Annotated in this window: 46 protein-coding genes and 1 other RNA gene (2 of these 47 only partly in view); 24 read left to right on the top strand and 23 right to left on the bottom strand. The window is 62.2% G+C overall.

The features are described from left to right. Window positions 1-92 carry the 3' end of an oxygen-independent coproporphyrinogen III oxidase gene (hemN, locus tag PQT43_RS23610; protein ID WP_102879004.1) on the top strand. The gene continues 1,291 nt to the left of window position 1, outside the view, so the window shows 92 of its 1,383 coding nt (coding positions 1,292-1,383); the start codon falls outside the window, past its left edge; its stop codon occupies window positions 90-92. Here the strand turns inward: hemN and PQT43_RS23605 are convergent. Beyond that, window positions 89-568: a hypothetical protein gene (locus PQT43_RS23605; protein ID WP_272754748.1), complete on the bottom strand. Its 480-nt coding sequence runs from the start codon at window positions 566-568 to the stop codon at window positions 89-91. The genes hemN and PQT43_RS23605 overlap by 4 nt on opposite strands. A 153-nt stretch (window positions 569-721) precedes the next feature. On the opposite strand from PQT43_RS23605, the gene fnr reads away from it, so the two are divergent. Together fnr and PQT43_RS23595 are read left to right on the top strand one after the other, a co-directional pair. Then, window positions 722-1,456 carry a fumarate/nitrate reduction transcriptional regulator Fnr gene (gene fnr, locus PQT43_RS23600; RefSeq protein ID WP_102863807.1) on the top strand — a complete coding sequence of 245 codons (735 nt, stop codon included), beginning with the start codon at window positions 722-724 and terminating at the stop codon, window positions 1,454-1,456. An 81-nt stretch (window positions 1,457-1,537) separates the two neighbouring features. Further along, on the top strand, window positions 1,538-2,086 hold the full coding sequence (locus PQT43_RS23595; RefSeq protein WP_102863808.1) for an adenine phosphoribosyltransferase: 549 nt from the start codon (window positions 1,538-1,540) through the stop codon (window positions 2,084-2,086). A gap of 33 nt (window positions 2,087-2,119) precedes the next feature. Here PQT43_RS23595 and PQT43_RS23590 read toward each other — a convergent pair whose 3' ends face one another. The 5 genes from PQT43_RS23590 to dnaX form a co-directional block, all read right to left on the bottom strand. Continuing rightward, a complete protein-coding gene (locus tag PQT43_RS23590; protein WP_272754746.1) occupies window positions 2,120-3,268 on the bottom strand; it encodes an acyl-CoA dehydrogenase family protein in 1,149 nt (382 codons plus the stop codon). A gap of 102 nt (window positions 3,269-3,370) precedes the next feature. Next, entirely contained in the window at window positions 3,371-3,973 is a 603-nt protein-coding gene (gene recR, locus PQT43_RS23585; RefSeq protein ID WP_102863810.1) for a recombination mediator RecR, read from the bottom strand. Window positions 3,974-4,030: 57 nt separating this feature from the next. Then, window positions 4,031-5,074: an NADP-dependent oxidoreductase gene (locus PQT43_RS23580; protein ID WP_102879001.1), complete on the bottom strand. Its 1,044-nt coding sequence runs from the start codon at window positions 5,072-5,074 to the stop codon at window positions 4,031-4,033. Window positions 5,075-5,282: 208 nt separating this feature from the next. After that, on the bottom strand, window positions 5,283-5,621 hold the full coding sequence (locus PQT43_RS23575; RefSeq protein ID WP_015634779.1) for a YbaB/EbfC family nucleoid-associated protein: 339 nt from the start codon (window positions 5,619-5,621) through the stop codon (window positions 5,283-5,285). A 66-nt stretch (window positions 5,622-5,687) separates the two neighbouring features. Beyond that, the gene (gene dnaX / locus PQT43_RS23570) at window positions 5,688-7,799 is read right to left on the bottom strand and encodes a DNA polymerase III subunit gamma/tau (protein ID WP_267269675.1); all 2,112 of its coding nucleotides are present in this window, start codon (window positions 7,797-7,799) and stop codon (window positions 5,688-5,690) included. A gap of 139 nt (window positions 7,800-7,938) precedes the next feature. Here dnaX and PQT43_RS23565 point away from each other — a divergent pair, with 139 nt between their 5' ends. Next, on the top strand, window positions 7,939-8,709 hold the full coding sequence (locus PQT43_RS23565) for a substrate-binding periplasmic protein (protein WP_110652561.1): 771 nt from the start codon (window positions 7,939-7,941) through the stop codon (window positions 8,707-8,709). Here PQT43_RS23565 and PQT43_RS23560 read toward each other — a convergent pair. Beyond that, on the bottom strand, window positions 8,682-10,400 hold the full coding sequence (locus PQT43_RS23560) for a putative bifunctional diguanylate cyclase/phosphodiesterase (RefSeq protein WP_110596947.1): 1,719 nt from the start codon (window positions 10,398-10,400) through the stop codon (window positions 8,682-8,684). The two genes, PQT43_RS23565 and PQT43_RS23560, sit on opposite strands and share 28 nt — an antisense overlap. A gap of 18 nt (window positions 10,401-10,418) precedes the next feature. Continuing rightward, window positions 10,419-11,984, bottom strand: coding sequence for a methyl-accepting chemotaxis protein (locus PQT43_RS23555; protein WP_102863815.1), 1,566 nt, complete (start codon window positions 11,982-11,984; stop codon window positions 10,419-10,421). A 445-nt stretch (window positions 11,985-12,429) separates the two neighbouring features. On the opposite strand from PQT43_RS23555, the gene PQT43_RS23550 reads away from it, so the two are divergent. The 3 genes from PQT43_RS23550 to PQT43_RS23540 all read left to right on the top strand — a co-directional run bounded on the left by PQT43_RS23550 (window position 12,430) and on the right by PQT43_RS23540 (window position 14,292). Further along, entirely contained in the window at window positions 12,430-12,744 is a 315-nt protein-coding gene (locus tag PQT43_RS23550) for a helix-turn-helix domain-containing protein (RefSeq protein ID WP_011060220.1), read from the top strand. Between the two features lie 146 nt (window positions 12,745-12,890). Continuing rightward, window positions 12,891-13,262 (top strand): VOC family protein, encoded by a 372-nt coding sequence (locus tag PQT43_RS23545; protein ID WP_102878997.1) that lies wholly within the window; start codon window positions 12,891-12,893, stop codon window positions 13,260-13,262. 136 nt (window positions 13,263-13,398) lie between these two features. After that, window positions 13,399-14,292: a DUF2167 domain-containing protein gene (locus PQT43_RS23540; protein ID WP_170004304.1), complete on the top strand. Its 894-nt coding sequence runs from the start codon at window positions 13,399-13,401 to the stop codon at window positions 14,290-14,292. A gap of 46 nt (window positions 14,293-14,338) precedes the next feature. Here PQT43_RS23540 and PQT43_RS23535 read toward each other — a convergent pair whose 3' ends face one another. Continuing rightward, entirely contained in the window at window positions 14,339-15,265 is a 927-nt protein-coding gene (locus PQT43_RS23535) for a DMT family transporter (RefSeq protein ID WP_267269674.1), read from the bottom strand. Between the two features lie 100 nt (window positions 15,266-15,365). Between PQT43_RS23535 and PQT43_RS23530 the strand changes: the two genes are divergently transcribed. From PQT43_RS23530 to PQT43_RS23520, 3 genes are all read left to right on the top strand, one after another. Next, the gene (locus tag PQT43_RS23530) at window positions 15,366-16,232 is read left to right on the top strand and encodes a LysR family transcriptional regulator (protein WP_110596951.1); all 867 of its coding nucleotides are present in this window, start codon (window positions 15,366-15,368) and stop codon (window positions 16,230-16,232) included. Between the two features lie 119 nt (window positions 16,233-16,351). After that, on the top strand, window positions 16,352-16,903 hold the full coding sequence (locus PQT43_RS23525; protein WP_272754740.1) for a kinase inhibitor: 552 nt from the start codon (window positions 16,352-16,354) through the stop codon (window positions 16,901-16,903). Between the two features lie 5 nt (window positions 16,904-16,908). Then, window positions 16,909-17,727 (top strand): helix-turn-helix transcriptional regulator, encoded by an 819-nt coding sequence (locus PQT43_RS23520; protein ID WP_110596952.1) that lies wholly within the window; start codon window positions 16,909-16,911, stop codon window positions 17,725-17,727. A 10-nt stretch (window positions 17,728-17,737) separates the two neighbouring features. Here the strand turns inward: PQT43_RS23520 and PQT43_RS23515 are convergent, their stop codons facing one another. The 7 genes from PQT43_RS23515 to PQT43_RS23485 form a co-directional block, all read right to left on the bottom strand. Next, complete coding sequence (locus PQT43_RS23515) at window positions 17,738-18,241, bottom strand: GrpB family protein (protein ID WP_272754738.1); 504 nt, start codon at window positions 18,239-18,241, stop codon at window positions 17,738-17,740. A 200-nt stretch (window positions 18,242-18,441) separates the two neighbouring features. Further along, an RNA gene (ffs, locus tag PQT43_RS23510) (signal recognition particle sRNA small type) lies at window positions 18,442-18,538 on the bottom strand. A gap of 162 nt (window positions 18,539-18,700) precedes the next feature. Continuing rightward, window positions 18,701-19,867, bottom strand: coding sequence for a zinc-binding metallopeptidase family protein (locus PQT43_RS23505; protein ID WP_110652554.1), 1,167 nt, complete (start codon window positions 19,865-19,867; stop codon window positions 18,701-18,703). A 118-nt stretch (window positions 19,868-19,985) separates the two neighbouring features. Beyond that, entirely contained in the window at window positions 19,986-22,358 is a 2,373-nt protein-coding gene (gene ligA / locus PQT43_RS23500; protein WP_115581944.1) for an NAD-dependent DNA ligase LigA, read from the bottom strand. A 124-nt stretch (window positions 22,359-22,482) separates the two neighbouring features. Beyond that, window positions 22,483-23,337 (bottom strand): cell division protein ZipA, encoded by an 855-nt coding sequence (gene zipA, locus PQT43_RS23495; protein ID WP_102878987.1) that lies wholly within the window; start codon window positions 23,335-23,337, stop codon window positions 22,483-22,485. A gap of 257 nt (window positions 23,338-23,594) precedes the next feature. After that, window positions 23,595-27,083, bottom strand: a complete 3,489-nt coding sequence (gene smc, locus PQT43_RS23490; protein ID WP_272754736.1) for a chromosome segregation protein SMC — start codon at window positions 27,081-27,083, stop codon at window positions 23,595-23,597. Between the two features lie 2 nt (window positions 27,084-27,085). Beyond that, the gene (locus PQT43_RS23485) at window positions 27,086-27,745 is read right to left on the bottom strand and encodes a GntR family transcriptional regulator (protein WP_102863827.1); all 660 of its coding nucleotides are present in this window, start codon (window positions 27,743-27,745) and stop codon (window positions 27,086-27,088) included. A 266-nt stretch (window positions 27,746-28,011) separates the two neighbouring features. Between PQT43_RS23485 and xdhA the strand changes: the two genes are divergently transcribed. From xdhA to guaD, 4 genes are all read left to right on the top strand, one after another. Beyond that, the gene (xdhA, locus tag PQT43_RS23480) at window positions 28,012-29,466 is read left to right on the top strand and encodes a xanthine dehydrogenase small subunit (protein ID WP_102863828.1); all 1,455 of its coding nucleotides are present in this window, start codon (window positions 28,012-28,014) and stop codon (window positions 29,464-29,466) included. Beyond that, a complete protein-coding gene (gene xdhB / locus PQT43_RS23475; RefSeq protein WP_123392345.1) occupies window positions 29,459-31,858 on the top strand; it encodes a xanthine dehydrogenase molybdopterin binding subunit in 2,400 nt (799 codons plus the stop codon). Before xdhA ends, xdhB begins: the two co-directional genes overlap by 8 nt. Window positions 31,859-31,954: 96 nt before the next feature. After that, window positions 31,955-32,797 (top strand): xanthine dehydrogenase accessory protein XdhC, encoded by an 843-nt coding sequence (gene xdhC, locus PQT43_RS23470; RefSeq protein WP_267269671.1) that lies wholly within the window; start codon window positions 31,955-31,957, stop codon window positions 32,795-32,797. A 23-nt stretch (window positions 32,798-32,820) separates the two neighbouring features. Continuing rightward, window positions 32,821-34,125 carry a guanine deaminase gene (gene guaD, locus PQT43_RS23465; RefSeq protein ID WP_110652549.1) on the top strand — a complete coding sequence of 435 codons (1,305 nt, stop codon included), beginning with the start codon at window positions 32,821-32,823 and terminating at the stop codon, window positions 34,123-34,125. 82 nt (window positions 34,126-34,207) lie between these two features. Here guaD and PQT43_RS23460 read toward each other — a convergent pair whose 3' ends face one another. From PQT43_RS23460 to PQT43_RS23450, 3 genes are all read right to left on the bottom strand, one after another. Then, window positions 34,208-35,041, bottom strand: coding sequence for a nucleoside-binding protein (locus PQT43_RS23460; protein ID WP_267269670.1), 834 nt, complete (start codon window positions 35,039-35,041; stop codon window positions 34,208-34,210). A 148-nt stretch (window positions 35,042-35,189) separates the two neighbouring features. Continuing rightward, entirely contained in the window at window positions 35,190-36,140 is a 951-nt protein-coding gene (locus tag PQT43_RS23455; protein WP_102878981.1) for a LysR family transcriptional regulator, read from the bottom strand. 187 nt (window positions 36,141-36,327) lie between these two features. Next, window positions 36,328-37,092 carry a GntR family transcriptional regulator gene (locus PQT43_RS23450; protein WP_025128787.1) on the bottom strand — a complete coding sequence of 255 codons (765 nt, stop codon included), beginning with the start codon at window positions 37,090-37,092 and terminating at the stop codon, window positions 36,328-36,330. A 318-nt stretch (window positions 37,093-37,410) separates the two neighbouring features. Between PQT43_RS23450 and PQT43_RS23445 the strand changes: the two genes are divergently transcribed. Further along, window positions 37,411-38,601: a benzoate/H(+) symporter BenE family transporter gene (locus PQT43_RS23445; RefSeq protein ID WP_102878980.1), complete on the top strand. Its 1,191-nt coding sequence runs from the start codon at window positions 37,411-37,413 to the stop codon at window positions 38,599-38,601. A gap of 193 nt (window positions 38,602-38,794) precedes the next feature. Here the strand turns inward: PQT43_RS23445 and PQT43_RS23440 are convergent, their stop codons facing one another. Then, window positions 38,795-39,139, bottom strand: a complete 345-nt coding sequence (locus tag PQT43_RS23440) for a YggL family protein (protein ID WP_102863834.1) — start codon at window positions 39,137-39,139, stop codon at window positions 38,795-38,797. A gap of 234 nt (window positions 39,140-39,373) precedes the next feature. Between PQT43_RS23440 and dacB the strand changes: the two genes are divergently transcribed. Further along, window positions 39,374-40,834: a D-alanyl-D-alanine carboxypeptidase/D-alanyl-D-alanine endopeptidase gene (gene dacB / locus PQT43_RS23435; protein ID WP_102863835.1), complete on the top strand. Its 1,461-nt coding sequence runs from the start codon at window positions 39,374-39,376 to the stop codon at window positions 40,832-40,834. 45 nt (window positions 40,835-40,879) lie between these two features. Here dacB and PQT43_RS23430 read toward each other — a convergent pair whose 3' ends face one another. Together PQT43_RS23430 and rlmKL are read right to left on the bottom strand one after the other, a co-directional pair. After that, entirely contained in the window at window positions 40,880-43,279 is a 2,400-nt protein-coding gene (locus tag PQT43_RS23430) for a sensor domain-containing diguanylate cyclase (RefSeq protein ID WP_267269669.1), read from the bottom strand. A gap of 136 nt (window positions 43,280-43,415) precedes the next feature. Further along, a complete protein-coding gene (gene rlmKL, locus PQT43_RS23425) occupies window positions 43,416-45,680 on the bottom strand; it encodes a bifunctional 23S rRNA (guanine(2069)-N(7))-methyltransferase RlmK/23S rRNA (guanine(2445)-N(2))-methyltransferase RlmL (RefSeq protein ID WP_102878978.1) in 2,265 nt (754 codons plus the stop codon). Window positions 45,681-46,226: 546 nt separating this feature from the next. On the opposite strand from rlmKL, the gene rmf reads away from it, so the two are divergent. Further along, on the top strand, window positions 46,227-46,442 hold the full coding sequence (gene rmf, locus PQT43_RS23420; protein ID WP_016965693.1) for a ribosome modulation factor: 216 nt from the start codon (window positions 46,227-46,229) through the stop codon (window positions 46,440-46,442). Between the two features lie 131 nt (window positions 46,443-46,573). Here the strand turns inward: rmf and PQT43_RS23415 are convergent, their stop codons facing one another. Next, entirely contained in the window at window positions 46,574-47,596 is a 1,023-nt protein-coding gene (locus PQT43_RS23415) for a quinone-dependent dihydroorotate dehydrogenase (protein ID WP_267269668.1), read from the bottom strand. A 229-nt stretch (window positions 47,597-47,825) separates the two neighbouring features. Between PQT43_RS23415 and PQT43_RS23410 the strand changes: the two genes are divergently transcribed. From PQT43_RS23410 to PQT43_RS23380, 7 genes are all read left to right on the top strand, one after another. Continuing rightward, window positions 47,826-49,037: a CmpA/NrtA family ABC transporter substrate-binding protein gene (locus PQT43_RS23410; protein WP_272754733.1), complete on the top strand. Its 1,212-nt coding sequence runs from the start codon at window positions 47,826-47,828 to the stop codon at window positions 49,035-49,037. A 15-nt stretch (window positions 49,038-49,052) separates the two neighbouring features. Continuing rightward, a complete protein-coding gene (locus PQT43_RS23405) occupies window positions 49,053-49,628 on the top strand; it encodes an ANTAR domain-containing response regulator (RefSeq protein ID WP_102863840.1) in 576 nt (191 codons plus the stop codon). A gap of 343 nt (window positions 49,629-49,971) precedes the next feature. Continuing rightward, window positions 49,972-51,183: a nitrate/nitrite transporter gene (locus tag PQT43_RS23400; protein WP_102878976.1), complete on the top strand. Its 1,212-nt coding sequence runs from the start codon at window positions 49,972-49,974 to the stop codon at window positions 51,181-51,183. A gap of 7 nt (window positions 51,184-51,190) precedes the next feature. Then, window positions 51,191-52,861, top strand: a complete 1,671-nt coding sequence (locus PQT43_RS23395) for a bifunctional protein-serine/threonine kinase/phosphatase (RefSeq protein ID WP_267269666.1) — start codon at window positions 51,191-51,193, stop codon at window positions 52,859-52,861. A gap of 455 nt (window positions 52,862-53,316) precedes the next feature. Continuing rightward, window positions 53,317-55,770, top strand: coding sequence for a nitrite reductase large subunit NirB (gene nirB / locus PQT43_RS23390; protein ID WP_272754732.1), 2,454 nt, complete (start codon window positions 53,317-53,319; stop codon window positions 55,768-55,770). After that, window positions 55,767-56,084 carry a nitrite reductase small subunit NirD gene (gene nirD, locus PQT43_RS23385; protein ID WP_102863844.1) on the top strand — a complete coding sequence of 106 codons (318 nt, stop codon included), beginning with the start codon at window positions 55,767-55,769 and terminating at the stop codon, window positions 56,082-56,084. Before nirB ends, nirD begins: the two co-directional genes overlap by 4 nt. Beyond that, a protein-coding gene (locus tag PQT43_RS23380; RefSeq protein WP_272754729.1) for a nitrate reductase crosses the window boundary here: on the top strand, window positions 56,084-57,671 show its 5' portion. The gene runs 1,133 nt beyond the window's last position; the window shows 1,588 of its 2,721 coding nt (coding positions 1-1,588); the start codon lies at window positions 56,084-56,086; its stop codon lies off the right edge, out of view. The genes nirD and PQT43_RS23380 overlap by 1 nt, the downstream gene beginning before the upstream one ends.

The following is a 57,671-nucleotide window of genomic DNA, read 5'->3' as shown; positions in this document are numbered from 1 at the left end:
CAGCAGGACGCCTGTTGGTGCGCTCGGTGTGCATGATCTTCGATGCATACCTGGGCCAACAGAATCGCCAGCGTTTTTCCCGGGTGATCTAGGACTTCATGATCAGGGAAGCGGCCTTCATCACCTGCTCGGGGCTCAGACCTGCCTCTTTCATCGCCTTGGCCAGGGAGGCATTGGCGGTCAGCAAACCGCTGTTCAGGCTCGCCAGGGCAGACTGCAAGCTGCCAACCTTCGCCTTGGCCTCTTCAGGGCTCAGGTGTTTGTCGGCCATGACTGCCTGAAGCCGGGCAAGCTTTTCGGCAATCTGTTGTTGCAATTTTCTGATCATTTTGAGGAGTTGTTGAATATTTTCGGGCAGGCCGCTTTCCTCGATGTCACGGTCATCGCCCGCAGCACTGGAGGATTTCTGCAATCCAACACCCGACAGCGACACTTTGACGCCCTCTCCGATCACCGATTCAGCAACTAAAGGAGAGTTCCTTAGTTCATCGTCATCACTGCCTTTCGAGGTATCGGAAAGTAGCTGCAAGTTGTTGCTGCCATTAGTAATACCGCCAACAGAGGACATAGTTGCAGCTCTCCAAGTTAACTTTGTTAACTGGTTATCGACTCATAAAAGGAATGCTTTACGACTAACAATCAATACGGCACGGACTGGCCGGAACCTCCTCCCGTGAGTTACCCTTACGGCTTATGTGTGTTTTCCCACAAGGATTCTAGAATGTCCGAGCCAGTTAAACTGCGCGCTCATAACCAGGCCCATTGCAAGGATTGCAGCCTGGCCCCTCTGTGCCTGCCACTTTCCTTGAATTTGGAAGACATGGACGCGCTGGACGAAATCGTCAAACGTGGCCGCCCATTGAAAAAAGGCGAATTCCTGTTCCGTCAGGGTGACGGCTTCGACTCGGTGTACGCCGTGCGTTCAGGTGCCCTGAAAACCTTCAGCCTCAGTGACGGTGGCGAAGAACAGATCACCGGCTTCCACCTCCCCAGCGAGCTGGTGGGGCTGTCCGGCATGGATACCGAAAGCCATCCGGTTTCGGCACAAGCCCTGGAAACCACCTCGGTGTGCGAGATTCCCTTCGAACGCCTTGACGAACTGGCTCTGCAACTGCCGCAACTGCGCCGCCAGTTAATGCGGGTCATGAGCCGTGAAATCCGTGACGATCAGCAGATGATGCTGCTGCTGTCGAAAAAGACCGCAGACGAGCGCATCGCTACCTTCCTGGTCAACCTCTCCGCACGTTTCCGCGCACGGGGCTTCTCGGCCAACCAGTTCCGCTTGAGCATGTCGCGCAACGAAATTGGCAACTACCTGGGCCTGGCGGTGGAAACCGTATCCCGGGTGTTCACCCGTTTCCAGCAGAACGAACTGATTGCCGCTGAAGGCAAGGAAGTGCACATCCTCGATCCGATCCAGCTCTGCGCCCTGGCCGGCGGCTCGGTAGACGGCTGAACCACAGCACTTGCGACTGAGCCAAGCCGCTCGGTCGCGGGTATACTGGCGCGGCCTATTTGCCCGCCAGGACACCTGAAGATGGCCTTCGATTCCTTCGACATCAAATCCCTGATCCGCCCTGTCATCGACTTCCCGAAACCGGGCGTGATCTTCCGCGACATTACCCCTCTGTTCCAGTCTCCCAGGGCCTTGCGCCTGGTGGCCGACAGTTTCGCCCAGCGTTATGTCGAAGAAGACTTCAGCCACATCGGTGCCATGGATGCCCGGGGCTTCCTGATCGGCTCGATCATCGCCTACCAACTGAATAAGCCGCTGATCCTGTTTCGCAAACAGGGCAAGCTGCCTGCGGACGTGCTCGCCGAGGGCTATCAGACCGAATACGGCGAAGCCTTTCTCGAAGTCCACGCCGACAGTCTGTGCGAAGGCGATTCAGTACTGATGTTCGATGACCTGATCGCCACCGGCGGTACCCTGATCGCCGCGGCCAATCTGGTACGGCGCATGGGGGCGAAGATCTACGAGGCCGCCGCCATCATCGACCTGCCGGAGCTGGGCGGCTCGCAGAAACTGGAAGACATGGGCATCCCAACCTTCTGCCTGACGCAGTTCTCGCTGACTGAGCGCTAGGATCCACCCGCGTATTCACCAGCAAGCAGGTTTCTACAGGCCCATCTGCTTGCTGATGATTTCGTTCATCACCTCGCGAGTGCCGCCGCCGATCGAGAGAATACGGTTGTCGCGATACAGGCGCTCCACCAGGCTCTCGCGCATGTAGCCCATGCCACCGAGTATCTGCACCGCATCATGGGTAATACGGTCGGCGGTATCGGTGGCAACGTTCTTGGCCATGGAAATCTCCTTGATCACACTCTTGCCGGCGGCCATCTTCGCCGCCTGGCGATAGGTGAACTCCCGCGAGACTTCCAGAGCCGTAGCCATCTCCGCCAGACGATGCTTGAGCACCTGGAACTTGCCGATGGGCTTGCCGAACGCCTCGCGCTCGCGGGCCCACTTCAGGCTTTCCTCCAGGGCCATCTGCGCCGTCATGTTGGCCATCAGCGCCAGGGCCAGGCGTTCGCTCTGGAAATTGCCCATGATGCAGGCAAAGCCCATGTTCTCGGCACCGATCAGGTTGCCCACCGGTATCCGGCAATCGTCAAAGAACAGCTCGGCAGTGTCCGAGGCCCACCAGCCCATCTTTTTCAGCTGTCGCCCCACGGTGAAGCCCGGCGTGCCCTTTTCGATCAGCAGCAAGCTGATGCCGCCGTAACCGGGCTCACCGGTACGCACCGCAACGGTGTAGAAGTCGGCGCGTACGCCGCTGGTGATAAAGGTCTTGCTGCCGCTGACCCGATAATGATCGCCGTCACGCACGGCGCGGGTTTGCAGGTTGGCCACGTCAGAGCCGCCACTGGGCTCCGTCACCGCCAGAGCGCAGATTTTCTCGCCGCACAGCACTTGGGGAGCCACTCGCTCCCGCACTTCGGGTCGAGCCCATTTGACGATGGGCGGCAGGCCGATATCCAGGGAGCCCAGCCCTGCCACCAGGCCGCCGGAACCACTGCGCATCAGCTCTTCACTGGCGGCGATCTTGGCGAACAGGTCACCTTCGTGGCTGCCCCCCAGGGCTTCGGGATAACCGATCCCCAGAATCCCTGCCGCACCGGCCTTGAGATACAGCTCGCGGGGGAAGCTTTCAGCCTCCTCCCACTGATCGATCTCGGGGAGAATTTCCCGTTCGACGAAACGTCGCACGCTGTCACGGACCAACTGGTGGCTGAGGTCGAAGTATTCCTGGCAGGCAGACATCGGCAAGCTCCTCTGAAGGGTCGAGGGAACTTACCAAGCGCTTGCTTGGTTTTCAAGAAAATGTGTGGCGGGTCTTTCGCCGGCAAGCCGGCTCCTACCGCGTTAAAGCGCTATGGGTTTGCGACCGGCGAAGGAATGGGCCAGGGTGCCGCCGTCCACCAGCTCCAGCTCGCCACCCAGAGGCACGCCGTGGGCGATACGCGAAGTGATCAGGCCTTTGTTGGTCAGCAGTTGGGCGATGTAGTGCGCAGTAGCCTCGCCTTCCACGGTTGGGTTGGTGGCCAGGATCACTTCGCTGAAGCTGCCTTGCTCCTCGATCCGTGCCAGCAACTGCGGAATACCGATCGCTTCGGGCCCTAGACCGTCCAGCGGTGACAAGTGCCCCTTGAGCACGAAGTATCGACCGCGATAGCCGGTCTGTTCCACCGCGTACACATCCATCGGTCCTTCCACCACGCAGAGCAAGCTGTCGTCGCGACGCGGGTCGGCACACTGCGGGCACAGCTCGTCTTCAGTCAGAGTCCGGCATTGACGGCAATGCCCCACCCCTTCCATGGCCTGGCTCAGGGCCTGGGCTAGGCGCAAACCACCACTGCGATCACGTTCAAGCAGCTGCAAGGCCATGCGCTGGGCGGTTTTCTGACCCACGCCCGGCAAGGTGCGCAGGGCATCGATCAGTTGGCGAATCAGGGGGCTGAAGCTCATGGGCAAAGGTCCGACAAAACGACGAGACGCGGTTTATACCCGCGCCTCAGGGTAGCGTCAAATACTCGCGTGCGCGGCAACCTTGACCACCAGCTTGCCGAAGTTGCGCCCCTCCAGCAGGCCGATGAAGGCTTCAGGCGCCTGCTCCAGGCCTTCGACCACATCTTCCTTGAACTTGACCTTGCCTTCGCGCACCCAGGGCGCCATGGCCTTGATGAATTCTGGATGCCGGTCACCATAGTCGTCGAAGACGATAAAGCCCTGGATCCGCACCCGCTTGGTCAACAAGGCGCGCTGCAACAGCGGCAGACGGTCCGGGCCTGGCGGCAGTTCCTGAGCATTGTACTGAGCGATCAACCCGCACAGGGGAATGCGCGCCTTGGGATTGAGCAAGGGCAGCACGGCATCGAACACCTTGCCACCGACGTTCTCGAAATAGATGTCCACGCCCTTGAAGCAGGCCTGGGCCAGCTCAGCGGCAAAATCGGCGCTCTTGTGATCGATGCAGGCGTCGAAACCCAGTTCCTCGACCACGTAGCGGCACTTGTCCGCGCCACCGGCCACACCCACCACCCGCAGCCCCTTGAGTTTGGCCACCTGCCCTACCACCGAGCCCACAGCGCCGGACGCCGCAGCCACCACCAGGGTTTCCCCGGCCTTGGGCTGACCGATGTCCATCAGCCCCATGTAGGCAGTCATCCCGGGCATGCCCAGCACGCCCAAGGCCATGGAGGGGCTGGGTAGGCCGGAAGGTACCGGAATCAGGTTACGACCATCACTGATGCAGTGGCTCTGCCAGCCAGTGGCCCCCACGACCAGATCGCCTTCCTGGAACTTCGGATTCAGCGAACGCTCGACCCGACTCACCGCGCCACCGGTCATGACTTCATTGATTTCCACCGGTGCGGCGTAGGACGGCGCGTCACTCATGCGGCCGCGCATGTAGGGGTCCAGGGACAGGTAGAGGGTCTGCAGCAGGACTTGGCCGTCCGCCAGCTCCGGCAAGGCGACCCGCTCCAGACGGAAGTTCTCAGGGACCGGTGCACCCTGGGGACGAGAGACCAGCACCACACGCTGGTTGAGGGTCAATGTTTGCGACATCACAGACACTCCTGTATCGAGGGTTGGATAGGACTGTATAGGGTGCAGACCCCGCGAGGGCCGTGGCGTTCGATGTTTCTACAGACGGATCGGCGGCGGCCTTCGCCCGCAATCCAGCTCCCACGAACAGCACAGTGCTTATCGACAGGATAAAAAAAGCCAGGCTCAAGGCCTGGCTTTTTGCGTCCATCCGAAGCGCCTGGGCGACTCAGAACGGCAGTTTCATGCCTGGAGGCAGTTGCATGCCGGCAGTCATGCCGGACATTTTTTCCTGGCTGTTGGACTCGATCTTGCGCACGGCATCATTGACCGCAGCGGCAAACAGGTCTTCCAGCACTTCACGGTCATCTTCGCTGACGCCTTCCAGCAGGCTCGGGTCGATGCTCACACGCTTGATGTCGTGACGACCGGTCATGACCACAGTGACCATGTCGCCGCCAGCCTTGCCGGTGACTTCAGCGTTGGCCAGTTCTTCCTGCATCTTGGCCATTTTTTCTTGCATTTGCTGTGCCTGCTTCATCAGGCCGGCCATGCCACCTTTCATCATGGGAATTACCTCAAAGTACGGGGATTGAAACAGCGCCCGACCCAGGGTCCGGCGCCCTTTAAGTGATCAACCCTGAGCGGCCAGGGCCTCGACAGGTTCAATAGTATCCTGGCGCACCACGGCGCCGAACTCCTGGACCATCTGCTGGATGAACGGATCGCCGTGGATCGAGTCCTCCGCCTCGCGCTGACGGTCGGCCCGACGCCTCGAAGCGGCCTGGGCCGGGGTTTCCTGCTCGGGCTTGATCAGCTCGATGGTCAGGGTCAGGGTACGTCCGTGGTACTGGTTCAGCGCGTCATTGAGCCGGCGCTGCTGAGTGGCGTTGAACAGTGCGCTGTGGGCCGGGTCCAGGTGCAACAGCCAGTTGTCACCCTCTACGGCCATCAGGGTGCAGTTGGCGGCGATGCTGCCGGTCATGCCGGAGATCGGCAGTTTCGGGAACAGTTGCAGCCACTCCAAGGCCAAGCCGGTGGCCGGCTTGGCAGCAGGTTCCGGCTCGGGCTCCGGGGCCGGATCGGCGGCGTGCTCGCTGGCCAGCTCGTCCAGGTAGCTGTAGGCCGAATCCATGTCCGGCTCGATGTAGTCCTCGTCCAGGGGCGGCTCGTCGTCCAGATCAATGCCCGGGGTGGCAGCGTCGACCTCGGCCACGCTCGGCTCGGGCACAGGCGCACTGACCCACTCCGGCGCATCCGGCACCACGCTGTCGGGCGTTGGAGTTGGCATTGGCGTCAGCTCGGGCTGTTCGGCCACCACGTCCAGCACCGGTTCAACAGCTGGTTGCTGCTCGATCTGCGGCGCTACCGGATCGTTCCAAGGCAGGTCGACCACCTCCTCGGCGGCCACCGGCCCAGGCTCGACGTCAACCGCTTCGACGGCAAGCGCTTCGGCAACCGGCGGCGCGACAGGTACAGGCGCGACCGGCGGAGCTGGAATCGGAGCCGGAGCGGCAGCCGGTGCGACCGGCGCGCTAGCAATAGGAGTAATGGGAGCCACAGGCACAGCAGGTGCTGGTACCGCCACGGCTTGGGCGGAATCAACTGTGGCCTGGCTGATCCCCACTGGCTTTAGCGACTGTCTCGGCGCATCCGCGGTGTCCGCCGGGCGGAAGGCCAGCATCCGCAGCAAGACCATTTCGAAACCCCCTCGCGGGTCCGGCGCCAACGGCAGGTCGCGACGGCCGATCAGGCCCATCTGGTAATAAAACTGTACGTCTTCGGCCGGCAGTGCCTGGGCCAGAGCCAGTACCCGGTCACGATCGCCATGACCGTTGTCGACCCCTTCGGGCAACGCCTGGGCAATCGCGACCCGGTGCAGCACGTTGAGAATTTCCGAGAGCACGCCGTTCCAGTCCGGGCCCTGCTCCGCCAGATGGCGCACAGCCTCCAGCAACGCCTTGGCGTCACCATTAATCAGGGCATGGAGAACGTCATAGACCTGGCCGTGATCGAGGGTGCCGAGCATCGCTCGCACGTCGGCGGCCATGACCTTGCCTTCACCGAAGGCGATGGCCTGATCGGTCAGGCTCATGGCGTCACGCATCGAGCCGTCGGCGGCGCGGCCCAGCAGCCACAATGCGTCGTCTTCGAACGGCACGTTCTCTACACCCAGCACATGGCTCAGGTGCTCGACCACCCGTTCGGGGGTCATGTTCTTCAGGGAGAACTGCAGGCAACGGGACAAAATGGTCGCCGGCAGCTTCTGCGGGTCGGTGGTTGCGAGGATGAACTTGACGTAGGGTGGCGGCTCTTCAAGGGTCTTGAGCAAGGCGTTGAACGAGTGACTGGAAAGCATGTGCACTTCGTCGATCAGGTAGACCTTGAAGCGTCCGCGGCTCGGCGCGTATTGCACGTTATCCAGCAGCTCACGAGTGTCCTCGACCTTGGTCCGGCTCGCGGCGTCGATCTCGATCAGGTCGACGAAGCGTCCTTCGTCGATCTCGCAGCACACCGAACAGGTGCCGCACGGCGTGGAAGTGATGCCTGTTTCACAATTCAGACATTTGGCAATGATCCGCGCGATGGTGGTCTTGCCCACCCCGCGGGTGCCGGTAAACAGATAGGCGTGGTGCAGCCGCTGGCTGTCCAAGGCATTGATCAGAGCCTTGAGCACATGGGTCTGGCCGACCATTTCGCGGAACGAGCGCGGACGCCATTTACGTGCAAGAACCTGATAACTCATCGAAAACCGTCGCAACTGGAAAGCGGAAGCCGGTAATGCTAGCGGAGCAAGGGCGAAATTGCATCCGGCGCGCTCGTCTAATCTGTCTAAGCTGCATTTCGCAAAGGATTGCTCGGTCGTTAGAACCGTGGGAGACCGTATGCATTTGACCTGGGGCGCCCTGCTACTCTTGAGCACCAGCCTGGAAGCCGCCGAAGCGCCTTTACGCTTTGTCATCGCCGACAGCTGGGCCATGCCGACCATCGAGGTCGATGGCGAGCAACCCACCGCCGGCATCCTTTACGACACCATGAACAGCCTCGCCCGGCATATGGGCACCCGTGCCGAGTTCCACGTCCTGGCCCGCGCCCGGGTGCAGAACGCCATGGCCCAGGGCGAAGTCGACGTGCGCTGCTTCGCCGCACAAGCCTGGCTGCCGAACCTGTCCGGGGATTACCTGTGGAGCGTGCCGCTGTTCGTGCAACGCAACCTGCTGGTCAGTAACCGCTACCATCATGAGCCGATCAACCCGCAGCAGTTGCCCACTCAGCACATCGGCACCGTACTGAGCTACACCTACACCTCGCTGCAACCCCTGTTCGAGAGCGCCCAGCTGATTCGTGACGATGCCCGCAACGAGGAGCAAGTCCTGCAAAAGCTCCAGGTAGGACGCTACCAGTACGCTATCGCCAGCCAGTGGACCCTGGACTGGTTCAACAAGACCCAGTCCTCCGGCAAACCCTTGCACCGCGTCGCGCTGCTGCAGGAGCAAGCTGTGGGCTGCTACGTGCGCAATGACCCGGCAGTGCCGGCCCAGCGAATTCTGCGGACCCTGCTGAAGATGAAGATGTCCGGCGAGATCGATGCCATCGTCCAGCGCTACGTCGACCCGCAGACCGGCGCTCAGGCCTCCGACACCGTGTCGCCCTGAAGCGTGCCGCACCGCCACGGCAGCGGTGGCTCAAAATTGCTTACCCACTCCAGCACGGCGTCAGCGGGCATGGGCGCAGCAATGAACTCACCCTGGGCCACCTCACATCCGAGGGCCATCAATCGCTCGCCATGGGCCAGGCTTTCCAGGCCCTCGGCCACAACTTGGCGGCCAAACGCCCGGGCCAGCCCGACCAGAGCCTGAATCAGGGCCTGGTCATCCTGGTCGTGAAGCATGTCGCGGACAAACAATCGATCGATCTTGATGGTCTGGGTACGCAGACGTTTGAGGTAGCTCAGGGACGAATGCCCAGTGCCGAAGTCCCCCAGGGAAAACTGCACACCAAAGCCCTGGCAGGCATCGAGGCAATCGCTGACTCGCTGGATATTGTCGATGGCCACCGACTCGACGATCTCCAGATCCAGCAAGACGGGTGACACATCCGGGTAGCGATCGAGCATCCCCTTGAGCCGCTCGACAAAATCCGTGCGCTGGAAATGCCGGGCCGCGACGTTCAGGCTCACCGGCCAGACATGGCCCGCCGCCTGCCAGCGTTGCAGCTGACTCATCACCTGATCGATGACCCACTCGCCGATATCGACGATGAGGTCGGTCTCTTCCACCTGAGGCAGGAAATCCTGGGAACCCAGCATCCCGCGCTGCGGGTGCTGCCAGCGCAACATGGCTTCAAACCCCACCACCGCGCCGCTGCGCATGTTGACCTTTGGCTGGAAATACAGCTGCAGCTCGCCGCTGTTAAGCGCCTGGCGCACGTGCTCCACCGTCTGGTAGGTGACCATCACTTCACGATCACGCAGGACATCGAACAGGTGGAAGCGATTGCGTCCGCTTTGCTTGGCCACGTACATCGCCTGGTCGGCGTGGCGCAGCAAGGTATCGGCATCATGGTTATCGGTAGGAAACAGGGTCACCCCAATGCTGGCAAACACATTGATGTCCTTGCCCTGGATCGAATACGGCTGGGAAATGGTCGCCAACACCCGCTGCAGTGCCGCCCGCAGCTCCAGCATGTCCCTGACGTAACGCAGGATCAGCACGAACTCGTCTCCGGCCAGGCGTGCCACCACATCTTCGCCCCTGATGATCGAACGCAGGCGCGCAGCCACCTCCACCAGCAGCAGGTCACCACAGGCGTGACCGTAGCCATCATTGACCGCCTTGAAACCGTCCAGATCGAGCATGCATACCGCCAGGGGAATATTCTCCTGGCGGGAGAAGTCCAGCGCCTGGTGCAACAGATCGGAAAGGAAGGCCCGATTGGGCAGACCAGTGAGCACGTCATGCCCAACCCGCCATTGCAGCGAATGCAGCAACTGGCGCTTCTCGCTGACATCGAAGCGGATCGATACATAGCGCATCACCTTGCCGGAGCGCTGATCCACCAGGGGCACCATGGTGCTGTCGACCCAATACAGGCTGCCGTCCTTGGCACGGTTGCAGATCTCACCTTTCCACACCCGCCCCTGGATGATGGTCTGCCACAGCTCGGTAAAGAACTCCGGTGGATGCAGCCCCGAACTGAGCATCCGGTGGTTGGCTCCGATCAGCTCTTCACGGCTGTAGCCCGAGATCTGGCAGAACAGGTCGTTGACATAGGTGATGCAACCGCCGAGATCTGTCTCGGAGAAAATGGCGGCGGCATCGACGGCCCTGCGGTATTTCTCATCCATGAGTCGAACTCACTGTCGCTAGCGGTTGAACCGCTCGACCAAGGCACGCAGCCCGGAAGAGATGTTTTCCAGCTCCGCGCCGCGAACGACTCCGGCGCTGGCATTCTCGGCAGTGCGCTGCACCGTGGCGGCGACACTGTTGATCTGTTCGGACACCGATTCCGCTACATGGGACTGCTCCTGGGACGCCGCAGCCATCTGCTGACTCATGTCGGTGATACGCTCCACCGCGGCGCCTATGCCCTGCAAGGCTTGCTGCGCCTGCAAGACCTGCTGCACCCCTTGCTCGGCTTCCTCGATGCCCAGGCTGGCGATCTGCACCGCCTCATCGGCACCGGCCCGCAGGCTCTGGATGATGCCCTGGATCTGCTGGGTGGACTCACGTGTCTTACCGGCCAGGGCGCGCACCTCATCGGCCACCACGGCAAACCCGCGCCCCTGCTCTCCGGCCCGAGCGGCTTCGATGGCTGCGTTCAAGGCCAGCAGGTTGGTCTGGTCGGCAATCGCCTGGATCATGCTCGCTGCCACCATGATGTCCTGGGTCTGCCCGGCCAGGTCACCCACCGCCTGATTGATCTGGGTAACAGTGCGGGCCAGCAACTGGATGGCGTCACGGGAAGTGCCCGCCACCTGGCTGCCTTGCTGGGCCAGCAGGTTGGCAGTGTGAGCCTCACTGGCGGTGTGCTGTACGTGTTCCGCAACCTCGGTGATCGAAGCGGCCATCTGGGTCATGGCAGCGGCCGTCATGTCGGTCTCCGCTCGCTGCTCCAGCAGCGCCGACTCAGTGCGGCTGGACAACTGACTGGAGTCGGCCGCCGCCGTAGCCATCTGTCGAGCCAGATCGCTGAGTCGGGTCAAGGCGGTTTTCAGCCGCGCCTCTTCACTGGCCAGGATCAGTTGCAACTGCGCCGCCGGCCCCAGCGCGTCGCTGTAAGCCAGGGCACAGATCGGATCGGCAAAGGTGTTTGGAGTGCTACGGACAATCTGCTTGAGCTGCTGCCCCAAACGGCGCTGGGCCATCAGCCCGACCCCCACGAACCCCGTGACCGTCAGCCCCTGGGCCAGCAACGTCGGCAACCAGGTGAATGCCGCCAGGCAACCCACCGCTACCGCTACCGGCAACAGCAATGGCCTGGCTGCTGCCTCCAGGTGCCGCCAGGCCGAGACCGGTGCCTTGTCAGCACGCAGTCGCGCATAGAGGATTTCAGCGCGGTTCACTTGCTCCCGGGTCGGCTTGACCCGCACCGACTCATACCCCACCAGTCGACCCTCTTCGAGGATGGGCGTGACATAGGCGCTGACCCAGTAGAAATTGCCGTTTTTGCAGCGGTTCTTCACCACGCCCATCCAGCTCTGCCCTGCCTTGAGATACCCCCACATCGACTCGAACACCGCCGCCGGCATATCCGGGTGACGCACCAGGTTATGGGTGCTACCAATCAGCTCGGCCTGGCTGAAACCACTCATCGCGGCGAATTCGGCATTGCAGTAGGTGATGTGGCTGTTGGTATCGGTGGCGGATATGAGCCGCTGCTGGTCGGGAAAGGTCTGCTCAACAGAGGTGACCGGCAAATTGAGACGCACTTTAGAACTCCATAGACAGCCTGCGATCAACAGCACCGGGAAGCCGGCAACAGGTTGATTCGAAATGTACTTTCCTGGCGGTACGACTCAATCGAAAGGATCGCCCTGATTGCAGCCGTACAGCGGTTTGCGCGGCAGTTGACCGTCGATTCGACGAAGATCAACTAGGATCAGATAAGGCGTCAGGTGGGGGACGGCGGACGGTGCGTTGGCGGGATTTACGAGACGGTCGAGCCTCTGCCAAGTCCTCGGTTTAGGTGAACAAGGGAAATGCAATGATTTCTTGTTTCATAAACCTGCCCTCTGAAACTAGATCACCAAATACCTGTCCGAAGCGCCGATTCTACGAAATGCATCACATTTTGCAAAGCAAGGTGATGAATCATGGTGTTGTCTAATGCCAATATTTATCGTTAAGTTCTTGATTCTAAATGGGAATTGAGCGATGCAAATTTCAAGTTTGGGTGCAGCCATCAAGCGTTATCGAAAGGTAGCGGGGCTTACTCAGGCTGAACTAGGTGAAAAAACCGGTTTTGACCCAAAAACCATCAGCCGCTTCGAAACCGGCACCTACACCCCCAGCGTTGAAGCTCTATTTCTGCTAGCCGAAGTACTGGGAGTGAAGCTGAAAGCCTTCTTCGCCGATCTGGGCGACGAAGAGGAACAGCGGGCTTATTTGTTCGGTGTCATTCACAAAGCCACCCCGAAGGATCTGGGAAAGCTGATAGCAGCGGTAGACCAGGCCTTGTCCAAGCCTTGAGCCCCGCAACAAATCAACGAGAAGAGGCACGCTTATCACCCCTGATAAGTTGGCCTCTTTTTTAATCCACGACTCCTGACAGGAACTGACAGACCCAGCCCATAAGCTTGTGCCCACAGCACAGCCCAAAGGCCCCTGGAGTCGTCATGATCAGTAACACCTACTTCCTGCTTTATGTGGACAGCCCGCCCCTCAGTGCAGAGTTCTACAGCCGCCTGCTGGACAAACAGCCGGTGGAATCATCCCCATCCTTCGCCCTGTTCATCCTCGACTCGGGGATCAAGCTCGGCCTCTGGTCCCGGCACACGGTTGAACCGAGCGCCCAATCAACCGGTGGTGGCGGCGAACTGGGCTGGGCCGTGGACAGTCGAGAAGCCGTGGACGAATTGCATCGCCACTGGCAAGCGCTGGACATGACCATCGCCCAGCCCCCCACCCAGATGGACTTCGGCTACACCCTGCTCGCCCTTGATCCGGACGGACATCGCTTGCGCGTGCTCTATCTCACTGTCGACTGAATCCATGCCCCAACAGAGGCGCTATACCAGCGCCTTCCCCGCCAGCGCTGAGAGATTACTAGAAACACCTCATTGAGCCCTCCAACACTCATCGCTATCCTCCCCTCCGACTTGTCACAATTTGTAAGGGAATACGATGAAGTACCTGCGCCTCCTCATGGCAATGGCCGTCCTCTGCGCCACGCCCCTCCTTGCCTTTGCCGCCGCGCCGAACGAGAGCAAGGACGCCGAACCCCAGACCGCCGAACAGTTTCTCGCCTCACTCTCCCCACGCCACGGCAACGTCAAGCTGCCCGGTGATATCGCCAGCCTCGACCTGAGCCAGGAGTTCTACTACCTCAACCCCAAGGACACCGAGAAGCTGCTGACCGAGGGCTGGGGCAACCCACCCGGCTTCACCACCCTGGGCATGATTGTGCCCAGCGCAGTCAGCCCGCTGTCCGCCGAAGGCTGGGGCGTGATCATCAGCTACAAGAATGACGGCCACATTTCCGATGACGACGCGGCGAAAATCGATTATCAGGACCTGCTCAAGCAAATGCAGGAAGCGGACGAGGAAGACAATAAGCAACGCAAGGAACAGGGCTACGGCGCTATCCACCTGCTGGGCTGGGCCGAACAGCCAAGCTACGACGCGCAATCCCACAAAATGTACTGGGCCCGCGAACTCAAGGCTGAAGGCGCCGAGAGCCACACCCTGAACTACAGCATCCGCGTACTGGGGCGCGAAGGCGTGCTGGAACTCAACGCGGTCGCCTCCATGGACGACCTGGCAACTATCAAGCGCGAAATTCCCAAGGTCCTGGCCTTCACCAACTTCACCGATGGCAACCGCTACGCCGACTACAACCCCAGCACCGACAAACTGGCATCCTATGGCCTGGCCGCCCTGGTGGCCGGAGGCCTGGCCAGCAAGGCTGGCTTGTTCGCCAAGCTGGGGGTACTGCTCCTGGCCGGCAAGAAGTTCATTGTCATCGGCGTGCTCGCACTTGCCGCGTTCGCCGGCCGGCTGTTCAAGAAAAAAGGCTGACTGCAAGGTGCGACGCCCCCGCATGATGAGGGGGCGTTGCAGCTTATCAACCACCCTGTTTTACCTGCACATCTCGCTCCTTCGCCGGCAAGGCCCGCAGCCGCCAACGCCCTTCCAGTTGCATGGCCATCACACTGCCCAGCACCACGGCAGCCCCCAGCACCACAGAAGATTGCACCCGCTCTCCCAGGACCATCGCAGCCAGCAGCATTGCCGTCGGTGGAATCAGATACATAGCGATCGACGCCCGACTGACCTCCACCCGCTCCAATACGTAAGCCCAGGCCAGATAGGCCAAAGCACTGGGAAACAACCCCAGCAACAGCACCGCCAGATTCACCCGCCACGACGCCTGTGCCACCGCCTCGGGCAACCCGGGTGCGTACACCGACAACAGCAACGTACCGCCCCAAACCATGTAGCACACCGTGGTCAACACGCCGTAGTGCCCGGAAAAGCGCCGTTGCAAAACGAAGTACAACCCCCAGGAAAAAGCCGCCAACAACACCAGCAATCCGCGCGGTTCGACCGAGCCCAACCCCTTGTCAGCCGCCACCACCAGCACCGCTCCAAGCAAACCCACCCCCACGCAGCCCCAGCGCCAACCACTGACCGGCTCCTTGAGCCAGAAAAAGGCGATCAGCGTGCTGAAGATCGGCGCCGACTGCGCCAGCACGCTCGACGCGCCGGCACTCAAGCCCTGCTGACCATAATTGAGGCTGACGTGATGCAGGGTGATGGCAAAGAACCCCAGCACCAGCAGCCAAGGCAGATCACGCCAGCGCGGCAGGGATATTTTCAACGCCACTGCCATTGCCGCCATGAACAGCGAAGCGATCAGGAAGCGCAGCAGCGCCAGATGCCCCGGACTGTAGCCCTCAAGGCCAATATGGATACCCACCGGTGAATAGGCCCAGCACAGAATGACCGCAGCGGTAGCCAGCAATAACTTGAACCCAGGTAAGCGCTTCACGGTACAGGCATCCAGACAATAAGAAGAAACGCAGTCTCTCGCCCCCCATAACTCACCACAACTAACCGATACTAAGGCCACACCTCACTGGAAATGAGCAATGGAACTGACCCAACTGAAGATGGTGAAAGCCGTGGCCCGCTCCGGCAGCATTGCCCGCGCAGCCGAGCAATTGCATTGCGTGCCCTCCAACATCACCAACCGCCTCAAGCAGCTGGAGAACGAGCTCGGGACCCCGCTGTTTACCCGGGTCGGGCGCGGGCTGAAGATCAGCCCGGCCGGGGAAATATTCCTCGGCTACAGCGAGCGAATCCTGGCTCTGGTCGACGAAGCCAAACGCGCCGTGGACAGCCAGGCGGAGCCCAGCGGATTGCTGCGCCTGGGCTCGATCGAGTCCTGCGCTGGCGGCCGCCTGCCACCGCTACTGGCGCAATACCACCGACGCTACCCCAAAGTGAACGTGGAACTGGTAACCGGCACCTGGTCGCAACTCTTTGAAGAACTGCAACACCAGCGTATCGACGGCGCCCTGGTGGCCATCGATACCTTGCCGCCCAAGCTTCAGCAAACCGTGCTCTACCACGAGCCACTGGTGCTGATTTCCAGTGCAGGCACCGCCCCCATCCGCAGCGCCAGCGATTTGCAGGGGCAGAATCTGTTCATGTGGCCACCGGGCTGCCCCTATCGCCGCGCCCTGGAAACCTGGCTGGCCAGGCACGGCCTAAACCTGCCCATTACCGGGTATGCCAGCTGGGGCACCATTATCGGCTGCGTCAGTGTCGGTGCCGGCGTCTCGCTGATACCGGAAGGTGTGCTGGAGCGCTATTCACAATCGGCGACCCTGAACGTGCAGCGTTTCAGCGACCTGCTGCCGGTGGACAACCGCTTTGTCTGGCACCAGGACGTGAAGCGCCACAGTGCACGGGATGCGTTTGCCCAGTTGTTGCGGGAACAGCTGGGAGCATGACGCCCTTTCCCGGCAAGCCGGCGAGCGTTTCGGCACAATGCACGAGCGCCCCAGCACAACAGTGGACGCTGCCTGCCAATAGACTCGTCTTTCATCACCATCACCCAGACGAGCCCCTCATGAAAAACCGACTTTTACTCAGCGTGCTTTCCTTGGGTCTGAGCCTTGGCGCCCAAGCCGCCGAGTTCAGCATCAGCAGCCACGACATCAGCGACGGCCACTCCTTGAGCCCTCGTGAAGTGTTCCAGGGCTTTGGCTGCGAAGGCGGCAACACCTCTCCCGAACTGTCCTGGAAAAATGCCCCACCGGGCACCAAAAGCTTTGCCATCACTGTTTATGATCCGGACGCCCCCACCGGCAGCGGCTGGTGGCACTGGACCCTGGTCAACCTCCCGACTTCCACCCAGCAACTGCCCAGAGGTGCCGGTAGCGCCAACGGCGAGCAACTGCCGCCCGGCGCCATTCAGGGGCGTACCGATTACGGCCAACCCGGCTTTGGCGGCGCCTGCCCGCCAGTGGGCGATAAACCGCATCGCTATCAGTTCACCGTCTGGGCATTGAAGGTGGATAAACTGCCCCTCGATGCCCAGGCCAGCGGCGCATTGGTGGGCTACATGCTCAACGCCAACGCCTTGGCCAAGACCACACTGACCGCTACTTACGGACGCTAGTAACGATGAATGCCCCTGCTGGCCTGCAGCATCATGAAAGCCGTATCGACACCTGCGTCATCCGCGCCCGGCAAGCCCATGCCCTGCAACGGGTACCGATTTTCGTCAGTGCTCTGTGCCGGGTGCGCCAGGGCGAGAAACGCATGGAGTGGGACGACCGCCAGATGCGCGTGGGCGGCCAGCACCTGATCCTGCTGCCGGCGGGACGCGAAGTGGGCATCAGCAACTATCCGGGCGCGCAGGGTCACTACATCGCCGATGTCGTGACCTTTCCTGCCCCGGCCTTGCGGGCGTTCAGCCTGCGCTACCGCCAGCAGATCATTACCCGTCCCGGGCGCAGCGGCGCGGACCTCTGCGTCCCCCTGGAGCGGCACACCGCCCTGGCCTGGGACAACCTGCTGGAGTGCATTGCCAGCGATGCACCGGACGCCCTGCGCAGCCACTACGGCGAAGCGGTGCTGCTGGCCCTGGCCCTTGGCGGCTGGGCCGGCCCATTGCTGCTGGATCGTCACGACCCACTGTGCGAACGGGTGCAACAGATCCTCATGAGCAACCCGGCGCGGGACTGGACAGTAGCCTGCGTCGCCGAGCGCCTGAACCTTGGGGCTTCCACATTGCGTCGCCAGCTGGCGAACGAGAACGACAGTTTCAGCAACATCCTCGAGAACGTCAGGCTGGGCCTGGCCCTGCAGTGGCTGCAAACCACGCCACGCCCCATCGGTGAAATCGCCGCAGCCAGCGGCTACGCCTCGGCATCACGTTTTGCGGTGCGCTTTCGCAAGCATTACGGGCTTTCGCCCCGAGAACTGCGGGCAGCTATCTAGCCAGCGCGCATCACTGCGACAGGCCATCCATCACCGCATCGATGAAGGGCGCCTTTTGCGCGAGATACTCGCCAATGCCCTCGCGATTGCCGGCTTCAAGCCGAAGCTTAAGATCCTGGTATTGCTGACGGATGCCGCTGTCCTGACGCAACAGATCACGAAAACGCAGCATGCGCCCGATCTGCTCATGACCACAGATGCAGACATGCACTTTGTGGGTGCGCACACCCTCGACATCGCGGCGGTAAAAGTGATGCCCCGGGGACAGATCACTGCCCCGGACATAGCCCAGGGTCGCCATGAAGGCATTGCGCGCAGCCTCATCCCGGTGCTCCACGACCACGGCCAAAAGATCGATTTCCGGCTTGGCCGCCAGCCCTGGAACAGCGGTGCTGCCCACGTGATGTACCTCTATCAGTTCGCTACCGAAACCTTTGGCTATGCGCCCCTTCTCAGCGCTGAATGCACCAGGCCACTGATCGTCATAGAGGGAAATCTTACTGGTAAGCGCCATGACCACTCCTTGATGCAAAGGCGTTGGATATTCCAGGCAAGAACCGCACGGGCTGGCTGGACAAGGGATTCGCGAGCCAGAAACCGGGCGCACGACAAAAAACACGCCAACAGGAACGCTGCGCGCTTCGAAGACTTTCAGGTGCTTTAAGAATTTTGATCAATCTCGTTGAGGACCAACGAGAAGCGTTATGGAGGCAACCCCACCAGCCACACCCCGGCACACAATGTTCCCGCTGTGGCTGCTGCCTTCCGGCTCTGACCAGGTTCACGGGTAATCGTTGCGGGGGGACCGATGGGGTCACCATAACGACGTTCGCCTGACGGCGAGCCGCGCCATTGTACCTATCTGAGTTGAACTTACAACCGCTCGTTGCAGATTAAAAAATCCGATGAGCTTCAAGCACTTGGATACACCCCTGGGTGAAAGTCTTCCCCCATCGCCTGAAGGACGGTGGAGTCAGTCCAGGGACAGCACTTCGTCGGCACGGCCGCCTTCTTGCTGGATCACCAAATGAATGAAATGCAGCTTGGCAATCACCGCCGGCGGCAGGATGAAGGGGTAGAAATCCGGCTGGCCCATGCTGCGGGACAGTTCGTTGAGCATGCCAGCCAATTCGATCCAAGCGTTGACGAAGGCCAGGAACGCCGGTCCGCCAGGATGCTGCGGGTCGTACAGGCTGCTCAGGGGAAACGGCTGGTAGTCGAGATCGACGTCGCGGGCACTCATGCCAAAGCCCAGGGCGGTGTCCACCGCGTCCATCATGTGCAGGTAGTGAGCCCAGGTTTCCGCCCAGTCCTCCCAGGGGTGCATGGTGGCGTAGGCGCTGACGTGGCTTTGCTGCCAGCCGTTTGGCGCGCCCTGCTGATAGTGCTGCTCCAGAGCCTCGGCGTAGCTGTAGCGCTCGTCGCCGAACAAGCTGCGAAACGACTCCAGCCAGGGGCTGTTGGCAATCAGCCGATCCCAGTAGTAGTGCCCCACTTCATGGCGAAAGTGCCCAAGCAGGGTGCGGTAAGGTTCATGCATCTGCGCCCGCACCCGCTCGCGATGAGCATCATCGGCTTCCTTGATATCCAGGGTGACCAGGCCATTGGCATGTCCGGTAATGGGCGTCCTTCCCTCAAGATCAACACCAAGGAAGTCGAAAGCCAGGCCCCGCGCTTCGTCGTCGCTCTTGGGGATCACTTGCAGCCCGAGGGCGATCAGTTGGGCGACCAGGCGGCGCTTGGCGATTTCCACTTTGCGCCAGCGCTCCGGATTCTCCGGGACGGACAAGTCGGGGATGGTGCGGTTGAGGCTGCAGGCTACGCACAGATTACCGGTCAGGTGGGCCGGCAACAGCCAGTTACAAGCGGCGGGCGTGTCGAGGTTGGCGCAGCGCTTGAACGCCCCCGCATCAGGCTCGGCATCCAACACCCAGGTCCCGGCGGCGGGCCCTGGCTGCAGGGACGACAGACAGCCTGATTGCGGCGCATAACCGAGCAAGGCAGAGCACGCCAGGCACTGGCTGTTGCGAAAGAACAGCGACTGCCCACAGCGGCATGACCAGAGTTTGCTGTTGCGTGAGCGGTCACCGACGAAGGGCGCGGCGATCCGGGAACTGAGCTGCTCGAAGAAACGGTACATGACGCATCCTCCCTGGGGCTTGCCAAGACTAGATCATCCTGGCTGCCTCATCGTTCCCTCGGCCTGTCAGGAGCCGGCTTGCTGGCGAAACCATCGCTGCCCAGCCGGCTCCCAAGGATCACGCGGGGATGGGGATGCCGTGGTCGACGAGAAAGGCGACAAAGGCCGCTTCATCTAGGACCTTGAGCCCCAGCTCATTGGCCTTGGCCAGTTTGGAACCGGCTCCGGGGCCGGCGACGACGCAGTGGGTTTTCGCCGAAACGGACCCCGCCACCTTGGCCCCCAGGCTTTCCAGCTTTTCCTTGGCCACATCGCGACTCATCAACTCCAGGGAGCCGGTGAGCACCCAGGTCTTGCCAGCCAACGGCAGGCCTTCGACCACCTTCTTCTCGCTCTGCCAATGCATGCCAAAGGCCTTGAGCTGCTCTTCGATGGCCTGGGCCAACCGGGCATTGGCCGGGTTGTCGAAGAACTCCCGCACCGACTTGGCCTGCTTCTCCGGCAGGGCCTGGCGCATATCCAGCCAGTCAGCCGCAATCACGCCCTGCAGGGAACCGAACTTGTCTGCCAGTTTCTGCGCCGCACCCGGCCCCACCGAGGGGATGTTGAGCTTGTCGAGCATGCCGCCCAACGTGGTGCTGGCGGCAAACTCTGCCCCCAGCTCGCCCTGATCCTGCAACACCAGGCCGCATTGATCCTCGGCCAGCAAGGCACCAATCACGCTCTGGTTATGACTGTCTTCGAAGAAGCTGTGAATCTCGTGGGCCACTTCCAGTCCCACATCCGGCAGGTAGGTCAGCACCTGGGGCAAAGCCTGCTGGACCCGCTCTAGGGTTCCCAGGGAACGGGCCAGGACCTTGGCGGTTTCCTCACCCACATCAGGAATGCCCAAGGCATAGATGAAGCGAGCCAGGGCCGGACGCTTGCTGTCCTCGATGGCCTTGAGCAGCTTGTTGCTGGAAACCTCGGCAAAACCTTCCAGATCAATGATCTGTTCGTACTTGAGCTGATAGAGATCCGCAGGCGAAGCAATGAGCTTTTCGTCCACCAGTTGCTCGATGGTCTTGTCCCCCAGGCCTTCGATGTCCATGGCTCGACGGGAAACGAAGTGGATGATCGCCTGCTTGAGCTGGGCACCGCAGGCCAGGCGACCGACGCAGCGATACACCGCGCCTTCGCTGACGGTTTCCCGGCCCTTGCTGCGCTTGACCAGTTGCGTGCGCTCGACATGAGAGCCACAGACCGGGCAGCTTTGCGGAATCTGTACCGGCCGGGCGTTTTCAGGGCGACGCTCAACGACCACCTGCACCACTTGCGGGATCACGTCACCGGCGCGGCGGATGATCACCGTGTCGCCGATCATCAGCCCCAGGCGCGCCACCTCATCCATATTGTGCAAGGTAGCGTTGGACACAGTGACTCCCGCCACCTTGACGGGCTTCAGGCGCGCCACTGGCGTCACCGCGCCAGTGCGGCCGACCTGGAATTCCACATCCAGCAACTCGGTGAGTTCTTCCATGGCCGGGAATTTATGGGCAATGGCCCAACGCGGCTCCCGGGCACGGAAACCCAGTTCACGCTGAGAGGCGATGCTGTTGACCTTGAACACCACACCGTCGATCTCATAGGGCAGCGCATTGCGCCGCTCGCCGATCTCACGGTAATAGTCCAGGCATTCATCAACCCCTTTGGCCAGGCGCAGCTCACGACTGATAGGCATGCCCCACTGCTTGAGTTGCTCCAGGTTGCCGATATGCGTGTCGGCAATGTCGGCACTGACTTGGCCCAGGCCGTAGCAGCAGAACTCCAGCGGCCGACTGGCAGTGATCTTCGAGTCCAGCTGGCGCAGGCTACCCGCCGCCGCATTGCGCGGGTTGGCGAAGGTCTTGCCGCCCGACTCCAGTTGCGCCGCATTCAGGCGCTCGAAACCGGCCTTGGACATGAAGACTTCGCCGCGCACTTCCAGGGTCGCCGGCCAGCCGCTGCCTTGCAGCTTGAGCGGAATGTTGCGCACGGTACGCACGTTGACACTGATGTCTTCGCCGGTGGTGCCGTCGCCACGGGTGGCGCCACGGACCAGCACACCATCCTGATACAGCAGGCTGACCGCCAGGCCGTCGAGCTTGGGCTCGCAGCTGTACTCCACCGCCGCACCGCCACCAAACAGATCGCCCGCCGGCAGGTCCAGGCCTTCGTTGACCCGGCGATCAAACTCGCGCATGTCGACTTCTTCAAAGGCGTTACCCAGGCTGAGCATGGGGATTTCATGGCGCACCTGGGTGAAGGCCGAGAGCGCCGCGCTGCCCACACGCTGGGTTGGAGAGTCACTGGTGACCAGCTCTGGGTGCTCGGCCTCCAGGGCCTTGAGTTCGTGGTACAGGCGGTCGTACTCGACGTCCGGAATGCTCGGTTCGTCCAGTACGTGGTAACGGTAGTTGTGTTGGTCCAGCTCGGCGCGCAGCTCAAGAATGCGGGTTTCAGCGGCGGTCATGGGGGTTCTCTCATAAAGCAAAAGAGCAGCCTAGGCTGCTCGATCTGAAGATGGGGGCGTGGGCTTCGCTGGCAAGCCAGTTCCTGCACAGTCAGCTCCTGCGAGAGGAGCTGACTGTGGAAGCTTAGCGCTTCTGGGTCAGAGCGCGGCGTTCGAATTCGACGATACGCTGGCGGTAGTGCTCGATGGTCTGGGCAGTCAGCACGCTGCGCTGGTCGTCCTTGAGTTCGCCATTGAGCTCCTGGGACAGCTTGCGCGCCGCCGCCACCATCACGTCGAAGGCTTGCTTCGGGTGACGCGGGCCAGGCAAGCCGAGGAAGAAGCTCACCGCCGGAGTGCTGAAGTGATCGATATCATCCAGATCGAACACCCCCGGCTTGACCGCGTTGGCCATGGAGAACAGCACTTCGCCGTTGCCGGCCATGCTTTCGTGGCGGTGGAAGATATCCATCTCGCCAAAACGCAGGCCACTTTCAAGGATGTTCTGCAACAGTGCCGGGCCTTTGAAACCAGCGCTGTCGCGACAGATCACACTGATCACCAGCACTTCTTCGGCTTGCGGCTGTTCCTTGTCGCTGTGACCGGCAGCCTTGCCTTCATCCGCCGGGAAGTCATCGTCGCGGCTACTGAAGCTTGGGCCGCTATCCAGATCCAGGTCCAGATTGAGGTCACCCTGATGAGGCTCGCCCCCACGCTTGCCGCGCTTGGAGGAAGAACTATCCCGAGGCTCGCGGGCAGGCATGCTCACCGACGGCAGATCGTGCTCGTCCAGTTGCGGTTCTTTATGAGTATCCAGCACCCGAGGCGGACCCAGGAGTTCGGCACTGCCTTCATCGTCCGGCAGATTGGAAAGACTTCGATCAAGACGGAACTTCAACTTCCCCTTGCCGCCGCGCATACGCCGCCAGCCATCAAAAAGAATACCGGCGATAACAATAATGCCGATGACGATCAGCCACTCGCGCAGACCGATTTCCATGTAATCCCGTGCCTCTATAAAAAATGCTGAAAAATAAGGGGTTTACAATCTGCAAACCGCTTTAAAACGTGGCGCCAACTCTATGTTCTGAATGGCGTTTTGCCCACGCATAGGAAAAATTGACATTAAACTAGCACGACCAAAGGCAACTTTACACCGTCTGTCGCAACGGTTACGGCCAATATGTCGATTGGCCAGCTTGGTAATGGGAAAAATCCCCCGACTTGCCGTCCAATAGTCGCCTTAGTCGCACGGACTCAAGCGTCCACCATCGCCATCGCCTCCTCGACATCCACGGCTACCAGGCGCGAACAACCGGGTTCGTGCATCGTCACCCCCATCAACTGATCGGCCATTTCCATGGCGATCTTGTTGTGGGTGATATAGATGAACTGCACAGTCTGCGACATCTCTTTAACCAATCTTGCATAGCGTCCAACGTTAGCGTCATCCAGCGGCGCGTCAACTTCATCGAGCATGCAGAACGGCGCCGGATTCAACTTGAAGATGGCGAATACCAGGGCCAAGGCAGTCAATGCCTTTTCGCCCCCCGAGAGCAAATGAATGGTGCTGTTCTTCTTCCCGGGAGGACGCGCCATGATCGTTACCCCTGTATCGAGTAGATCTTCGCCCGTCAGTTCCAAATAAGCGCTGCCGCCACCGAAAACTTTTGGAAAGAGTGCCTGCAAACCGCCGTTGATCTGATCAAAGGTATCTTTGAATCGATTGCGGGTTTCCTTGTCGATCTTGCGAATCACGTTTTCCAGGGTTTCCAGGGCCTCCACCAGATCGGCGTCCTGGGCATCCAGATAGCGCTTGCGCTCGGACTGCTGCTGATACTCGTCGATGGCCGCAAGGTTGATCGCGCCCAAGCGTTGAATTCTTGCCGCAATGCGCTCCAGCTCTTCTTCGGCGGCCTGCTCGCTGGCCTCCCCGGTCAGGGTCGCCAGCACGCCGTCCAGGTCGTAGCCATCGGCCAGCAACTGCTCCTGCAAGGTCTTGCGGCGCACGGTCAGGGCTTGCCATTCCATGCGTTGCTGTTCGAGCTGGCCGCGGATCAGTTGGGATTGCTGCTCGGCCTGGTTACGGCGCTTCTCGGCATCGCGCAGTTCGCGATCGGCATCTTCCAGGGCGATCTGCGCGGTCTTGAGCTCGACATCCACGGTCATGCGCTTTTCCAGCAGCTCTTCGAGCTTGAGGCGCAGTTCTTCCAGCGGCGCCTCGCCCTCCTCCAGGTTGAGGCTGAGCTGTTCGCGCTTCTCGGTCAGGCGCTCGGACTGCAGCTCCAGGCGCTCCAGGGCCTGATGCGTGGAATCGTGCTGGGCCTTGAGGGAGCCCATGCGCACCGCCAATTGATGAGCGTGATCCTTGTGTTGGCGTGCTTCCTGGCGCACCCGATCAAGGCGCTCGCGCAAGCTGTCGCGCTGGGCCAACAGCAGCTCACGCTGCTCGGTGTCCAGGGCCATGCTGTCGAGGGCCTCCTGCAATTGCAGACGCGCCTCGCCCACTTGTTCATGCTCCAGCTCACGCTGCTCGCCGAGCTCTACCAGCTCTTCATCGAGGCGGGTACGACGCAGATTCAACTGCTCGGCCTTGGCCTTGCCGGCGGACAGCTTGGCTTTCAACTCTCCCTGCTGGCGAGCCTCGTCCTGCAACAGGCGACGCAAGTGTTCGCGACCGTTCTCCTGCTGACGTTGCTGGGCCCGCAGGTTGAGCAATTGACTCTCCAGGGCTTCGACACTGGCTTCGCGCTCATCGCGCTCCAGGGTCAGTTGCTGGATTTCCTGGCCTCGCGCCAGCACGCCGCTTTCCGCTTCGCTGGCCCGCCGCACCCGCAGGAAATGCCGGCCGACCCAGTAGCCGTCGCGACTGATCAGGCTCTGCCCGGCTGCCAGTTGCCCACGCAAGGCCAGGGCCTGTTCGAGGTTTTCCACCGGTTTGACCTGCCCCAGCCAGGGCGACAGATCGACCGTGGATTCCACCTTGTCCAGCAAGCTGCCGGGCATGCGCAGCGCATCGCCTTGCAGGCTCAGCAGACGCAGGTCGCCTTGCTGGAAACCGGCCAGATCGATACCGGTGAAATCATCCACCAGCACCGCTTGCAGATCGGCGCCAAGCACGGTTTCCACCGCCAGCTCCCAGCCCGCTTCCACGTGCATGCCATCGGCCAGGCGCGGACGCTCGGCCAACTGCTGTTCACGCAGCCACTGTGCAGTACCGGTGCCCGGGTCCAACGCGGCTTGCTGCAGGGCCTCCAGAGACGCCAAGCGGCCATTGAGCCGCTGCAATTCACCCTGGGCCTGTTGCTGGGCCTGGGTCGCCTGCTGCAATTGCTGGCGCAGTTGCTCCAGGCGCTCGACCTGGGATTCCTCACTGGCTTGCAGGTCTTCCAGAGTTGCTTCGCTGGCGGCCAATTGTTCATTGAGTTCGAGGATCGCCGCGTCTTCCGGGTCGGCCGAGAGCAATTCGCGCTCCTCCCCCAGGCGTCGCTGACGCTCGGCCAGCCGCTCCATGCTGCTTTCGAGCTGCTGGATGCGCGACTGCTGCACTTCCGCCTGGCGCCGCGGCTCGGCGGAACTCAGGTTGAAGGCGTCCCACTGCTCCTGCCAGCCGTGCATGGTGGTTTCGGCTTCTTCCAGGGTCGCGGCGGCTTCCTCGGCGGCGGCTGCAGTGACCTCCTGCTCGGGTTCGAGCATGGCCAGCTCTTCCCCCAGGGTTGCCAGCAAGGTGCGGTCGTGCCCCAGGTGCGACTCGGTTTCCAGGCGCGCGCGCTCGGCTTCCTTCAGATCGTCCTGCAACTGCCGCAGGCGCTGCTGGCCATGCTGGATGCTCTGCTCGACCCGGGCGATATCACCGCCCACCGAATAGAAGCGCCCCTGCACCAGATTGAAGCGCTCGGACAATTCATGGTGCCCGTCACGCAAGCGTTCGATAGCAGCATCGGCATTGCGCTGCTCAGCCACCAGGGCCTCGAAGCTGACTTCCTGGCTACCGATCACCGACTCGCGCTGGCCGACTTGCTCATTCAATGCCTGCCAGCGCAGAGCCGACAGTTGCGCCTTGAGCTGGCGCTCCTCGGCCTTGTATTCCTGGTACTTCTCGGCGGCCTGGGCCTGGCGATGCAGGCGTTCCAGCTGACGCTCCAGCTCTTCGCGCAGGTCGGTCAGGCGGGCGAGGTTCTCATGGGTGCGGCGGATGCGGTTTTCCGTCTCGCGCCGGCGCTCCTTGTACTTGGAAATGCCCGCGGCTTCTTCAATGAAGTTGCGCAGGTCCTCGGGCTTGGCCTCGATCAGCTTGGAGATCATGCCCTGCTCGATGATCGAGTAGCTGCGTGGCCCCAGGCCGGTGCCAAGGAAGATGTCGGTGATGTCCCGACGGCGGCACTTGGCGCCGTTGAGGAAATAGCTGTTCTGGCTGTCGCGTGTGACCTTGCGGCGAATGGAGATCTCGGCGTAGGCCGCGTATTCGCCCACCAGGGTGCCGTCGGAGTTGTCGAACACCAGTTCGATACTGGCCTGGCTCACTGGCTTGCGACTGGTGGAGCCATTGAAGATGACATCGGTCATCGACTCGCCACGCAGGTTTTTCGCCGAGCTTTCGCCCATCACCCAGCGCACGGCGTCGATGATATTCGACTTGCCGCAGCCATTGGGCCCCACCACCGCCGCCATGTTACTGGGGAAGTTCACCGTGGTCGGATCGACGAAGGACTTGAACCCCGCCAGCTTGATGCACTTGAGTCGCACGCTTAAGCATCCGCCAACGCAGACACCACCAGATCGCTGCTGCGCTGGGCGTAGGCCGTCAACACCTGGCGGATCTGCTCCAGATCACGGGCCAGCACCGCGGCCAGCAACTGCTCGAACAACTCCAGGTACTCGCTCATCGACGCCTTGCGCTGCTCCAGTGCCAGGTAATAGGCACGGCTCATGGCCGGCTGCAGATTCTCGACGGTTTCCTGCAGGTAAGGGTTGTTGGCAAAAGGATAGGCCGCGCGCATCACGCTGAAGCTGTCCTCGACGAAGGCGCGGATGTCCTGGCGCTCGTAGGCACCCTCCAGACGCTGCTGGATCTGCAGGAACGGCGTCATGTCGCTCTGCTGCACCCAGCCGCTGGCCACGCAGTTGCCCAGCAGGATGTACAACTCGCTCATCAGGGTGCAAAGACTGCGGACCTTGTGCTCGGTGAGCTCGGTCACGTGAGCACCACGGCGCGGCAGGATGGCAATCAGATGGCGGCGCTCAAGAATCAGCAAGGCCTCGCGGACCGAACCACGACTGACATTGAGGGCCAAGGTGACCTTCTGTTCCTGAATGCGCTCTCCAGGCTTGAGATCCCCGCGAATGATACGTTCGGCGAGGTGGTGAGCAATCTGCTCGGCGAGGCTGTCCGGCGCCTTGAACGTCATGGTTTTCCTTCAAAATCTTTAATCGGCACAAGCGGCGCAGTGTAGCGCAATTGCTACCCTATCGCGGAGTGCTCCGACAGGGGAATTTGGCATGAAACAAGCAGATTGATGTTGATTCAAGGGTTTCTCAAATGCCGTTCATACTTGAAATGTTGAGCACAGAAATTTCCTGACCCAAAGGTCAGAAAATCATTGACCGAAAAGTCAGACATGACTAAATTCGGCTCAGTTCGCTTAACAACAATAAAGAGTCTGCGAGGCCTTCCGTGATCCAGTTTTTACTCAACCAGGAACTCCGTAGCGAGCACGCCCTGGACCCAAACCTGACCGTGCTCAACTATCTGCGCGAGCACCTGGGCAAACCCGGCACCAAGGAAGGCTGCGCCAGCGGCGACTGCGGCGCCTGCACCGTGGTGGTGGGCGAGTTACAGGTGGATGCCCAGGGCGGCGAATCCATTCGCTATCGCAGCCTCAACTCATGCCTGACCTTCGTCTCCTCCTTGCACGGCAAACAGCTGATCAGCGTCGAAGGCCTCAAGCATCAGGGCCAACTGCACAGCGTGCAGCAGGCCATGGTCGAGTGCCACGGTTCGCAATGCGGCTTCTGCACCCCAGGATTCGTCATGTCGCTGTTCGCCCTGCAAAAGAACAGCAGTGAACCCGACGCCCACAAGGCCCATGAGGCCCTGGCCGGCAACCTGTGCCGTTGCACCGGCTACCGGCCGATCCTCGCTGCTGCCGAGCAGGCCTGCTGCGGCCAGCAGAGCGATCAGTTCGACGCCCGCCAGACCGAGACCATCAGTCGCCTCAAGGCCATCGCTCCCAAGGACACCGGTGAACTCAACAGCGGCGACAAGCGCTGCCTGGTGCCGCTGACCGTGGCCGACCTGGCCGACCTCTACGACGCCTACCCCCAGGCACGGCTGCTGGCCGGTGGCACCGACCTGGCCCTGGAAGTCACCCAGTTCCACCGCACCCTGCCGGTGATGATCTACGTCGGTAACATTGCCGAGATGAAGCGCGTCGAACGCTTCGACGATCGCCTGGAGATCGGCGCGGCCACGGCCCTCACCGACTGCTACGACGCACTGCGCGCCGAGTACCCGGACTTCGGCGAATTGCTGCAGCGCTTCGCCTCGTTGCAGATCCGTAACCAGGGCACCCTGGGGGGCAATATCGGCAACGCCTCGCCCATCGGCGACTCACCGCCCCTGCTGATCGCCCTGGGTGCACAGATCGTACTGTGCAAGGGCGAAGTACGCCGCACCCTGGCCCTGGAAGACTATTTCATCGATTACCGGGTCACGGCCCGCCAGGACAGCGAGTTTATCGAGAAGATCATCGTGCCCCGGGCCAGCGCCGAACGGCTGTTCCGTGCGTACAAGGTCTCCAAGCGCCTGGACGACGATATCTCTGCGGTCTGCGCGGCCTTCAACCTGCAGATTGAAAACGGCGTGGTCAGCGATGCGCGCATTGCCTTCGGCGGTATGGCGGCAATCCCGAAACGAGCCAAGAGCTGTGAAACCGCACTGATCGGCGCGCCCTGGAACCTGTCCACGGTGGAGCGTGCCTGCGCGGCCCTGGCGGAGGATTTCACCCCGCTTTCGGATTTCCGTGCGAGCAAGGAATACCGCCTGCTGAGTGCGCAGAACCTGCTGCGCAAGTACTTCATCGAACTGCAAACACCGCACATCGAGACCCGGGTGACCGCTTATGTCTAATCATCACAAAGTCGAGAAGACTCAAGCCGAACTGACGGCCCTGTTTCACCAGGACCTGACCACGGGCGTTGGCCGCAGCGTCAAGCACGACAGCGCCGACAAACACGTGTCCGGCGAGGCGCTGTACATCGACGACCGCCTGGAATTCCCCAACCAGTTGCATGTCTACGCGCGACTGTCGGACCGAGCCCACGCCAAAGTCATCAGCATTGACACCGGCCCCTGCTACGCCTTCGAAGGCGTGCGCATCGCCATTACTCATGAAGACATTCCCGGCCTGAAGGACATCGGCCCACTGCTGCCCGGCGACCCGCTGCTGGCCATCGATACCGTGCAGTTCGTCGGCCAGCCGGTGCTGGCGGTGGCCGCCAAGGATCTGGAAACCGCGCGCAAGGCGGCCATGGCCGCGATCATCGAGTACGAGGACCTGGAGCCGGTGCTGGACGTGGTGGAAGCCCTGCGCAAGCGCCACTTCGTGCTGGACAGCCACACTCACCAGCGCGGCGATTCCGCCGGCGCCCTGGCCAGCGCCGAACACCGCATCCAGGGCACGCTGCATATCGGCGGCCAGGAGCATTTCTACCTGGAAACCCAGATTTCCTCGGTGATGCCCACCGAGGACGGCGGCATGATCGTCTACTGCTCGACCCAGAACCCCACCGAAGTGCAGAAACTGGTGGCGGAAGTGCTCGACGTGTCGATGAACAAGATAGTGGTCGACATGCGGCGCATGGGCGGCGGCTTCGGCGGCAAGGAAACCCAGGCCGCCAGCCCTGCCTGCCTGTGCGCGGTGATCGCCCGCCTCACCGGCCAGCCCACCAAGATGCGCCTGCCCCGGGTCGAAGACATGCTCATGACCGGCAAGCGTCACCCGTTCTACATCGAATACGACGTGGGCTTCGACAGCAACGGCCGCCTGCACGGCATCCAGCTGGAACTGGCGGGCAACTGCGGCTGCTCACCGGACCTCTCGGCGTCCATCGTCGACCGGGCGATGTTCCACTCCGACAACGCCTACTACCTGGGCGACGCCACCATCAACGGCCACCGCTGCAAGACCAACACCGCCTCCAACACCGCCTACCGCGGTTTCGGCGGCCCGCAAGGCATGGTCGCCATTGAAGAGGTGATGGACGCCATCGCCCGCCACCTGCACCTGGACCCGCTGGCGGTGCGCAAGGCCAACTATTACGGCAAGACCGAACGCAACGTCACCCATTACTACCAGACCGTCGAGCACAACATGCTCGAAGAGATGACGGCCGAACTGGAAGCCAGCAGCCAGTATGCCGAGCGTCGCGAAGCCATCCGGCTGTACAACGCCAACAGCCCGATCCTGAAAAAGGGCCTGGCACTGACCCCGGTGAAGTTCGGCATCTCCTTCACCGCCAGCTTCCTCAACCAGGCCGGCGCGCTGATCCACATCTACACCGACGGCAGCATCCACCTGAACCACGGCGGCACCGAAATGGGCCAGGGCCTGAACGTCAAAGTGGCCCAGGTAGTGGCCGAGGTGTTCCAGGTGGACATCGAGCGGGTACAGATCACTGCCACCAACACCGACAAAGTACCCAACACCTCACCCACCGCGGCATCCAGTGGCGCCGACCTCAACGGCAAGGCCGCGCAGAACGCAGCGCAGACCATCAAGTCGCGCCTGGTGGAGTTTGCCGCGCGCAAGTACCAGGTCAGCGAAGAGGATGTGGAATTCCACAACGGCCACGTACGGGTCCGCGACCATATCCTGACCTTCGAGGAACTGATCCAGCAGGCGTATTTCGCCCAGGTGTCGCTGTCCAGCACCGGTTTCTACAAGACCCCGAAGATCTACTACGACCGCAGCCAGGCTCGGGGTCGGCCGTTCTACTACTTCGCCTTTGGCGCAGCCTGCGCCGAGGTGATAGTCGATACCCTGACCGGCGAGTACAAGATGCTGCGTACCGACATCCTGCACGACGTCGGTGCCTCGCTGAACCCGGCCATCGACATCGGCCAGGTGGAAGGCGGTTACATCCAGGGCATGGGCTGGCTGACCACCGAGGAACTGGTGTGGAACGCCAAGGGCAAACTGATGACCAATGGTCCCGCCAGCTACAAGATCCCGGCGGTGGCCGACATGCCCCTGGACCTGCGGGTCAAGCTGGTGGAGAACCGCAAGAACCCGGAAGACACGGTGTTCCACTCCAAGGCCGTGGGCGAGCCGCCGTTCATGCTTGGCATCGCTGCCTGGTGCGCCATCAAGGACGCAGTGGCCAGCCTTGGCGACTACCGCCATCAACCGCAGATCGATGCCCCGGCGACACCGGAGCGAGTGTTGTGGGGCTGCGAGCAGATGCGTCGCTTGCAGGTGACCAGGGCCGTGGATCAGCAAGTCGAGCTGGCGCCGCTGTAACGGCCTTCACGGGCAAGCCCGCTCCTGCACCGCGCCCGTAGGAGCTGGCTTGCCGGCGAAGCAGCCCGAACAGACCACCAAGATGTCGAGGTAAACATGTACAACTGGATCAGCGCCCTCGCCGACCTGCAGAACCAGGGTGAACCCTGCGTGTTGGTGACCATTATCGAGGAGCTCGGCTCAACGCCGCGTAATGCCGGTTCGAAAATGGTCGTCAGCGCCACCCAGGCCTTCGACACCATCGGCGGCGGGCACCTGGAGTACAAGGCCATGCAGATCGCCCGTGACCTGCTCGCCAGCGGCCAGCAGGCCACCCACCTGGAGCGCTTCAGCCTCGGTGCCAGCCTCGGCCAGTGCTGCGGCGGCGCCACCGTGCTGCTGTTCGAACCCATGGGCCAGGTGCAAGCGCAAATCGCCGTGTTCGGTGCCGGCCACGTCGGCCGCGCCCTGGTGCCACTCCTGGCCAGTCTGCCGTGCCGGGTACGCTGGATCGATTCCCGGGAACAGGAATTCCCGGAACAGATTCCCCAGGGCGTGAGCAAGATCGTCAGCGAAGAACCGGTGGAGGAAATCGATAACCTGCCGCCTGGCAGCTATTGCATCGTCATGACCCATAATCACCAGCTGGACCTGGAGTTGACCGCCGCCCTGCTCAAGCGCAACGACTTTGCCTATTTCGGCCTGATCGGCTCGAAGACCAAGCGGGTGAAGTTCGAGCACCGCTTGCGCGATCGCGGTTTCGACGCAACCACCTTGCAGCGCATGCGTTGCCCGATGGGGCTCGCTGAAGTCAAAGGCAAGTTGCCCGTGGAAATCGCCATCTCCATTGCCGGTGAGATCATCGCTACCTACAACGCCCATTTCGGCCAGTCCAGCGCCAGCGCCGAACCCATTGCCAAGCTGCTGCCGGCCTCGCGCCGCAGCCAGACTTCGAACTGACACGCCACACACTGAGAACGACCATGCCTTTGACTCGCAAAGCCTACCGTGCCGCCATCCTGCACAGCATCGCCGACCCGGCCGAAGTCGGAATCGAAGCCTCCTACGAGTATTTCGAAGACGGCCTGCTGGTGGTCGAGGACGGCCGGATCAGCGCCCTCGGCCACGCCAGTGAACTGCTTGCCGGCCTGCCCGCCGATGTAGAGATCAATCACTACCCCGACGCCCTGATCACCCCGGGCTTCATCGACACCCACATCCACCTGCCCCAGACCGGCATGGTCGGTGCCTATGGCGAACAGTTGCTGGACTGGCTGAACACCTACACCTTCCCCTGTGAAAGCCAGTTCGCCGATCAGGCCCACGCCGATGAAGTGGCGGACATCTTCATCAAGGAATTGCTGCGCAACGGCACCACCACCGCGCTGGTGTTCGGCAGCGTGCATCCACAGTCGGTCAATGCCTTCTTCGCCGCCGCCGAGAAACTCGATCTGCGGATGATCGCCGGCAAGGTGATGATGGATCGCAACGCTCCGGACTACCTGACCGACACCGCAGAGTCCGGCTACCTGGAAAGCAAGGAACTGATCGAGCGCTGGCACGGCAAGGGCCGCCTGCACTACGCGGTGACCCCACGTTTCGCGCCAACCAGCACCCCGGAACAACTGACCCTGGCCGGCAAACTGCTGACCGAGTACCCCGATCTCTACATGCAGACTCACATCAGTGAAAACCTGCAGGAGATCGAATGGGTCAAGGAACTGTTCCCGGAGCGCAAGGGTTACCTGGACGTTTATGACCACTATCAACTGCTGGGGGAACGCTCGGTGTTCGCCCACGGCGTGCACCTGTGCGATGACGAATGTGCGCGCCTGGCGGAAACCGGTTCGGCCGTGGCCTTCTGCCCAACCTCGAACTTCTTCCTCGGCAGTGGTCTGTTCAACCTGCCCATGGCGGAAAAACACAAACTCAATGTCGGCCTGGGCACCGACGTCGGTGGCGGCACCAGTTTCTCGCTGCTGCAGACCCTGAACGAAGCCTACAAAGTCATGCAGCTACAGGGCGCACGCCTGAGCCCGTTCAAGTCCCTGTACCTGGCAACCCTGGGCGGCGCCCGCGCCCTGCGCCTGGAAGATCGGATCGGCACTCTGCACCCTGGCACCGACGCCGACTTCGTGGTCCTCGACTACCACGCCACTCCCTTGCTCAGCTATCGCCTGAAGCAGGCCAACAGCATCGCTGAAACCCTGTTTGTACTGATGACCCTGGGGGACGATCGCACCGTGCTGCAGACCTACGCCGCCGGCCAGCCAGTCCACCAGCGCTAAGCCCGCAAACGAAAAATCCCCCGCTCGCGAAACATCGAACGGGGGATTTTTCATGCCTGAGTCCCAGGCGATCAGGTGCAGACTAGAACGTCACTTCCATGTTCAAGGTCGGCGCCGTGGTCCGCGTACCCCGTCCACCGTCCACCCCGAACTTGTTGTGCCAGTACTCGTAGCCAACCCCCAGGTACAGGTTGGGCTTGACGTTCTTGCCGGGCAACACGGCCACCATCAGCGACGTCCGCACCAGGGTTTCCGCTGCAGTGTCACGATAGTTGTAGTCGTGGCCCTTTTCCCCGGTGTAGTTGACGAAGCCCTGGAACTTGGCGGCGTGACTGCCAACTTCGAAGGGACGCATCCAGACCAGGTTGAGCATGTAAGTATCGTCGAAGGTGTGATCCGGGTCCTTGGCCCCGGGGATGCCGGAATGGTTGTTTTCCTTGTAGTACAGCAAGCTCAGGTCCAGCACGCCGACGGTGTTGAATTTCAGGGTCGGACCGAAGACCAGGGCGCGTTTCTTGGCCGAGCCCAGGTTGTTGTTGCGACTGGCATCGAAGCCCAGGGTCAGCGCGTAGTCCTTGACGAGGCCGGTGCCCAAGGGCGTATCGAACACCCGGGACGCGAAGAGCTGGTGACGATAGACACCATAGACTTCGCTGCTGCCCTTGTGGGTGCCCTTGCGCGGATCATCGCTGTCGGAGAGCAGCAGATCCAGGTGCAGGTAGTTGCTGCCGTACTGGTAGCCACTGGCGTGGGTGAAACTGTAGATGCGCTTGCTGATGTAGTGCGGATTGTTCGGGTTGGTGAACTCCTTGCCGTACCGAAAGCCGACGCTGTTGTTCATCCACTCCAGGGCGGCTGCTTCCCCTGCTCCGATCAGTGTCATCAGCAGGGTTGCGCCTTGTAATGCCTTTTTCATTTTTATTATGTCCTGTGGCGGTGTGGCGTAAGGCAGCTTCGCTGGCTGCCGTCCGCACGCAGTATCGGCACAAGCGCCACAGGCCCCAAAGCACAGAATATCGATCAGCGCGCTGCCAAAACGGCAACAGCCGCCCACCGCCATGGACTCAGAGCGTTAGCTGGCCGAAAGCGCGCTCGGCCCGCTCGCGAATGGCGATCTCCTCGCCAAGCAGATGCGCCAGCGCCTCCACCGCGCTGGGCAGATCTCGACCGCTGCGGGCATAGAGCCCCAGGTCGCTGTAGATACCCCCCTGATCGCTCAGCGGGATATGCACCAGCTCCCCCTTGCTCAGGTCGCCCTCGACCCCGACCCGGGTCTGGAAGGCCACCCCCATGTTGTGCCGGGCCATCTGTCGCGCCAGCTCCATGGAGTTGCTCTGCAAGGGCGGCTTGTCCAACAGCCCCAGGCGCTTGTGCAACGGCGCCAGCAAGTGATGGATCGACAGCTCGCTCTTGGCCAGGATCAGCCCGTGCTCGGCGCAAGTGGCGAAATTGACGCTGCCCCGCTCGGCCAAGGGATGATCGGGACTGACCAGCGCCCCCAGGCGAAAATGACCGACGCTCAAGGGGCGGATCTCCGGCGCCCTGGGCAAGGCGAACGCCAGGCCCAGGTCCGCACGACTGTTGATCAAGGCCTGGGGAATGGATTGCGAGCCCTGCACCGTGACGCCGATGGTCACCTGTGGATACAGATCGCGCATGCGCTTGAGCACCGAGGGCAGCAGATCCACCGTCGCGCCTTCCACAGCGGCAATCTCCACATGCCCGCTCTTGAGGCCACGCAGAGCATCGAACTCCAGGCGCACCCGCTCCAGGTCCTGCAGCACCAGATTGACATGACGGCTCATGACCTCTCCCGCCAGGGTCAGGCGCAGGCCGCCCGGCAGGCGTTCGAACAAGGGCGCGCCGATTTCATCCTCGATCTTCAGGATCTGCCGGTTCACCGCCGAAGACGCGACATTCAAGCGCCGAGCAGCCTCGCGGATCGAATGACAGCGACGAACCATATCGAAGTAATGGATGGCGGGAGAATGAATGCGTAGCGTTCTGCCGATCATGCCGCGGGCTCCTTTCGCAGGACCAGAGGCGCACGGATTGCCGGCCGTGAGCCTCGAAGCAGGCACTGTATACAATCTTGATTGAAATTTAAAACAATCTTCCTGATCAGCAGGCAGACCCGCCGCCAAACGAAAATCCCCCGCTGCATAGAGTTACGCAGCGAGGGATTTTCAGTCTGATCGAGGCTTACAGCTTGGCCGTCGGCCGCCCCGGCTTCTTGGTCTGCAGCAGGTGCGAGAACACCGCATGCAGGTCGTCCGAGGCGCTTTCCTCGTCGAGATTGAGCTTGCTGTCGATGTGATCCATGTGATGCATCATCAGGTTCACCGCCAGCTCGCCGTCCCGGGCCTCGATGGCGTCGATCAGTTGGGTGTGCTCATCGTAGGAGCAGTGGGAGCGGTTGCCGCTTTCATACTGGGCAATGATCAGCGATGTCTGGGACACCAGGCTGCGCTGGAAGCTGATCAGCGGTGCATTCTTCGCAGCTTCCGCCAGCTTCAGGTGAAACTCCCCGGACAGGCGGATACCGGCACCACGATCGCCTCGGGAAAAGCTGTCGCGCTCCTCGTTGACCATCTGCCGCAACTCCAGCAGCTGTTCGGCGGTGGCATGCTGGACCGCCAGCTCGGTAATGGCTCGCTCCACCAGACGCCGGGCGAGAAAGACCTGACGGGCTTCCTCGACGCTCGGACTGGCAACCACCGCCCCCCGATTGGGTCGCAACAGGACTACGCCTTCATGGGCCAGCCGCGACAATGCACGACGGATGATGGTCCGACTGACTCCGAATATTTCCCCAAGCGCCTCTTCACTCAACTTGGTGCCGGGCGCCAGGCGCTGCTCGAGGATGGCCTCAAAGATGTGCGCGTAGACAATATCGTCCTGGGTTCCGCTGCGACCGGCTTTGCCTGCTCGCGGTTGTTTCTTGAGAGGTTGCAACTGTTCGTTCATGGGCACTCGGGTCGGGAGGACTGCGGCGATTTCGGCGTGACTTTAATACGCCACGGTGGGTCGCTGGCAAGTATCGCGTTAAAACAGGGGCACATTGTACACAACCGCTGGGGACCATTAGCAAAAAGTGTTACCGGCCCCACCACTTATTCAACGACTGTACGGCTATTTGTAGTCACGGCTGTATTGCAATGCAAAGTTGCTTTTAAGTTTAGGCTTGAACCTTGAACCCTATTACCGGCTCGTTGCTTGCGCAGGCTGCAAGCAGCGTTCGCCGGGTATGGGTTTTGCGTCTTTCGAGAACAAGGAACAGCAGTAATGTCCGATGCCACCCCCGCGCAATTACGCCCCCTCGCGGACACTTCGCCCTCCGCCATCGTTGCCGGCTTTATCGCCATGATGACCGGCTACACCAGTTCCCTGGTGCTGATGTTCCAGGCTGGGCAAGCCGCCGGCCTGACCAGCGGTCAGATCTCCTCCTGGATCTGGGCCATCTCCATTGGCATGGCGGTGTGCAGCATCGGCCTGTCTCTGCGCTATCGCACCCCCATCACCATCGCCTGGTCCACACCCGGCGCTGCCCTGCTGATCACCAGCCTGTCGGGAGTGACCTATGGCGAAGCCATTGGCGCCTACATCACTTGCGCGGTCCTGGTGACCATTTGCGGACTCACCGGCAGCTTCGAGCGCCTGGTGAAAAAGATCCCGGCATCCCTGGCAGCCGCCTTGCTGGCGGGAATCCTGTTCAAGATCGGCAGTGAAATCTTTGTGGCGGCCCAACACCGTACCGGTCTGGTACTGGGGATGTTCTTCACCTACCTGGTGGTCAAGCGCCTGTCGCCACGTTATGCCGTTCTCGCGGCCCTGCTGATCGGCACTGCACTGTCCGGGCTGATGGGCTTGCTGGACTTCAGTGGCTTCCACCTGGAAGTGGCGACGCCGGTCTGGACCACGCCGCACTTTTCCCTGGCGGCCACCATCAGCATCGGTATTCCACTGTTCGTGGTCGCCATGACCTCGCAGAACATGCCCGGGATCGCGGTGCTGCGCGCCGACGGCTACAACGTCCCGGCCTCGCCACTGATCACCGCCACCGGGCTGGCTTCGTTGCTGCTGGCGCCATTTGGTTCCCACGGCATCAACCTGGCGGCCATCAGCGCTGCGATCTGCACCGGCCCCCACGCCCACGAAGATCGCAGCAAGCGTTACACCGCCGCAGTGTGGTGCGGGGTTTTCTATGGCATCGCCGGGGTCTTCGGCGCCACCCTGGCTGCGCTGTTCGCGGCCTTGCCCAAGGAACTGGTGCTGTCCATCGCCGCCCTGGCGCTGTTCGGCTCGATCATCAACGGCTTGAGCATCGCCATGAGTGAAGTGAAGGAGCGAGAAGCGGCGCTGATCACCTTTATGGTGACGGCCTCGGGGCTGACGCTGTTTTCCATTGGCTCGGCGTTCTGGGGAATTGTCGCTGGGGTCGTGACCTTGATGATTCTGAATGGGCGCAATGCCTGAAGAACTTCGCCGGCATACCTGTTCCTACCCAAGGCAGCACCCACTGTAGGAGCCGACTTGCCGGCGAACGGCGCCCACGAGCATCTCCCGGGCAAGCCCGCACAGAGACAAGGAACACAAGGGGAAATTCGAAAGGCCGCCCAGGGAGGGCAGCAACGCATGAGCGGCCCGGACGGGCCGCTCACACATGACATCACGCGACTGGGTTGATCGCGTTGTCCGGGTACCAGACGTCCAGCAGCGGGCTGACTTCAACGCTGGTCAGCTCGGTACGGCCTTTGAGCCAGGCTTCAACAGCTGCACGCTGTGCTTCGCTGACGGAACCGCGCTTGCTCAGGCAAACCAGACCGAAGTCATCGCCGCCAACATAGCCCAGACCGTTGGCTTCCATCGCTTCTTTGAGGAACGCGTCGAGGAAAGCGTCAATAGCTTCTTCAGCCAGATCTTCTTTGAAATCCAGGTTCAGCTCAAAACCCAGCTCCTGAAATTCATCTACGCAGAGTTTTTTGCGCAGACGGCGGGAACGGTTAGTGGCCATGGAACAATCCTCATAAGTAATAACGGGCGGCACTTTACCAGTTTAGGCGGGCGATTGCCTGACTCTATGAGGATGCAGGACCGCCATTGGTAAAAAAAATACCACCACGGCGGCCCGTGGCACGGCACAAGCCGCTATACCTTGGGGCATAATGCCGACACTTTCATGATCACTGAGGGATTTTATCTGCATGCCCTCGCCTTTTTTCCCCTCGACTGCAGGGTTCCACTTCATATGATCAAATCGTTGCGTCCTCTGTTGCTTGCCAGTGTTTTTCTTCCCCTGGCATTTCCTGTCTCTGCGGCTCCGGTCAACACCACCCTGACCCCCAAGGTTCAACAAGCCCTCAAAGCCAGCAAGCTCCCGAACAACGCCCTGTCGCTGGTGATGATTCCCCTGAACGGCCCTGGCACGCCGACGGTTTTCAACGCCGATGTCTCGGTCAACCCGGCCTCCACCATGAAGCTGGTCACCACCTACGCGGCCCTGGAAATGCTTGGCCCGACCCACCAGTGGAAGACCGAGTTCTACACCGATGGCACCCTCAGCGGTGGCATTCTCAACGGCAATCTCTATCTCAAGGGCGGCGGCGATCCCAAGCTGAACATGGAGAAGCTCTGGCTGCTGATGCGTGACCTGCGGGCCAATGGCGTGCAGCAAGTCACCGGCGACCTGGTACTGGACCGCAACTACTTCGTGCAACCGCAGTTGCCTGAGTTCAATGACGACGGCAACGACGAGAACAAGCCGTTCCTGGTCAAGCCCGACGCGCTGATGGTCAACCTCAAGGCCCTGCGCTTCGTCGCCCGCAATGATTCCGGCCGGGTACTGGTTTCGGTAGAGCCGCCGATTGCCAAGATCCGCATCGACAATCAGGTCAAGGCAGTCAACACCAAGCAGTGCACCGGCGACGTTCGCTACAACCCCGTGCCCCAGGCCGATGGCAGCGTGATCGTCACCGTTGGCGGCCAGTTGGGTGATGGCTGCAGTTCCCAGACCTATCTGTCGCTGCTGGACCACGCCACCTACACCGCCGGTGCGGTGCGGGCGATCTGGAGCGAACTGGGCGGCAGCATCCAGGGCAAGGACCGCCTCGCGGTAGTTCCCAAGGATGCCAAGGTTCTGGCCCGTGCCTTCTCTCCGGACCTCGCGGAGGTCATCCGCGACATCAACAAATACAGTAACAACACCATGGCCCAGCAGCTGTTCCTGAGCCTGGGCGCCAAGTACCGCAATGAAGCCGACGGCGATGACGCCAAGGCGGCCCAGCGTGTGGTGCGCCAGTGGCTGGCGAAAAAAGGCATCACCGCGCCGCATCTGGTGATGGAAAACGGCTCTGGCCTGTCCCGTGCCGAACGGGTCAGCGCCCGGGAACTGGCCGGTCTGCTGCAAGCTGCCTGGAAGAGCCCCTACGCCGCCGAGTTCATCAGCTCCATGCCGATTGCCGGCATGGACGGCACCATGCGCAAGCGCCTGAAACGTACCGCCATGTCCGGTGAGGCCCACATCAAGACCGGCACTCTGAACACCGTGCGCGCCATCGCCGGCTATAGCCGCGATGACAACGGCAACACCTGGGCGGTGGTGGCGATCCTCAACGATCCACGCCCCTTCGGCGCCTCTTCGGTACTGGATCAGGTGCTGCTGGATCTGTATCGCCAGCCAAAACTGGCCACCAGCGCATCCGTTCTCTAACTCGCTGTTGCGACAGTGGCGGACCCGCTCCGCCGCTGTCAGCGATCAGGGCAGCTCTGGCTGGACTCGATCGCGTCCGGCCTGCTTGGCGGCATAGACCCCGGAGTCGGCCCGCAACAACAAACCGTCCGCCCCCTCGCCTTCGCGCCAGCTGGCAATGCCGAAACTGGCGGTGACACTGCCCACCGGCTCGATCGGCGAACTGCGCAGCCCCTGCCACAGTTCCTGAGCCAGGATCAGCGCCTGCTGGGCGTTGGTGCCCGGACACAGCACCATGAACTCCTCGCCGCCGAGACGGCAGAACACATCGGTACGCCGCAGACGCCCACCAATGCGGACACAGAGCCCCCGCAAGACCTGATCCCCGACGCCGTGTCCGTACTGGTCGTTGATCCGCTTGAAATGATCGATATCCAGCATGATCACCGCCATATCGCCCCCAACACGTTCAAGACGCTGCATTTCGTTCTGCAACTGCTCCTGGAAATAGCGCCGGTTGTGAATGCCGGTCAGGGAGTCGGTCACTGACAACGCACGCAACTCTTCCTCGACCCGCTTGAGGTCGGAAATGTCCGAGATATAGCCGTGCCAGAGCACGCCGCCGCCCTGCAGGCTTTCCGGGGTCGCCGCGCCACGCATCCAGCGCAGCCCCCGTTGCGGCAGGCAGACCCGATACTCCTCACGCCACGGACTGAGCTGCCTGGCGGAAACCTGGATCGACTTGCGCACCCGCTGCACATCCTCAGGATGGATACGCTCGAACACTGCCTCGGCATCCTCCTGCAACACCTGCGGCTCGATCTCGTAGATTTCGCGAATGCCATCGCTGGCATAGGTGAAGCTCGCGTGTCCCTCGGCATCCAGCTTGAACTGGTAGATCCCTCCGGGAACATGGGCACTGAGCCTTTTCAACAGGCGGTCCCGGGCCGCCAGGGCCTCGTGCACCCGCTTGCGCTCGGTGATGTCGATGCAGATGGCCAGGTGGCCGATCCACAGCCCCTGATCATCCAGCACCGGGGTTGCCAGCATGTTCACTTGCAGGTGGCTGCCGTCACGCCTGACCAGCGTCCACTCCCGCGCCTCATGGCCACCGGCCAGGCCTTCTTCCACCAGCATGGCCCGGGACACTGGAATGGCCTTGCCATAGCGCTGGGTAAGGCTCTGAGCCCAGCTTTCCAGCTCCCGGGGCAGGTGCAGGCTTTCCAGGGTCAGGTGGCCTACCGCTTCACTGCTGCTGTAGCCGAGCATCTGCTCGGCCCCGGCATTGAAGGTACTGATGACACCACGCAGGTCCGTGGCGATGATCGCCACCTGGGTCGCGGCATTGAGCACGCAGCGCAACTGACTGTGAGTGCCGCGCAACTCCTGCTCGCGACTGCGCAGCTCCCCCGTGCGTTGCTCCACCAAGGCCAAGGCCCGTTGCCGCTGACTCACCAGCACATAGAGCAAGGCGCTGAGCAGCAGACTGAGCAAGCCACCGAGAATCACCAGGCTGCTCAGGGAAGATTGGTTGGCGTGCAGGAACGCCGCGCTGGGGCGGATATCAACCTGATAATCCCGGTCCGCCAGGCGCAGCAAACGGCTGGCCGTCAGGTGACTGGCGATCGGCGGGTTGTTCGATTCATAGAGCACCTCGTGCTGGCCCTCGGTGGACAGATCGAGAATGCGCACCGACAAATTGTCGCTGGCCGGCACCGGCAAGCCGTCCGCCACCAGTTGCCGCAGGCTGATCACCGCCAGCACATAACCGTAAGGCCTGGCCTCGGGCAAGGGGCTGTCCTGGGGCCGCCTGACCGGCGCCGCCAGCAGCACGCCCCGGGCATAGGCCGGGTCCACGGCAACCAGGTGCAAAGGCGGCGAAACCGCCAGGCCGTTGAGCTCCCTGGCCCGCTCCAGAGTAGCCCGGCGCTGAGGCTGGGCCAGCAAGTCGTGCCCCAGGGGCGACCCCAGGGGGCTTTGAGTCTGGCTGTACAGAATCGGCGCAAAGTCTTCTTGCTCACCGGCGGGCTCCATCTGGCCGCTGGCGTTCAATTGCAGAATGGTGAACCCCGCCACCCCCTGATCCCGCACCGCCTGTTCGAACGCCGGACGCTGGGCACGACTCACCAGAGGCGCCCAGGCATAGGCCTGAGTGTGGCGTAGCAGAGGCTTGGCGTAACCATCGAAGTCCTGGCGGGTCACCAGGTCGGAATTGACAAAGAAACGCCGCAGACCGTCCAGGCGTTGCTCCTGGTCTTGAAAGCGCTCTTCGATACGGCTGTAGCGTTCACTGGCGAGCAATTGGAAGCGCTGGCGCAGTTGCTGTTTGTTCGAGTTGTAAGTGGACCAGGCCAGCAGCCCGGTGAGAATGCCGCCCGCAAGCAACACCAGCACAGCTACTAGCCAGGCAGAGACTTCTTCACTAATGAAACCCAGGATCTTCGGGCGTACCACATGCAACGGCATAAGTAGAACTCATCACGCCAGCGAGTTTGGGTGTCATCCGGACTTGGTGTGAGTTATAGCTATTAGCCACTAATTTGACCAGCGCTAAACAGCCCCCAAAGCCCGAAAAAACGGGCGTTGGGGACTTATCCGGCCATCAGCGGGCGCTGATTTTCCAAGCTCGGTGAATTTTGCTGTTACGGGCAAAATCCGGGTCGATGGTTTTCGCCGTGATCTCCTCGACCTGATAGCGCGCGGCGAGGTTCTCGTCCAACTGGAACTTGCGGAAGTTGTTGGAGAAGTACAGCACGCCACCCGGCGCCAGACGGGCCATGGCCAGGTCCAGCAACTGCACCTGGTCACGCTGCACGTCGAACACCCCTTCCATGCGCTTGGAGTTGGAGAAGGTCGGCGGGTCGATGAAGATCAGGTCGAACTCGTCACGGCAACTGTCCAGCCAGGCCATCACATCACCCTGCTCCAGACGGTTCTTGTCGGAGAAACCGTTGAGGGAGAAGTTGCGTCGCGCCCAGTCCAGGTAGGTTTTCGACAAGTCGACGCTGGTCGTACTGCGGGCTCCACCCTTGGCCGCGTGCACACTGGCGGTGGCGGTGTAGCAGAACAGGTTGAGGAAACGCTTGCCAGCAGCCTCTTTCTGGATGCGCATGCGCATCGGCCGATGATCGAGGAACAGCCCGGTGTCCAGGTAGTCGGTCAGGTTCACCAGCAGCTTGACCCCGCCTTCGCGAACTTCGGTGAACTGGCCCTGGGCGCTCTGGCGCTCGTATTGCTTGGTGCCGCTCTGGCGCTCGCGACGCTTGATCACCACCCGGCTCTTATCCACGTTCAGTGCCTGGGGAATCGCTGCCAGGGCATCGAACAGACGCGCCTGGGCCTTCTCCGGGTCCACCGACTTGGGCGCCGCGTATTCCTGGACGTGCACCCAATCCTGGTACAGGTCGATGGCCAGGGAGTATTCCGGCATGTCCGCGTCATAGACCCGATAGCACTCGACACCTTCGCGCTTGGCCCATTTGCCCAGCAGCTTGAGGTTCTTTTGCAGGCGGTTGGCAAACATCTGCCCGCCCTCGCTCAGACGAGCCTGCTCGACCACCGGCGCCGGCGCAGGAGCCGGCTTGATCGGGTTGCCATTCTTGTTGTACTGGCGCACTGGCGGCTCGTCTGCAGCGGCCTGGGCCTGCTCGCGTTCAACCTGGCGCTGCTCGGCGGTGCGTCGCTCACCGGTGACGAACTGGTCCGGCAGCACCTTGATCAGCAGCAGCTTGCACGGCAAGGCGCCGTTCCAGAACGAGTACTGCTTGTGGCTGCGAATGCCCATGCGCTTGCCCAGGTCCGGGGCGCCGGTGAACACCGCCGCTTCCCAGTTCAGGCAGGCCTGACGCAGGCGCTCGCCGAGGTTCTGGTAGAGGTACAGCAGGCTGGCTTCGTCACCCAGGCGCTCGCCGTAGGGCGGGTTGCAGATCACCAGGCCCTTCTGGTTCTGGTCTGGACGCGGTTCAAAAGTCCCCACTTCGCCCTGGTAGATCTTGATCCAGTCGCTCAAGCCCGCGCGCTCGACGTTGTTGCGACCCGGCTGGATCAATCGTGGGTCGGCCTCGTAGCCGCGAATCCACAGCGGTGGCTTGGCCAGTCCGGCCTGGGCCCGAGCCAGGGCTTCATCATGCAGTTTGCGCCAAAGCGCCGGCACATGGCCGAGCCAGGCGGTAAAGCCCCACTGCTCACGCTTGAGGTTGGGAGCGATGTCCGCGGCAATCATCGCCGCTTCCACCAGGAAGGTGCCGACACCGCACATTGGGTCGGCCAGGGCCCCGCCTTCAGCGGCGATGCGCGGCCAGCCGGAACGGATCAGGATCGCGGCCGCCAGGTTTTCCTTGAGCGGCGCGGCGCCTTGCTGCAGGCGATAGCCGCGCTGGTGCAGGCTGTGGCCGGACAGGTCCAGGGACAGGATGGCTTCGCCGCGATCCAGGCGCAGGTGGATGCGCAGGTCCGGATTGAGCTTGTCCACCGAAGGACGCTCGCCGGTAGGTGTACGCAGTTTGTCGACAATGGCGTCCTTGACCTTCAGGGCACCAAAGTGGGTGTTGTCGATGCCCGAACCGTGACCGCTGAACTCCACCGCCAGGGTGCCATCGGCCAGCATGTGGTCCTGCCAGTCGACGTCCAGCACGCCGTGGTAGAGGTCCTCGGCGTCCTTCATTGGAAAACGCTTGAGGACCAGCAGCACCCGGTTGGCCAGGCGCGACCACAGACACAGCCGATAGGCCGTCTCCATGTCGGCCATGCCGCGCACGGCAGAAGTGTGCTCACGCGCTTGCTCAAGGCCAAGCCCGACGGCTTCCTCGATCAGCAGGCCTTCAAGGCCTTTGGGACAGGTGAGGAAGAGTTCGTAACGATCCGACATGGGAGTACCAGGGCCTTTAGCAATAAGTGAACGGACAACGCATCGCCCGTTCGGTTTTCAATCAAGCGCTTTTCTTCAAGAGCGCTCGTGTGGCACGAAACTGTGCCGTCCCACCCCGGCAGACAGGCTTTCTTGCAGGGCAAAAAAGCTTAGAGGCCGGGACAGATAAAAAAGTCAGGGCAACAAAATGACATAAGTCGACCCTTCGTCGAATAGTAGTTGAGTGCAACCGTTCGACATTCTCACTAAAGCATTAACCTCATCATCTAGTGAGAGGCTGATCACAGCGGGCTTTGCCTGGCAAACAAGCTAAAAAACCCGTCCCGGCTTATGGCCTGGACAGCATTATCGTTACGTCCTTATGACAAAACGATCATTCACTTGCTGTGACCTATTGGTTAGAACTCAACACAGGTTGGCGCCGCAATGGCGTCAACATCAAGGCTCGCCACGCCGGCAGCGAGCACCAACGGCAGAGACAATCTGCCCGACCTCAGAAGAAGGTCGACGGGACATAAGACAGTCAACAAGTGAGGGAAACACCCTATGAGAAGACTAAAGCGTGATCCGTTGGAAAGAGCATTTTTACGCGGATATCAGTATGGCGTTAATGGCAAGTCCCGTGAGCTTTGCCCATTTACTCTACCGTCGGTACGCCAAGCCTGGATTAACGGCTGGCGAGAAGGACGCGGCGACAACTGGGACGGTATGACTGGCACTGCGGGCATCCACAGACTCAACGAACTTCGCGCTGTCGGCTGATCAGGGCACATTCCGACACCTACAACTTGAATAGATGACGACTTAACCACGCACGCCCCATCCGGGCGGCGGGCTTCGGCCCAGGGGCTCCTTCGAGGAGCCCTTTTTTATGCCCGCGCTGGCGCCCGTTCTTATCGGCCCATGGCCGCGATGGCATCCACCGACTCGCGAATCAACGCCGGCCCCTTATAGATGAAGCCCGAATACAGCTGCACCAGGCTGGCGCCCGCGGCGATCTTCTCAGCCGCGTGCTTGCCTTCCGTGATGCCGCCCACGGCAATGATCGGCAAGCGACCGGCCAGTTCGGCGGCCAGGACCTTGACTGTGTGGGTGCTCTTGTCGCGCACCGGCGCGCCGGACAGGCCGCCTGCCTCATCGCCGTGTTCCATGCCTTCGACGCCTTCGCGACTCAAGGTGGTGTTGGTGGCGATCACCGCGTCCATGCCGGTTTCCAGCAAGGCCCGAGCCACTTCAACGGTTTCCTCATCGCTCATGTCCGGCGCGATCTTGATCGCCAGGGGCACGCGTTTGCCATGAATGCTCGCCATCTCCTGCTGACGCTGGCTCAGAGCCGACAGCAGCTGCTTGAGGGACTCGCCAAACTGCAGGCTGCGCAAGCCCGGGGTATTGGGCGAGCTGACATTGACCGTGACATAACTGGCATGGGCATAGACCTTGTCCAGGCAGATCAGGTAGTCGTCCACCGCCCGCTCCACCGGGGTGTCGAAGTTCTTGCCGATATTGATCCCCAGCACGCCCTTGTATTGGGAGGCGGCCACACGCGCCAGCAGATTATCGACCCCCAGGTTGTTGAAGCCCATGCGGTTGATGATGGCTTCGGCCTGAGGCAGGCGGAAGATCCGCGGCTTGGGGTTGCCCGGCTGCGGACGCGGGGTGACGGTACCGATCTCGACAAAGCCGAAGCCCAGTTGAGCGAAGCCATCGATGGCGGCGCCGTTCTTGTCCAGACCGGCAGCCAGGCCCACCGGGTTCGGAAACTCCAGGCCCATGACCTGCACCGGCAACTGCGCCGGCGCCTTGCACAACAGACCGTTAAGGCCCAAACGCCCGCCCGCACCGATCAGGTCCAGGGACAGATCGTGGGAGGTTTCCGGGGAGAGTTTGAACAACAGCTGGCGGGCCAGGGTATACATGGGCGGGATGAACTCGGTTGGCGGTGAAATAAGGCGCCGATTATAGCCGCGCCCAGGGCTTGCAGGCGAGGCGCAGAATGAAATCCCCGACAATGGCATATGCCTTGCACCCACTTGCTCATCAGACCTGGACCAATGGCGGCCCAGGTTCAAGGACAACGGCGTCGTCACCCACACAGGCTTTGCCTGGCCAGTGAGTACGACGCTTTTTTATGCAAGGTGCCAAGCCATGACTGAACACCCCAACTGCGCACTGGCCTGGGTCAACGGCAGCGATGCCCCGGAAAAGTCCGCCATCAACCTGGGCTTCATGGCCCTGACCGATTGCGCCTCGGTGGTGGTCGCCGCCACCCAGGGCTTTGCCCAGCCCTACGGCCTGACCCTGAACCTCAAGCGCCAGAGTTCCTGGGCCGGGCTGCGGGACAAGCTGGTGAGTGGCGAACTGGACGCCGCCCACAGCCTGTACGGCCTGATCTATGCCGTGCACCTGGGCATCGGCGGGACCCATCCCTGCGACATGGCGGTGCTCATGGGCCTGAACCAGAATGGCCAGAGCATCAACCTGTCGCGGGAACTGCAAGCCCTCAAAGTGACCAGCCCTGAAGCATTGGACCGCCATGTGCACCAAAGCCGGGCACGACTGACCTTCGCCCAGACCTTCCCCACCGGTACTCACGCCATGTGGTTGTACTACTGGCTGGCCAGCCAGGGCATCCACCCGCTGCAGGATGTCGACAGCGTGGTGGTGCCGCCGCCGCAGATGGTGGCTCACCTGCAGGCCGGGCGCATCGACGGGTTCTGCGTCGGCGAACCCTGGAGCGCCAGTGCAGTGCAGCAGGATCAGGGCTTCACCCTGGCCACCAGCCAGGCAATCTGGCCGGATCACCCGGAAAAAGTCCTCGGCTGCACCCGCGCCTTCGTCGAGCAATACCCCAACACCGCCCGGGTCCTGGTCATGGCGATCCTCGAGGCCAGCCGCTTTATCGAACAAAGCCCGGAAAACCGCCGCAGCACTGCCCAGTTGCTGAGCGCCGCCGATTACCTGAATACACCGCTGGACTGCATCGAGCCGCGGCTGCTGGGGGCTTACGCCGACGGCCTGGGCAATCGCTGGCAGGACCCCCACGCCCTGCGCTTTCACCACCATGGCGCCGTCAACCTGCCTTATCTGTCCGACGGCATGTGGTTCATGACCCAGTTCCGGCGCTGGGGCCTGCTGCGGGAAGACCCGGACTACCTGGGCGTCGCTCGCCACGTGCAGCAGCTTGAACTGTATCGCGAAGCCGCCAGCGCGCTGGGCATCACCGCCTGGGGCCAGGACATGCGCAGCAGCCAGTTGATTGATGGCAAGGTGTGGGACGGCTCTGAGCCTGCCGCCTATGCCCGCAGCTTTCGCCTGCATGCCCTCAACGACAGCCCTGCCCTTGCCGCCCAGCGCTGACCGGAGCCCGCGAACATGCTGCGTATCCTGCTGATCAACGACACCGCAAAAAAAGTCGGAAGGCTCAAGGCCGCACTCAGCGAAGCCGGTTTCGAGGTGATTGACGAATCCGGCCTGACCATCGACCTGCCGGGCCGCGTCGAAACGGTGCGCCCGGACGTGATCCTGATCGATACCGAGTCACCCAGCCGTGATGTGATGGAGCAAGTGGTGCTGGTCAGCCGCGATCAACCGCGGCCCATCGTGATGTTCACCGATGAACACGATCCGGGGGTGATGCGCCAGGCGATCAAGTCCGGGGTCAGCGCCTACATCGTCGAAGGTATCCAGGTCCAGCGCCTGCAACCGATCCTCGACGTGGCAATGGCGCGTTTCGAAAGCGACCAGGCCCTGCGCGCGCAACTCCAGGCCCGCGACCAGCAACTGGCCGAGCGCAAGCGCATCGAGCTGGCCAAGGGCCTGTTGATGAAGATGAAGGACTGCGACGAAGAACAGGCCTACACCCTGATGCGCCGTCAGGCCATGGGCAAACAGCAGAAGCTGATCCAGGTCGCGGAACAGATCATCGCCATGCAGGAACTACTCGGCTGACCTGCGCCCCGTAGGAGCCGGCTTGCCGGCGAACAGACCTCTGAACCTTGTGCCAGTGTTGAGGGCGCCTTCGCTGGCAAGCCAGCTCCTACAGCGAGCCTGCCCATGCGAGCCTGCATCGGCCGCCGGTTGGCGCGGCTCTTGCTATCAAATCCACAACGGTAACCAACGGCGGTTGCCCCACCTACGACAAAGACGTCGCGCACCCTGCTCGCCACAACGAGCCGGATGCCGACGTTTTTTCGTTTTGGCCCCACTGACCGGGGTCGGTGGCGCGGCCGTGGCGGCGCTCCACCTGCAAGCTCATGACGACTCCAACGACTCTTATCAGCTGAGGTGCGCGATGAATTCAAGCTTCTGGAAATCCGGCCACACCCCGACCCTGTTCGCAGCCTTTCTGTATTTCGACCTGAGCTTCATGGTCTGGTACCTGCTGGGCCCCCTGGCGGTACAGATTGCTGCCGACCTGCACCTGAGCCCCCAGCAACGCGGGCTGATGGTGGCCACACCGATCCTCGCCGGTGCAGTGCTGCGTTTCATCATGGGCCTGCTGGCCGATCGCCTGTCGCCCAAGACCGCCGGCCTGATCGGCCAGGTGATTGTCATCGGCGCTCTGTTCGGCGCCTGGAAGCTGGGCATCCACAGCTATGAGCAAGCCTTGCTACTGGGGGTATTCCTCGGCATGGCCGGCGCCTCTTTCGCTGTGGCCCTGCCCCTGGCCTCCCAATGGTATCCGCCGCAACACCAGGGCAAGGCCATGGGCATCGCCGGTGCCGGCAACTCCGGCACGGTGTTCGCCGCGCTGCTCGCTCCGGTGCTGGCAGCGGCTTTCGGCTGGAGCAATGTCTTCGGCTTCGCCCTGATCCCGCTGCTCCTGACACTGGTGCTGTTCGCCTGGCTGGCGAAGAACGCCCCCGAGCGGCCGCGGGCCAAATCCATGGGCGACTACTTCAAGGCCCTGGGGGACCGCGACAGCTGGTGGTTCATGTTCTTCTACAGCGTGACCTTTGGCGGTTTCATCGGCCTGGCCAGCGCCCTGCCCGGCTATTTCAATGACCAGTACGGCCTGAGCCCGGTGACGGCTGGCTACTACACCGCCGCCTGTGTCTTCGGCGGCAGCCTGATGCGCCCTCTGGGCGGCGCCCTGGCGGACCGTTTCGGCGGTATCCGCACGTTGCTGGCGATGTACAGCGTGGCGGTGGTCTGCATCGCCGCCGTGGGTTTCAACCTGCCCAGTTCCTACGCTGCCCTGGCCCTGTTCGTCTGCACCATGCTGGGCCTCGGCGCCGGCAATGGCGCGGTGTTCCAGCTGGTCCCGCAACGTTTTCGCCGGGAAATCGGGGTCATGACCGGGCTGATCGGCATGGCCGGAGGCATCGGCGGTTTTGCCCTGGCGGCGGGCATGGGCGCGATCAAGCAGAGCACCGGCAGCTATCAACTGGCACTGTGGCTGTTCGCCAGTCTCGGGGTCCTGGCCTGGTTCGGCCTGCACGGGGTCAAGCGCCGCTGGAGAACCACCTGGGGCTCCGCCGCCGTGACTGCGGCACGGGTCTGAGCGCGCCATGGGCCTGCAACTGAGCCATGCCGAGGCCAGCGCCACCGGACCGCGGACGGAAAATCAGGACGCCTTGCGCCGGGTCACCCCGGCGCCGGATCTGGCGGCGAGCAAGGGCCTGCTGTTCGCCATCGCCGATGGCGTCAGTCAGTGCGCCGACGGCGGCCTGGCAGCGCGTTCGAGCCTGCAGGCCCTGGCCCTGGATTACTACGCCACCCCGGAAACCTGGACCGTGGCCCAGGCCCTGGAACGCCTGCTGACCGCCCAGAACCGCTGGCTCCAGGCCAACGGCGGCGGCCAGCCCCTGCTCACCACCCTCAGCGCCCTGGTACTGCGGGGCCGGCGCTTTACCCTGGCCCATGTCGGCGACTGCCGGGTCTACCGTTGGCACCAACAGCAGTTGCAACGCATCAGCGAGGACCACGTCTGGGACCAGCCGGGCATGCAGCATGTGCTCAAGCGCGCCCTGGGCCTGGACCAGCATCTGGTACTGGACTTCCTCGATGGCGAACTGCGCCAGGGCGAAAGCTTCCTGATGCTCAGCGACGGGGTCTGGGCCACCCTGGGCGACAGCGCCATCGCCGCCATTCTGCGGGACCAGCCCGATCTGGACAGCGCGACACAGACCTTGGTCAACGCAGCGCACCTGGCCGGTAGTCAGGACAATGCCAGCGCGCTGCTGGTGCGGGTCGACGCGCTTGGCGAAAGCAGCCTCGGCGATGCCCTGCTGCACTTGCAACAATGGCCCCTGCCGCCGTTGCTGAAACCCGGGCAACGCTTCGAAGGCTGGCAGGTGGAGAGCCTGGTCAGCCACAGCCAGCAATCGCTGCTGTACCGCGTGCGTGACGAACAGCACCAGGCCTGGCTGCTGAAAACCCTGCCGGCGGCCCTGCACAACGACCTGGCGGCCTGCCAGGGGCTGCTGTCCGAGGAATGGCTGCTGCGCCGCGTTGCCGGGCGGTATTTTCCCCAGGTGCACGGTGGCACTGCGCGCCAGCATCTGTATTACCTGATGCGCGAATACCCCGGTCGCACCCTGCAACAGCTATTTCGCTACAACGGCCCCCTGCCCCTGGACCAGTGGCAGTCCCTGGCCGAGCGCCTGCTGCGGGCCGTTGGCCTGCTGCACCGCCGGCAGATCCTGCACCGCGACATCAAGCCGGACAACCTGTTGCTGGGGGACGACGGCGAACTGCGGATTCTGGATTTCGGCCTGGCCTACTGCCCGGGCTTGTCGGCGGACCTGGCGCACCAGCTGCCCGGCACCCCGAGCTATATCGCCCCGGAAGCCTTCGCCGGCGAACCTCCCAGCCCGCAACAGGATCTCTATGCGGTGGGTGTCAGCCTGTATTACCTGCTGACCGGGCACTACCCCCATGGCGAGGTCGAAGCCTTCCAACGCCCGCGCTTCACCGCTGCTGTTCCCCCCAGCCGCTACCGCCCGGATCTACCGCAATGGCTGGAGCAAAGCCTGGAACGCGGGGTCTGTGCCGACCCGGCCCAGCGCTATGAAACCGCCGAAGAATGGCTGTTGGTGCTGGAACAGGGTGAACGCCGCAGCCTGAGCCTGCGGCCGCGCCCCTTGCTGGAACGGGAGCCGCTGAAGGTCTGGCGCGGCCTCGCCCTGCTCGCCCTGCTGCTCAACCTGATGTTGCTGCTGGCACTGCTGCATCGTTAGCGCCCCGCGTCCCTACGGGCCGTTCGCAGCCTGCGGCAGCGGCTACACAACCCTCGGCTGCCTTGGGCCTGTAGCCGCTGCCGAGCCATAGCGAGGCTGCGATAAGGTCCGCAGGACCTTGCTTGACGCCCCCCAGACCGCCCATCGCCCCCCCCACAGCCCCCAAGCGCCGAAACAGGGCGCAGCGCCTCAATCAGGTGCAACGGCCACACCCGACATCCCCGGAAACCTGACCCAGGCCCCATAAAACCGCGCCCTCGGCAACTTGGCACAAGCGCTGCATGAGAGCGGACAACAGACATAAAGCCCGGCCTTCAACGACGAAGGCAGGCTTCCCGAGAGAACGGGATCGGACAAAGGCGTCCTCGTCAGGCCACTGACGGGACGCCTTTTTTGTTTGCGCGCAGTTTTTCGAGCCAGGCCGCACTGAACCTGCCTGAGCTCCGGAGAAGCCCATGAAAAGACTCAAACTGGTAATGATCGGCAACGGCATGGCCGGGGTCCGCACCCTGGAAGAGTTGCTCAAACTGAGCGACGAGCTGTACGACATCACCGTGTTCGGCGCCGAACCCCACACCAACTACAACCGCATCCTGCTCTCGCCGGTGCTGGCCGGTGAACAGACGTTCGAGGACATCGTCCTCAACGACCTGGACTGGTACCTGAGCCACAACATCAAGCTGCTGCTCAATCGCAAAGTGGTGGAAATCGACCGGATCAAGCGCCGAGTGATCGCCGAGGACGGCAGCGAAGCCGAGTACGACCGCCTGCTGATCGCCACCGGCTCCACACCCTTTATCCTGCCGATTCCCGGCAAGGACCTGCAGGGGGTGATCGGCTATCGCGACATTGCCGATACCCAGGCGATGATCGACACGGCCAAGACTCACACCCATGCGGTGGTGATCGGCGGCGGCCTGCTGGGCCTGGAAGCTGCCAACGGCCTCAAGCTGCGGGGCATGGACGTGACCGTGGTGCATATCGGCGAATGGCTGCTGGAACGGCAACTGGACCAGACCAGCGGCCAGTTGCTGCAAGGCGCCCTGGAAAGCCGTGGCCTGAAGTTTCGCCTGTGTGAACAGACCCAGGCCCTGATCGATGCCGGCAATGGCCGGGTCGGCTCGGTGCAGTTCAAGAATGGCGAGATCATCCCCGCCGATCTGGTGGTGATGGCCGCCGGCATCCGCCCCAACACCGAGCTGGCGGAACGGGCCGGCCTGCCCTGCAACCGTGGGATTCTGGTCAACGACACCCTGCAAACCTTCGACCCGCGTATCTACGCCATCGGTGAGTGCGCCAGTCACCGCGGTATCGCCTACGGTCTGGTGGCGCCGCTGTTCGAACAGGCCAAGGTTTGCGCCAACCACTTGGCTCAACTGGGCTTTGCCCGCTACCAAGGCTCGGTGACGTCCACCAAGTTGAAGGTCACGGGCATCGATCTGTTTTCCGCCGGGGATTTCATGGGCGGCGACGGCACCGAGACCATCACCCTCTCCGACCCCATTGGCGGGGTCTACAAGAAGCTGGTGATCAAAGACGACGTACTGGTCGGCGCCTGCCTGTACGGCGACACCGCGGACGGCGGCTGGTACTTCCGCCAAATCCGCGAGCAGCAGGCCATCGGCGAGATCCGCGACCACCTGATGTTCGGTGAGAACGCCCTGGGCGACGTCGGCCATCAGGGCCAGGACAAGGCCATGAGCATGGCCGACACTGCCGAGGTCTGCGGCTGCAATGGGGTGTGCAAGGGCACCATCGTCAAGGCCATCCAGGAACAGGGGCTGTTCAGCGTCGACGAGGTCAAGAAGCACACCAAGGCCGCCAGCTCCTGCGGTTCCTGCGCCGGCCTGGTGGAGCAGATCCTGATCAACACCGTGGGCGGCGCGGCGGACGTCAAGCCGAAAAGCGAAAAAGCCATCTGCGCCTGCAGCGACCTGAACCACGGGCAGATCCGTCAGGCGATCCGCGAGCAGCATCTGCTGACCATCGCCGGCACCATGAGCTACCTCAACTGGCGTACCCCCAATGGTTGTGCCACGTGCCGCCCGGCGCTGAACTACTACCTGATCTCCACCTGGCCAGGGGAGGCTCGGGACGATCCGCAATCGCGGCTGATCAACGAACGGGCCCACGCCAACATCCAGAAGGATGGGACCTACTCGGTGGTGCCGCGGATGTGGGGCGGCGTGACCAATCCGTCCGAGCTGCGACGCATCGCCGATGTCGCCGACAAGTACCAGGTGCCCATGGTCAAGGTCACCGGCGGCCAGCGCATCGACCTGCTGGGCATTCGCAAGGAAGACTTGCCCGGAGTCTGGAAAGACCTGGACATGCCCTCCGGCCACGCCTACGGCAAATCCATCCGCACGGTGAAGACCTGTGTCGGCAGCGAGTTCTGCCGCTTCGGCACGCAGAACTCCACCCAGCTGGGAATCGAGCTGGAACACGACCTGTTCAACATGTGGTCACCGCACAAGGTCAAGCTGGCGGTCTCCGGTTGCCCGCGCAACTGCTCGGAAGCCGGGATCAAGGACGTGGGCATCATCGGCGTCGATTCGGGCTGGGAGATGTACATCGGCGGCAACGGCGGGATCAAGACCGAGGTGGCGGAGTTTTTCGTCAAGCTCAAGACCGCCGAAGAAGTCCGCGAATACAACGGCGCCTTCCTCCAGCTGTACCGCGAAGAGGCCTTCTACCTCGAACGCACGGTGCACTACCTGCAACGGGTCGGCCTGGAGCACGTGAAAAAGGCCGTGCTGGAAGACCCGCAACGGCGCAAGGCGCTGAACGAGCGCCTGCAGTTCTCCCTGTCCTTCGAGCAAGACCCGTGGCAGCAGCGCCTGGCCGAGCCGCAGCTGAAAAAAGAGTACGAGTCGATCCCCGTGAAACAACTGGAGGTGCCGGCATGAACTGGCTGGATATCTGCGCCCTGGAAGAGATCAATGCCCTGGGCTCGCGCATCATCAAGGGCCCCAAGGGCGATATCGCGATTTTTCGTACCAGCGACGATCAGGTCTTCGCCCTCGACGATCGCTGTCCGCACAAGGGCGGCCCCCTGTCCCAGGGATTGATCTACGGCAAGCGCGTGGCCTGCCCGCTGCACAACTGGCAGATCGACCTGGAATCCGGCGAAGCCCAGGCCCCGGACACCGGCTGCGCCCATCACCATCCGGCGCGGGTGGCAAGTGGCCGGGTGCAGTTGGCCCTGCGGGATGCCGGCTGATGAAGCCGCAGAGCACGGCCTCGACCTGTTGCTACTGCGGGGTCGGCTGCGGTGTGCTGATCGAGCATGACGGCCGGCAGATCCTCGGGGTCAGCGGCGATCCGGCGCACCCGGCCAACTTCGGCAAGCTGTGCAGCAAGGGCGCCAGCCTGCATTTGACCGGCGACCGCAACGCTCGCGCCCTGTACCCGGAACTGCGCCTGGGCAAGGACCTGGCTCGCAGCCGCTGCGACTGGGACAGCGCCCTGGAGCATGCCGCCGGGGTATTCGCCCAGACCATCGCCGAGCATGGCCCGGACAGCGTGGCGTTCTATGTCTCCGGGCAACTGCTGACCGAGGACTATTACGCCTTCAACAAGCTGGCCCGGGCCCTGGTGGGCACCAACAATATCGACAGCAATTCCCGGCTGTGCATGTCCTCGGCGGTGGTGGGCTACAAGCGCAGCCTGGGGGCCGATGCGCCGCCTTGCAGTTATGAGGACCTGGAGCACAGCGATTGCGTGGTGATCGTCGGCAGTAACATGGCCTACGCCCATCCCGTGCTGTTTCGGCGCCTGGAACACGCGAAAAGCCAGCGTCCGGACATGAAAGTCATCGTCATCGACCCGCGTCGTACCGACACCTGCGATCTGGCCGACCTGCATCTGGCGATTCTGCCGGGCACCGATGTCGCACTGTTCCACGGGATTCTCCACCTGTTGCTGTGGGAGGACTGGGTCGATCGGGACTTCATCCGCGAACACACCGAGGGCCTGGCCGAGCTGAAGCTCCTGGTCCGCGACTACACCCCGGCGATGGTGGCGCAACTCTGCGGTATCAGCCTTGAGCAACTGCAGCTGTGCGCCCAATGGATAGGGACGGCGCCCAGTTTCCTGTCGTTGTGGTGCATGGGCTTGAATCAGTCCAGCGCCGGCAGCGCAAAAAACAGTGCGCTGATCAATCTGCACCTGGCCACCGGGCAAATCGGCCGAAAGGGTGCGGGGCCCTTCTCCCTCACCGGTCAGCCCAATGCCATGGGCGGGCGCGAAACCGGCAGCCTGAGCAACCTGCTCCCCGGGCACCGGGAAGCTGCCGATCCCCAACATCGCGCTGAGGTCGCCGCTTATTGGGGGGTGGAACAGTTGCCAGCCAGCCCCGGACTGAGCGCTATCGAGTTGTTTGAACAGCTGCAAAGCGGTCGCATCAAGGCCTTGTGGATCGCCTGTACCAACCCGGCGCAGTCGCTGCCGGACCAGAACGCGGTGCGTGCGGCCCTGCAGCACTGCCCGTTCGTGGTCCTGCAAGAAGCCTTCGCCACCACGGAAACCGCGACCTTTGCCGACCTGCTGCTACCTGCCGCCAGTTGGGGCGAGAAGGAAGGCACGGTGACCAACTCGGAACGGCGGGTTTCTCATGTGCGTCAGGCGGTAATCGCACCCGGTGAGGCAAGGCCTGATTGGGCCATTACCGTAGATTTCGCCCAACGCCTGGAGCGACGCCTGCGGCCCGGGCAGCCGAGCCTCTTTGACTTCGATTCCCCAGCCCAGCTGTTCGATGAGTACAAAGGCCTGACCCAGGACCGCGATCTGGACCTGTCCGGCCTCAGTC

The organism is Pseudomonas sp. BLCC-B112 (genome assembly GCF_028550695.1).
GTDB lineage: Bacteria > Pseudomonadota > Gammaproteobacteria > Pseudomonadales > Pseudomonadaceae > Aquipseudomonas > Aquipseudomonas danubii.
Note: the sequence above shows the minus strand (reverse complement) of the source record. Positions and strands in the feature narration are given on the sequence as shown.

Excerpts from the sequence above, each read along its gene's own strand:
- xdhC (WP_267269671.1), top strand. The coding sequence starts at position 31,955 with ATGTACAACTGGATCAGCGCCCTCGCCGACCTGCAGAACCAGGGTGAA.
- PQT43_RS23515 (WP_272754738.1), bottom strand. The coding sequence starts at position 18,241 with ATGGCGCTTACCAGTAAGATTTCCCTCTATGACGATCAGTGGCCTGGT.
- PQT43_RS23460 (WP_267269670.1), bottom strand. The coding sequence starts at position 35,041 with ATGAAAAAGGCATTACAAGGCGCAACCCTGCTGATGACACTGATCGGA.
- PQT43_RS23605 (WP_272754748.1), bottom strand. The coding sequence starts at position 568 with ATGTCCTCTGTTGGCGGTATTACTAATGGCAGCAACAACTTGCAGCTA.
- PQT43_RS23520 (WP_110596952.1), top strand. The coding sequence starts at position 16,909 with ATGAATGCCCCTGCTGGCCTGCAGCATCATGAAAGCCGTATCGACACC.
- PQT43_RS23485 (WP_102863827.1), bottom strand. The coding sequence starts at position 27,745 with ATGACGTTCAAGGCGCCGGACAGCCTCGCCGAGCAGATTGCTCACCAC.
- fnr (WP_102863807.1), top strand. The coding sequence starts at position 722 with ATGTCCGAGCCAGTTAAACTGCGCGCTCATAACCAGGCCCATTGCAAG.
- xdhB (WP_123392345.1), top strand. The coding sequence starts at position 29,459 with ATGTCTAATCATCACAAAGTCGAGAAGACTCAAGCCGAACTGACGGCC.
- PQT43_RS23395 (WP_267269666.1), top strand. The coding sequence starts at position 51,191 with ATGGGCCTGCAACTGAGCCATGCCGAGGCCAGCGCCACCGGACCGCGG.
- PQT43_RS23450 (WP_025128787.1), bottom strand. The coding sequence starts at position 37,092 with ATGAACGAACAGTTGCAACCTCTCAAGAAACAACCGCGAGCAGGCAAA.
- PQT43_RS23405 (WP_102863840.1), top strand. The coding sequence starts at position 49,053 with ATGCTGCGTATCCTGCTGATCAACGACACCGCAAAAAAAGTCGGAAGG.
- PQT43_RS23540 (WP_170004304.1), top strand. The coding sequence starts at position 13,399 with ATGAAGTACCTGCGCCTCCTCATGGCAATGGCCGTCCTCTGCGCCACG.
- PQT43_RS23410 (WP_272754733.1), top strand. The coding sequence starts at position 47,826 with ATGACTGAACACCCCAACTGCGCACTGGCCTGGGTCAACGGCAGCGAT.
- PQT43_RS23430 (WP_267269669.1), bottom strand. The coding sequence starts at position 43,279 with ATGCCGTTGCATGTGGTACGCCCGAAGATCCTGGGTTTCATTAGTGAA.
- PQT43_RS23545 (WP_102878997.1), top strand. The coding sequence starts at position 12,891 with ATGATCAGTAACACCTACTTCCTGCTTTATGTGGACAGCCCGCCCCTC.
- zipA (WP_102878987.1), bottom strand. The coding sequence starts at position 23,337 with ATGGAAATCGGTCTGCGCGAGTGGCTGATCGTCATCGGCATTATTGTT.
- PQT43_RS23415 (WP_267269668.1), bottom strand. The coding sequence starts at position 47,596 with ATGTATACCCTGGCCCGCCAGCTGTTGTTCAAACTCTCCCCGGAAACC.
- ligA (WP_115581944.1), bottom strand. The coding sequence starts at position 22,358 with ATGACCGCCGCTGAAACCCGCATTCTTGAGCTGCGCGCCGAGCTGGAC.
- PQT43_RS23505 (WP_110652554.1), bottom strand. The coding sequence starts at position 19,867 with ATGTACCGTTTCTTCGAGCAGCTCAGTTCCCGGATCGCCGCGCCCTTC.
- recR (WP_102863810.1), bottom strand. The coding sequence starts at position 3,973 with ATGAGCTTCAGCCCCCTGATTCGCCAACTGATCGATGCCCTGCGCACC.
- dnaX (WP_267269675.1), bottom strand. The coding sequence starts at position 7,799 with ATGAGTTATCAGGTTCTTGCACGTAAATGGCGTCCGCGCTCGTTCCGC.
- guaD (WP_110652549.1), top strand. The coding sequence starts at position 32,821 with ATGCCTTTGACTCGCAAAGCCTACCGTGCCGCCATCCTGCACAGCATC.
- rlmKL (WP_102878978.1), bottom strand. The coding sequence starts at position 45,680 with ATGTCGGATCGTTACGAACTCTTCCTCACCTGTCCCAAAGGCCTTGAA.
- PQT43_RS23400 (WP_102878976.1), top strand. The coding sequence starts at position 49,972 with ATGAATTCAAGCTTCTGGAAATCCGGCCACACCCCGACCCTGTTCGCA.
- nirB (WP_272754732.1), top strand. The coding sequence starts at position 53,317 with ATGAAAAGACTCAAACTGGTAATGATCGGCAACGGCATGGCCGGGGTC.
- PQT43_RS23560 (WP_110596947.1), bottom strand. The coding sequence starts at position 10,400 with ATGGATGAGAAATACCGCAGGGCCGTCGATGCCGCCGCCATTTTCTCC.
- PQT43_RS23595 (WP_102863808.1), top strand. The coding sequence starts at position 1,538 with ATGGCCTTCGATTCCTTCGACATCAAATCCCTGATCCGCCCTGTCATC.
- PQT43_RS23445 (WP_102878980.1), top strand. The coding sequence starts at position 37,411 with ATGTCCGATGCCACCCCCGCGCAATTACGCCCCCTCGCGGACACTTCG.
- PQT43_RS23455 (WP_102878981.1), bottom strand. The coding sequence starts at position 36,140 with ATGATCGGCAGAACGCTACGCATTCATTCTCCCGCCATCCATTACTTC.
- PQT43_RS23575 (WP_015634779.1), bottom strand. The coding sequence starts at position 5,621 with ATGATGAAAGGTGGCATGGCCGGCCTGATGAAGCAGGCACAGCAAATG.
- dacB (WP_102863835.1), top strand. The coding sequence starts at position 39,374 with ATGATCAAATCGTTGCGTCCTCTGTTGCTTGCCAGTGTTTTTCTTCCC.
- nirD (WP_102863844.1), top strand. The coding sequence starts at position 55,767 with ATGAACTGGCTGGATATCTGCGCCCTGGAAGAGATCAATGCCCTGGGC.
- PQT43_RS23530 (WP_110596951.1), top strand. The coding sequence starts at position 15,366 with ATGGAACTGACCCAACTGAAGATGGTGAAAGCCGTGGCCCGCTCCGGC.
- PQT43_RS23565 (WP_110652561.1), top strand. The coding sequence starts at position 7,939 with ATGCATTTGACCTGGGGCGCCCTGCTACTCTTGAGCACCAGCCTGGAA.
- PQT43_RS23590 (WP_272754746.1), bottom strand. The coding sequence starts at position 3,268 with ATGTCTGCCTGCCAGGAATACTTCGACCTCAGCCACCAGTTGGTCCGT.
- PQT43_RS23440 (WP_102863834.1), bottom strand. The coding sequence starts at position 39,139 with ATGGCCACTAACCGTTCCCGCCGTCTGCGCAAAAAACTCTGCGTAGAT.
- PQT43_RS23525 (WP_272754740.1), top strand. The coding sequence starts at position 16,352 with ATGAAAAACCGACTTTTACTCAGCGTGCTTTCCTTGGGTCTGAGCCTT.
- PQT43_RS23580 (WP_102879001.1), bottom strand. The coding sequence starts at position 5,074 with ATGTCGCAAACATTGACCCTCAACCAGCGTGTGGTGCTGGTCTCTCGT.
- PQT43_RS23550 (WP_011060220.1), top strand. The coding sequence starts at position 12,430 with ATGCAAATTTCAAGTTTGGGTGCAGCCATCAAGCGTTATCGAAAGGTA.
- rmf (WP_016965693.1), top strand. The coding sequence starts at position 46,227 with ATGAGAAGACTAAAGCGTGATCCGTTGGAAAGAGCATTTTTACGCGGA.